The organism is Pseudomonas sp. P4_B4 (assembly GCF_056402255.1).
In genome coordinates, this window is sequence record NZ_JBFUHS010000007.1 from 1 (window position 1) to 57,671 (window position 57,671).

The window sequence follows — 57,671 nt, forward strand, 5'->3', positions numbered from 1 at the left end:
GCCAGTGGCATTGCCGGGTAGCTATGTTCGGAAAAGATAACCGCTGAAAGCATCTAAGCGGGAAACTTGCCTCAAGATGAGATCTCACTGGGACCTTGAGTCCCCTGAAGGGCCGTCGAAGACTACGACGTTGATAGGTTGGGTGTGTAAGCGCTGTGAGGCGTTGAGCTAACCAATACTAATTGCCCGTGAGGCTTGACCATATAACACCCAAGCAATTTGATGCTCCTAGTTGAAGAAACGAAAGAGGCCAGATTGCGGTGTGTGAAGACGAAAGAACCGAAAGTTCGGCTCTGCTCACAAAAGCAGCACAAAACACCGAAAGCTGTCACATACCCAATTTGCTGAAGCGAGGCCAACYGGTCACGACTCAGTACCCGAATTTCTTGACGACCATAGAGCGTTGGAACCACCTGATCCCATCCCGAACTCAGCAGTGAAACGATGCATCGCCGATGGTAGTGTGGGGTTTCCCCATGTGAGAGTAGGTCATCGTCAAGATTGAATTCCGAAACCCCTGTCTGCTTACGCAGACAGGGGTTTTGTCGTTTCAGGGGTACTGAAAAGCCCGTTGTGGTGCCTCTCCACAACGGGCTTTTTCACGTCTTACGCAAACAGCTTCAGCACATTGTTCATCGCATCATCGGCAAAACCCTGTACGAAAGCCTTGAAGCCCGGCAGCGTCTCGGCACCTCCCTGCGCCGGCTCGGCGATGATGGTCCAGGTGGCTCGGGACTTGCCCGCATTCAGTGGTTCAACGCTCATCGCTGCCCACAGATTGGCCACACCCAGGGTGTTGTAGATAGTGGTCCAGGTCATGTGCCGTGCCTGGTCGTCCCGGGAGTTGAGTTGCTCGACCACCAGGTTGCCGTCCTTGAAAAACTTTTTGCGCAGCGATGACACACCTTCGCCGGTCATTTCGATGTGCGACAGCGCCGGGATGAAGCGATCGAAGCCGGCAAAGTTACCGACAACGGCCCATACCTGCGCGGCATCGGCGGGCACCTCCACCGAGGACACCACGTGGCAGCCTTGAGGGTTTTTGATCAGGGTATCGGGTTGCAGAGTACTCATGGTCTTGCTCCGTTTGGTTGAGTCAGATGAAATTGATTTCTTTGAGGTAGTCGCAGCCGCGACGCAGCAGCGCCGGGGACTTTTGCGGGTAGTGCGCGCCCATTAGCCGAACACCGGCCTGGGCGTTGTCGTGACCGATCATCGAGATATCGCCGATGTCCTCCTCGAAGCCGTTGAGGTAGAACCCCAGCACGCCGAACAACGCGTTGTCGCTGTCGACCCGATCCAGCTGCTGTTGCCAGTCGGCGACGCTGACCATCGCGAATTCGCGTCCCGCCTCGCGGAAGGACGCCACGTAGTTGTCCCAGCTCAAGGGCTCGGGGTTGTGCAGGTTGAATACCGCTTGTTCCGGTTGATAACGACTGGCGTGGAAGGCGATGAATCGGGCGAGAAAGTCCACCGGCATCAAGTCGAAGTTCAAGGCGAACTCCGGCACCTGGCCAAGCTGGATCGAGCCCTTTAGCATCAGCATCAGGCGATTCTTGTGCGGCTGGCACACGCCCGTAAGGCTGTTGAAGCTGATGTTGCCGGGGCGGTAGAGATTGACCCGCACCCCAAGCTCCCGGGCCCGTTCGAGGATGCGCTCGCCCACCCATTTGGACAGGTTGTAGCCGTTCTTGATGTAGATCGGTGGTGTAGGTGCGGCCGGCAACTCAAGCACTCGGCCATCGGCGGATATCGTGCTGGAGGCCGAGAGCGTCGAGACGAAATTGAAGATTTTTTTGCTGCGTCCTTCGCACAGGCGCAAGCATTCGAAAATCGGCTCGACGTTGTCCCGGGCCAGCGACTCGTAATCGAGGACGTGATTGACGTTGGCCGCGTTGTGCACCAGAGCGCCAAACTCCTGATCCAGTCGCTGGTAAACCTCGGGCACCAAACCGAGTTCCGGCCGCGTGATGTCTGCCGCGTAAACCCGCACCCGGGTCAAATCCAGATGTTCCAGACGGTTCTCCTGCAACGCCTGGGCAAAGCGCTCGTCCGCCGATTGGCCATTGCCGCCGCGAACCAGGCAGGCGACTTCGCTGGCACCCCAGGCCAGCAACGCTTCGACGATGTGTACACCGACAAAACTGTTGGCACCGGTGACGATCACCTTGTGCACATCGCCCATGCGGCTGACGGGCAGCGGCTGAACATCCAGTTCGCGGAACGCATCGCGCATGGCCTGTTCGCTCAGCACTTCTTCGCTGCCGGAGCCGCGTACCAATGTCGCCAGTTTCGCGAGGGTGGGCATTTCGATGAAACGGTTGATCGAGATGCTGCGCCCGAACTCTTCGCGCAATCGCAGGAGCATGCGCGACAGCAGGATCGAGTGCCCGCCCAGATTGAAGAAGCTTTCGTCGGTGGAAATGTCGCTCGCCGGCAGCTCCAGCAACTGCGCCCAGATCTCCAGCAGCAGGGCCTCATCGGGGCTGACGGGCAGACGTCGTGGAGGGCGCTCGGTGACGTTGAGCGGCAGCTCCAGAAGCGCTTTGCGGTCGACCTTGCCATTGCTGGCGTAGGGCATGCCTGCCAGCTCGGTCCATGCAACGGGGAGCATGTAGTCCGGCAGGTGCTGTTTCGCGTGGGCCTTCAAGGCTTGGCGGGCGCCGCCGGGGAGGTCTTCCCGGGGTTGAGCAAGGAAAGCCAGAATCCGCCGCTGGCTATCAATGACCACGGTAACCTGGCGGTACAACTGGCTGTCGCGCAGGCAGCGCTCAATCTCTTCCGGCTCGACCCGGAAGCCGCGAATCTTCACCTGATTATCACGCCGACCGCACAGCTCGATCCCTTCCGCCGTCCACTTCGCCATGTCCCCGGTGCGATAGACGCGCAGGGTCCGGCCATCAGGCAAGTTCAGGTCCAGATAACGCTCAGAGGTTTGCTGCGGGTTGTTCAGGTAACCCAGGCACACGCCTGGGCCGGCGATGTACAGCTCACCGACGGTCTGTTCGGCCACCGGTTGAAAGTCATCATCGAGAATCAACACCTGGCTGTTGGCGATCGGTGCCCCCAGCGAGCGGTTGTTGTCGCCCGTCTGTAGGCGTCGCGCCGTAATCAGCACCGTGGCTTCGGTGGGCCCGTAGAGGTTGTAGAGCTTGCCCTGACGGCTCAGTTGCTCGATGACCCACGGCTCGCAGACATCGCCGCCGGTCATCACATGATCCAGGCACTGCAACTGCTCCAGAGGCAGGATGCTCAACAAGGCCGGGGGCAAAAAGGCGTGGCTCAGTTGCCAATGACGAATCAGTTCCACCAGTTGCAGGGGATCACGGCGTTGGTCATCGCCGGGCACGATCAGCTCGGCGCCTTGCAACAGGGTGGGGAAGATGTCGATCAGTGATGAGTCGAAACTCAACGAAGAAAACTGCAACACCCGGCTCTGTCCGGTCAGTTGCACATAGTCGGCGTACCAGTGGGTGAAGTGCGCGAGGTTGGCCTGGCTGAGTAGCACGCCCTTCGGATGGCCGGTGGTACCCGAGGTGTAGAGCGCCATGCAGGGCGCATCGAGGTCGGGGCGTTGGCGCATCAACGGTTGAGTGAGGTCTGCTTCATGGGCGCCGATACTGCTGATGTCCAGCCCTGGCATCTCGCTCGCCAGGGGATGCTCGCCGTCATGCAGCAACAACACCGCGCCGGCGTTCGACAGGATGTACTGCTGACGTTGCAACGGATGGCTTGGCTCCAGCGGCAAGTACACCGCGCCGCTGCCCAGGATCGCCAGGATTCCCGCATACAGCGCACTGCATTTGGGCAGACAGATCGCGATGACGACCGGGCCTTGATGCTGATCCAGCAGCGGCAGACGTTGTTGGATGGCGCGGCTGTGTACGTGCAACTGGCGATAGTCGAGGGTGTTGCCGGCGATGCTCAAGGCCGGATGGTCGGCGCTCTGGATGCATTGTTGCTCCAGCCTTTCGATCATCGGCGTTAGCGCGAGTTGTTGCAGTCGTGGGTCAGCGGTGGCATTGAGGCGATGCACGAACGCGAGGCTGTCCAGGAACCGCAGGCTCTCGATGCGCTCGAAGCGGACAGGTACGGCGGGTACGGCGGGTACGGCGGGTACGGCGAGCCGAAAATAGTCGGCATCCCTCGAGTAGCGGCTGACCAGCAGCGCCACGTGGTCAACCAGTGCTGTCATGGCCTGCATACGCAACGCCTGGCCGTTACCCGACGGTTCATCGGCGATAGGTACACGGCTCAGCAGCGTTGAACCATGCCAGCACAACACGTCCAGCGATGGCAGGCCGGACGCCTGCGGCAGGCCAAGGCCCAATTGCAATGTCAGGCGTGGCGCCTGACAGGTGAACTGGAGCGACGTACCATCGTCGATCAGTAGATCCGCAGGCCCCGGCATTTCGTCGAGTGCGGATATCCGCGTCAGTGAGTGACCGTGTTGTTCGAGTTCCAGCGCCAGGTCGGTCATGGCCTGGCTTTGTCCGCTGAGCAAGATGTCGAGACGTCTCATGATGGGCTCCTCGTCAAACCAGGTAGTCGCTGAGGGCGGTTTGTACGCACGGCGAATCGAGCAGCGAACTGCTGTGGAAAAACCGCACAATGTTGGCCACCAGCGGGTGATGGCGATTGATCGGGAAGGCCAGTGCCGACACTTCGTTCTTGAGGGCGTGGCGCGTCGCGTCGTTGATCTGCAGTGCGTCGATCAGGCGGATGTCGAAGGATTTTTGGATGTCGTTGGTCAGGTAATGAGCAATGAACACCGGCAGGATCTGCGCGATGCACTGGCGGTCGTCTGCACTTGCGGCATGCCAGTAGATGCGTACCAGCCGCGCCCAAAAACCGGAGTGACGCCCCTCGTCCAGCAAGTGATCGGCCATCAGGCCCTTGATCGATTGCTTGACCGTGTCGTCCTTGGCGAACGCGGCGACATCACCGGTCACCGTGTTTTCAGCGATGGCCACGCAGATCAGTTCTACAGCGCTACGCAGGTGCTCCGGTGCGAGCGCCACGGCCGCTGGTATCGCCCGGCTCAGCTCGATCTCATCCGGCAACTCAATGGGGGTGATGCCGGTCAACGCGATGGTCTGTTGCATGAAATCCATCGCCACCAGCGCGTGGTAATCCTCGTCCACCACCACGGTCATGGCGTCATAGCGGCAGGCGAACGGGAACTCGACCGCGAAGCGATTCTTGGCGATGCTGCGGGCGGTTTTGTCGACGATCTCGGTTTCGAAGATCACCACATCGTTGATGAACTTGTAGAGGGTCTGCACCAGGGCGAAGTCGCGCTGTTCCGGGCATTGGCGCAGAAAGGTTTCGCTCAGCACCAGCGGTTGGCGGCTCAAGGGGTAGATCAGTTTGTCGTCGTTCTCCAGCACGCGGCGCGGGCGCGTACGGATGGTCGCGCGGCTCTCCCAGGCGTCGGCGAAAGATTGGTAGTCGGTGGCGTTCATGCGCTCACCTCCACGACGGATTCGTTCATGCTCAGGCGCAACCCGTCCCACAGGGCGATACGACTTTCCACTGCGGCGATAGCGCTGGCATACACGTCTTCCTGCCGTTGCGGATCGCTATCGACCAGTCGCGACAGGAGCTTTTCCGCTGCCGGGCCATGGTCCTCGGAATCGACCTCAATGTGCCGTTCGAGGTAGTACCGGAAAGTCGGCGCCTGCGCGATGCCGATGCCCCAATCGTCGAGGATGCGCTGGAACATCTGCGGGATAACGCTTTCGCGACCGTGCAGAAACGCCGCCGCCACACTGTGACCCGGCGCATGCAGTGCTGTGTGCAGCGTATGGCGAACGAAATCTGCGGCCGTCGGATCGACGTTGACGCTCTGCAAGGCCACGTCGTAACTCACGCCTTCTTGTTGCAGGGCCACGAAGCGTTCGATGGCAATGGTGCAGGCGCCGACTTCGCGCATTGCATCCAGGTACAACTCGAAGTGGCTGTAGTGGCCCTGGGCCGGGCGATCATCCGACTCTTCACCCAGCACGATCTCGTTGATCAACCGCGCGGCCTGAGGATCCAGCGGTGGCAGCCAGGGCAGTCGCACGCAGGTCAGCTCCTGTTGCAGGCGCTTGGTCAGCGACATGAAGTCCCATACGGCAAACACGTGGGTTTCCATGAAGCGTCGCAGGACGGGCAGCGAATGTATTTCAGAAAAGATCGGGTGTTCGCTAAGTTCGGATTTTTTTTGAATCAGACGTTCTTTAGTTGGTTTCATGGATGAGCCTGTAATTGATCTTTGGTAAGAACTAATCAAGCACTGAAGTTCGCTGAAGGTTTTCTCCTAACGAACAGGTATCTCAAACTAATTGATCTTTTTCAGTGCCATGGATGCCGAGTGGCTGAGGCGTTGTAGCCGTTTGTGGCTGACGGCGAAGAAAAACTAATACACATATAAAGTATTGATCAAGTTGTTTCGGTATTATTTTAGTATTCAACTTTTTTGAAGATGATAAGTTTCAATAAAACTTTTTATATTGGTTTTATTTGGGCGTGGTTACTCCTCCCGGCTTATATAAGTCAGAATTGAATAAAGAGTGAATGCCTCACTCGAAGTAACTTTTTTAGCGGGTGTCGTTGGGGATGTCTGAGGGGGTGGAAGTGGGGCGCGAGTGATGCCGATCCTTCCGTTCCCGTGATGAGGCTCCTTCCTTCGCTTCTGGGGGCAGGGACTGCTCCATTCGCACGGAGCGTCACCCGTTATTTGTCCTGGTTATCCAGAGTGGGCGTAAATCGAGGTGGCCGCCATTACTGAGGCATCACGCAAACGTTGTAACGGTCGGGTTTTAAGGCGGCGGGGCGTTGGGGCGCGGCATGGCGCCGCAAAGGTGGTGTGGTATGGGGCGGGGGATTTGTAATCAAATTATTCGCGGAGCATTTTTTTTGGGGAGGGGGGGAATGCGCAGCAAGCGAGGTGAACCCTTCGATAGGTTCCCCGGGCTTGCCGCCGCGGGCTACTTCGACCTGTTCCTGGCCTGGACTTCAGGACTGTTGAGGTAGCGCGTAATGACCTCGACCCCTCGGTTCAGGTGATGTTCAAGCAGCTTCACGGAGCGATCGACGTCCCGGTCTTCGGCGGCCCGCAACAGTGCCTGGTGGTCGTCCTGGGAGAGTTTGCCCAGGCCCATGGCTTCCAGGTTGAAACGCAGGAACCGCTCTTCTTCGATCAGGCCGTCTTCGACCAGACTTAACAGCCGGCGATTGGGCGCCCGGCTGTAAAGCGCCATGTGGAACAGGCGATTGAGCCGGCCGATTTCGGTGTAGTCGCTTTGCGTTTCCAGCTCGTCGATGTGACGGGCAGCCTGTTCGAGATCTTCGTCCCGGAGCAGTGGCACCGAGAGACGCAGGGCTTCGGATTCCAGCAGGATGCGCAGCGCATAGGTTTCCACGGCGTCGCCCTGGACCAGCGGCGCGACCACGGCACCCTTATGGGCAATCACGTTGAGCAACGATTGTGCTTCGAGCTGGCGCAAGGCCTCGCGTACAGGCATGCGGCTGACGCCGAACAGGTCGGCGAGGTCTTGCTGGCGCAAGGCCGCACCGCAAGGAATGCGCCCGTCGAGTATGGCCGCGCGCAGGGTTTCTTCAATCACCGAGCGTGCCATATGAGCGGGAATCGGCCCGTTGACCTTGATACTGCTGAGAGGGTTGGGCTTTTGTGTCACTAAACGCACCCTGAGTGATGGAATTTTTTGGATCCAAGTGACCCTAGTAACTGACTGACGGCTTGTCAAACAGGCTCACGAGTGCCTTTCTTGCAGTTTAGCGCGCCGCCAGTGATCTCACTGTGCCATTGTCTTTTCCCGGTCTAACCTTCACCATTCAAACGACTCCCTCCTGCCTATCCAGGATGCCTCGCATTGGCGGCAAGTTTAACGATCCCCCGGATTTTACGCTGCCTGTGCAGCGCACTGTTGCTGACTGGCGTGATGCTGGGCAGCTTGAGCGCCGATTGGGATTTTTCCCTGATCAGCCGACGGGCGCAGGCATTGTATGGACCTTTGGGAGAAGGTCAGCAGCGCATTAATGACTGGCAATACTTGCTGGCCAGTCAGAAGCAACTCGGCGAATTGGAACAACTCAATGTGGTCAATCGCTTTTTCAACAAACAGCTGCGATACGTCGAAGACATCGACCTGTGGCATGACGTCGACTACTGGGAAACCCCGATCGAAGCCCTCTGGAAAGGCGCCGGCGACTGTGAAGACTACGCTATTGCCAAGTACTTCAGCCTGCGTCACCTCGGTGTAGCCAGTGAAAAGCTGCGTATCACCTATGTCAAGGCACTGACCCAGAACCGCGCGCACATGGTGCTGACCTACTACTCGAGTCCGGAGGCCGAGCCCCTGGTGCTCGACAGCCTGATTGATGCAATCAAGCCGGCCAGCCAGCGAAAGGATTTGCTGCCGGTCTACTCTTTCAATGCAGAAGGGTTGTGGCTGCCAGGCGCCAGGGGCAATAAAAAGGTCGGCGATACCAAACGCCTTTCGCGTTGGCAGGATGTGTTGAAAAAAATGCAGGCCGAAGGATTTCCGGTCGAGACGACTAACTAGGAGCACACGCTCAGATGTCTTTGTTCAAACAGCTGTTGATTGCTATCTGTCTGTTCCTGGTGGTCGCCTTCACCGGCAGTTTCATGGTCAGTCTGGAGAGCTCGCGCATTCAGTACGTCAACCAGTTGCGCTCCCATGCCCAGGACGCTGCGACGGCGCTGGCGCTTTCCCTGACACCGAACATCGACGACCCGGCGATGGTCGAGTTGCTGGTCAGCTCGATTTTCGACAGCGGTTACTACGCGAGCATCCGCGTGGTCGATCTGAAGACCGACCAGACCCTGGTCGAGCGCACGGGCATTCCGGCGGTCAACAACGTTCCGGACTGGTTCGTCAAACTGATCGGCCTGGAACCCGCCGGTGGTGACGCGATCGTCAGCCGTGGCTGGGAGCAGGCTGCCCGGGTCGAGGTGGTCAGCCACCCGATGTTCGCGCTAGCCAAGTTGTGGCAAAGCGCTTTGGGCAGCCTGGGCTGGTTGTTGCTATGTGGCGCGGTCAGTGCGGTACTCGGCGCACTGTTACTGCGTCAGCAATTGAGGCCGCTGGATTACATGGTCCAGCAATCCCATGCCATCGCCCGGCGGGAATTCCTCAGCCTGCCGGAACTGCCGCGCACTCCCGAACTTCGCCGGGTCGTGCAGGCCATGAACCAGATGGTCGAGAAGCTCAAGGCGCTGTTCCAGGAGCAGGCCGAGCGCAGTGAAAAACTGCGGGTCGAGTCCTATCAGGACTCATTGACCGGGTTGGCCAACCGGCGTTATTTCGAGATGCAACTGAATGCGCGGGTAAGCAATCCGGAGCAGGCCAGTTCCGGTTATCTGCTGCTGTTACGGGTCAAGGATCTGGCCGGTCTCAATCAGCGTCTCGGTGGTCAGCGCACTGATGAAGTACTCAAAGCCGTCGGCGAGCAGCTGTCTCGCGAGTGCGCCAAATATCCCGAAACCCAGAACCTGGTCACCCGTATCCGTGGCGGCGAATTTGCCGTGCTGGCGCCGGGACTGGTGCGCGAAGAAGCGCTGCAACTGGCACAAAATCTCGACAGCGCCTTGGCCAGTCTTCACGCTACCGGCGCCACCGATGTGGCTGCCGTGGCGTCTATCGGCCTGGCGCCTTTTGCACACGGCGACTCGCCGCAAGCCGTGCTCAGCCTGGGCGATCAGGCGCTGGCGCAGGCCGAAGGCCAGGGCGAGCAGAACTGGGCCTGTATCGAACACAGCCTCTCGGCCAGTGTCGGCGACGATCACCACGCTTGGCATCTGATGCTCGACCAGGCGCTGACGCAGCGACGTTTCGAGCTGTATTTCCAGCCGGTAGTCGCCGCCCAGGACACGCAACTGGTACTGCATTACAAAGTGCTGTCGCGACTGCTCGACGAGCACGGCCAGACCATTTCCGCCGGGCGTTTTCTGCCTTGGCTGGAGCGCTTCGGCTGGACTGCGCGTCTGGATCGGCTGATGCTCGAACGGGTGCTTGAGCAAATGAGCGGGCATGAGGCGTCGCTGGCACTGAATCTGTCGTCAGCTACCCTGGCCGACCCGCAAGCGCAAAACAAAATCTTCGAGATATTGCGTGCTCATTCCAACCTCGGCCCGCGTTTGACCCTGGAGATTGGCGAAGAGCAACTGCCTGACCAGGCGGTGCTGGAGCAACTGACCCGACGCCTGCGCGAGCTCGGGTTCTCCCTGAGCCTGCAACGTTTTGGTGGGCGCTTCAGCATGATCGGCAACCTGGCACGGCTGGGGCTGGCGTACTTGAAGATCGACGGCAGCTATATTCGGGCCATTGACCTGGAGAGTGATAAACGCCTGTTCATCGAGGCGATCCAGCGAGCGGCGCACAGCATCGACTTGCCGCTGATTGCCGAGCGGGTCGAGACTGAAGGCGAGTTGTCGGTGATTCGCGAGATGGGGCTATACGGTGTGCAAGGCCAGTTGTTCGGCGAGCCCAAGCCCTGGAAGTAACACTTTAGAGCTGGGTTGCCCGCGATGAGGTTGGAACAGTCACTGAAGATCAATGATCAGATCAACCCGCTTTCATCCTCATCGATCAACTGACTCAACCCACCCAACGCCTCACGCGCCTGGGTCCGGTCCATCAGTTTGGCCTGGGCCGCCATCGGCAGGTCGGTGACGCGGATCACGCCTTTCTGGGTCAGCACCTGAATCAAGTCATCGAGTACCCGGATCATTTCCAGGTCACTTTGCTTGAGCTGTTTGAGGCTGTTCTCCACAGCCGCGTTGGCAAACCAGGCCTGGATCTCATGATTGTCGGCCGGCAGCGTTTCCGTGGCCTCGGCGTAGGCGGCGGGTTCCACGCGTACCAACAGGCCCTGCGCATCGCGTTGCACGTAAAACATTGAGCACCCCTCGGATTTGAGCCAGCGTCGTGCTGTCAGCAGCATAGGTCAACTGCACGCCAGTATGTGGCGCAGCGACGAAATCGTCACCGGGCAGTGGCCGCAAACGTGACGGCCGCCCCATAAGGGCGGCCGTTTTCGTGCATCAGCTGTTGTTGTGGTCGACTTTGATGGTCGGGTCGCTACCGGCAATCAGGTTGTGCAGGTTGGCGCTCGACCAGCTGTTGCCTTCCAGCTTGATCGTCACGTCCGGCGTGGCGGCGGCCGCGTTGCCCGAGTTGAACTGGCCGGCCGAGCTGACTTGCAGCGACGACACACCATCGACCGTGGTGATCTTCAGGAAGTTGTCGATGGTGCTGCCGGTTTCGCCCTGCAACAGATCGCGCAGGTCGATCCGGTCGCCTTCGCTGGCCTTGAAGTCCTTGATCACATCGTTGCCGGTGTCGCCCGCTTTCCAGACGAAGGTGTCACCGCCGGAACCACCGATCAGGATGTCGTTGCCCTGTCCGCCCATCAGCGTGTCGTTGCCGGTGCCGCCGAGCAGGATGTCATTGCCCTTGCCACCGTCGAGGGAGTCGTTTCCGCCCGAGCCGAACAGGATGTCATTGCCCGCACCGCCCAGCAGGCTGTCGTTGCCATCATGGGCACCGGACACATCGAACGCGGTGTAATGCTCGGTGATGTACTGGTGCACGTTGCTGGTGGTGACTTTGTTGGCGTCCACGCCGGTTTGCTGTGCCACGAAGGCTTGCATGGCCTGGTAACCCTCGCCAGCAATGCCGTTGAAGCTCACCAGGTCGCCGAACAGGAGGTCGTTGCCATCGCCACCGCTGACCGTGTCGTTGCCTGGCATCGTCGCTTCGGTGTGGCCGATGATCGAGTTGGCCAGATCCTTCGGATCGATGTTGGTTTGTGGCGTTTGATCCGAGTCGTACGGCTTCAGGTCGTTGAGACTCACGTCGCTGTTGAGGCCAATGGCCTCGACATTCGACAGGTTGCTCAGCAGTGTAAAGCTGCTGGTGGAGTTGCTGGTGGTGTCCCCGTCGGTGCTGTTGCCGTCGCCGTCACGACCCGAGAACTCGTAGGTGCCGTCACCCTGGGCATGCAGATAGCCGAAGTCCTTGGATGACCAGCTACTTCCGTTGCCGTTGCCATTGCCATTGCCATTGCCATTGCCGTTGTTGCCGTTGTTGCCGTTGCTGCTCTTGGTCCAGACCGTCACGTAGCCCGAGGCGGTAATGTCGATCTGGTGCGTGCTGTCGGGGAACAGGCTGATCGCTTTACCCAACTGATAGTTGCTGGTGGTGATCAGGCTATCGAGTGTTGTGCTGCCATACAGGGTCGGGTTGGTCGACTCGCCGCTCTGGTAGTAAGTCGGCTTGCCGTCAGTAATGAAATACGTGAGGTTCTTCGCCCCGGTGTTGGCCACGGCGTCCGCACTCTGGAACCAGTTGGCCGTGGTTTTGAACACGTCCTCGTAGTTGGTGCCGCCGCCGGACGACATCGAGTCCAGAATCGCCTTCAACTGAGTCAGCGCATTCGGGTCATTGAGGTTCACCGACACCGACTTGTTGACCTGGGTGTCGAAGTCCACCAGGAAAATGTTCACCGTGCCCGAGTTGCTGCCCAGGCTTTGCTTGAGGGTGTTGAACACCGACGTCAGCGAGTCCTTGGCCGAGTTGATCGACGAGGTACTCATGCTGCCGGAGCTGTCGACCATGAATGCGATGTTGTAGTTGGTGCCCGGCACCACGGTCAGGCCACCGATGTCGGCGACGATGATGTCATTGCCGTCGGTGCCGGTGATGGTGTCATCGGCCGCGGTGGCGGTGACGGCGTTGTAGACCGCCGGGTACACGGTCACGGGAATCTGCGAAGTGTTGCTGGCCGAACCACCCAGGGCCTCGGTGGAGGTCGAGGTCACGGTCAGGTTGAACTGGCCGTTGTAGTACGGTGGTGGAGTGACGGTCAGAGAGCCAAGGCTCCAGTCCGTCACGTTGGCCTCGCCATTGGACGCGGTGACCGTGAAGGTATGTCCCGCGCCGTCGGTGAGCACCGAGCCGACCGGCATGCCGCTGATCTTCAGGCTAAGGCTTTCCGAGCCGTCGGTGTCGGTCAGCGCGGTGGTGATGGCGGACAATTTCACACGGGTGCCTTCGGCGCCGGTATTGAGTTTGTAACCGTCGTAGTAGCCTTCGCCTTGGGTGCCGTGCAAGTCAGACACGGTCACACCGGCATTCACCAGATCCGACACACCGGTGTAAATCGGTACGCCGGCACTGCTCAGGTCGATCGGCGTGCTGCCATTGACCGACAGGTTGACGTCATAGTTGCCCGGGCCGCTCTGGTTGTGGTGATAGATGTCCAGGGTGTAGTAACCGCTGGTAGTCGGGGTGAACGAACCATTGAGGTTGCCGCCCGCGCCCCAGGTGATCGCGGCTACGTTCTTGCCGCCGATGGTCACCAACAGGCTGTCATCGCCAACACCGCTGAAGGTGTAGGTCTTGCCAGCTTCGAGGTAGATCAGGCCGGAGGTTTTCGACGCCGTGCCGGCGGTCACACTACCGTCGGACTGCACGTTGGTCACGGTGCCCTTGGAGTTCGGTGTACCCGCGGCGTCGATCACGTTTTTCAGCGTGGTCGAGTCCGCGCCGTTTCCGCTGGTGCCCAGGCCCGACAGACCGGTCCAGACTTCCTTGATCAACCCGGTGGACCTTACGCTGTTGTCGGCAACGCTCAGGGTCGGTGCATCCGCCACTGGGGTGATGTCGATCTTGATCGTGCCGGTGTTGCCCAGCGACTGGCCCTCGGTTGGCTGGAACTGGAGTTGCGCGTAGTCAGCCTTTTGGTCGCCAATGCCGGGGCCATAACCGTCCACGCCCGACTCGTTGGCATCCGGCGTGAAGCGCAGTTTGCCAGCGTCGATATCAGCCTTGCTGAAGGTCTGGTTGGTGGCGACATCTTTCCAGGTCGAACCGTCCAGGTACTGCAGTTTGCCCTCGCCCGGCAGCTGGGTGATTTTCACGCCCAGGCTGGCAGCCGGACTGTCGACGTCGCTGACGCCGAAGGTCGACCAATCGAGGATCAGCGGCGTGTCTTCGGTGCCGGTGACGTTGACCGGTGCTGCGACCGGTGCGTCATTGACCGCCACCACGTTGACCGTGGTGGTCGCGGTGTTGGAGTAGTTGCTGCCATCGGTCACCGTCACGGTGATGATGCGCGGCACGGTGCTCGGATCTTCACTGTTGTTGGTGAAGGTGATGTTCTTGATCTGCTGCATGTAGTCGGCCAGCGTCGCATTGCCCGACAGTGTCAGCGTGACCGAACCGTCCTGGCTGTTGGCATTGATGGTGATGCCATTGACGCTATTGCCCAGGTTCAGCGCGTCGCCTGGCTGACGGTTGGTCAGCACGATCGTTGCGCCGGTCAGCAGGGTGCTGTCCGGGTCAGTGATGCTCAGATCGGTATCGCCGATAGACACGCCAGGACCGGCAGTGTTTTCGGTGAACGTCACCTGGTAATCGGCCCCGGAGGCGCCGCTGGAGTTGTTGGCGTCGAGGTCCAGCACTGGCGGTGCATCGTTGTCGATGATCGAAGTGCTGACGCTGCCGTTGGACGAGCTGATCGCCAGGTTCTCGAAGTCGCCGCCGATGGCCGAGTCGATCTTGACCACGAAGTTTTCGGTGCCTTCGGTGATCTTGTCATCGATGGTCGCGACGTCGAAGCCAGCGTTGCTGGCACCCGCCGGGATCTTCACGGTGTACACACCGGTGAAGTCCGAACCGTCGGCAGCGGTGCCGCTGTAGACGATTTTCAGCGTCACTTCGGTCTGGGCCGGGTGAGTCAGGCTGACGGTGTAACTGGCGGCCTGGCCTTCGGTCACCGAGGTGCTGCCGCTGATGCTGACTTCAGTTTTGTCGATGGTGTCGGTTACGCTCGTGACAGCTGCTGCCGGGTCTTTCACCAGGCTTTCGAAGTTGCCGCCGGTGGCGTCGCTGATCGTTGCCTGGACGGTGCCGGCGTCTTTGTAGACGTCGTCGGACGGTGCCACAACGGTGACGGTGCCGGTGGTTTTACCGGCCTCGATATTGATTGCCGCGCCGTTGCTCAGGGTCACGGTGACCGGCGAGCCGGCGGCGTTGGTCAGGGTGGCGGTGTAGATGATCGAGCCGCCCTCGGCGACCGAGTTGGTGGCACTCAGGCTGAGGTTGGTGGTGTCGACGGTGTCGGTCACGGTGGTGCTGACCGGGGTTTTGTCGGCGACCAGGTTCTCGTAATTACCACCAGTGACGTTGGTAATCGAGTTGGTCAGCGGGGCGTGGCCAGTCAGCGCGTCGTTCGGCGCGGTGATAGTCACGGTGCCGCTGGTGTGACCGACTTCAATGGTGATGGTTTGACCGTTGGCCAACGTCACGACGACAGGCGAACCGGTCACGGCTGCACCGACGGTGGCGGCGTAGGTGACGGTGCCACCTTCGGCCGCTGTTTCGCTCGCTGTCAGTTTCACCGTCGAGGTATCGATGGTGTCGGTCACTTCCGTCACCGCCGGCACGTTGCTCGGCACCAGGTTCTCGAAGTTGCCGCCGGTGGCGGTGGAAATGGTCGCTTCGACTTTACCGGCGTCTTTGTACACGTCGTCCTTCGGCGCATCGACAGTCACGGTGCCGGTGGTTTTACCGGCTTCGATGGTGATCACCGCGCCGTTCGACAGGGTCACGGTCACCGGCGAGCCGGCGGCGTTGGTCAGGGTCGCGGTGTAGACAATCGAGCCGCCCTCGGCCACAGAGTCGGTCGCGTTCAGCGACAGGTTGGTGGTGTCGACGGTGTCGGTGACGGTGGTCGAAACCGGCGTTTTATCCGCGACCAGGTTCTCGTAATTACCGCCGCTGACGTCGGTGATCGAGTTGGTCAGTGGGGCGTGACCGGCCAGCACGTCGTTCAGCGCGCTGGTGGTGATAGTGCCGGTGGTGTGACCGACGTCGATGGTGATGCTCTGGCCGTTAGCCAAATTCACGGTCACTGGCGAGCCGGTCACGGCTGCACCCACAGTGGCGGTGTAAGTGACAGTGTCACCTTCAGCCGCTGTTTCGGAGGCGGTGAGCTTAACGGTGGTCGTGTCGATGGTGTCAGTGACGTTGGTCACCGCCGGCACGTTGCTCGGCACCAGGTTTTCGAAGTTGCCGCCCGTAGCGGTCGAAATGGTCGCTTCGACTTTGCCGGCGTCCTGGTACACGTCGTCTTTTGGCGCATCGACGGTCACGGTGCCGGTAGTTTTACCGGCTTCGATGGTGATTACGGCACCGTTCGACAAGGTCACGGTGACCGGCGTACCGGCCGGATTGGTCAAGGTAGCGGTATAAACAATCGACCCACCCTCGGCCACGGAATCGGTCGCGCTCAGCGACAGATTGGTAGCGTCGACGGTATCGGTCACCGAGGTCTCTGCCGACTTGCCGTCGACGTCCAGCTTCTCGTAGTTGCCACCCTTGGCGTCGTCAATCTTGACGCTCAGGGAGTTACCACCCGCCAAGGCATCATCAGACGTCACGACGCTCACGGAACCGCTGCTGGCGCCTACCGCAATAGTGATGGCCTGGCCATTGGACAAGGTCACGACAACCGGCGACCCGGTGACTGGCGAAGTGACAGAAGCGGTGTAAACCACAGTGCCGCCTTCGACGATGGTCGGCGTGGTGGTCAGGCTGACCGTCGATGTGTCGATCGTGTCAGAGACATTGGTCACTGCAGGTGTCGAATCAGTGACCAGATTCTCGAAGTTGCGACCCGTAGCGTCCTTGATGGTGGCTTCGACCTTGCCGGCATCTTTATAGACGTCGTTGGCCGGGGCCGGGACGCTCACGCTGCCGGTGGTTGCGCCAGCGGCGATGGTGATGATCGCGCCGTTGCTCAGGGTGACCGTTACCGCTGTGCCCGCGGCATTGGTCAGGGACGCGGTGTAAACAATCGACCCTCCTTCCGCCACGTCAGGGGAAGCCGAGAGGCTCAGGCCGGTGTCGTCTTTTGAATCGGTAATGGTGGTCAGCGCCGGCTGAGTGCTCGGGGTCAACTGTTCAAAGTTGCCGCCCGTGGTGCCGGTGATCGTGGTGCTGACGGTGCTGCCGTTTACATAGACGTCATTGGCCGGGGTCTCGACCACGACGGTGCCGCTGGTTTTGCCCGCTTCGATGGTAATGACCGAGCCGTTGCTCAAGGTCACGGTCATCGGCGTGCCGGCCGGGTTGGTCAGGGTGGCGGTGTAGGTGATCTGGCCGCCTTCGGTGATGTTGCCGGTGGCGGTCAGGGTCAGCCCTGTGTTGTCCATAGAATCGGTGATGGTGGTCACGGCCGGTGTGGTGTTGGGCACCAGGTTTTCGAAGTTACCGCCGGTGGTACCGGTGATGGTCGTGCTGACGGTGCTGCCGTTTACATAGACGTCATTGGCCGGGGTCTCGACCACGACGGTGCCGGTAGTCTTGCCGGCTTCAATGGTGATGGTCGAGCCGTTGGACAGGGTGACGGTCACCGGTGTTTGCGCCGGATTGGTCAGGGTTACGGTGTAGGTGATCTGGCCACCTTCGGTGACGGTGTTGCCGGCCGTCAGGGTGACCGTAGTGGTGTCGACGGTATCGGTGATCTGGGTCACAGCCGGGGTAGTCGGCGGCGTCACGGTGATGCCGTTGCCGCCGCTGGTGCCGGTGACAGTTACTTCGATCTGGGTCGCGTCGTTATAAACAGTGTCGTTCGCAGCCAATGGCACGTTGACGGTGCCGGTGGTCGAGCCCGCGGGAATCACGATCACAGCGCCGTTGGACAGCGTCACAGTCAGGTCGGTCAGTGGTGCCTGGGTCAGGGTCGCGGTGAATACCAGCACGCCACCGGCTTCGGTGATGGTTGGCGTGGCGCTGAGGCTCAGGGTCGAGTCACGCAGGGTGTTGGCGGTGGTGTTGGTGGTCTGGCCGCCGGTGATGTCCTGAGTGGTTTGCGCAACAGAGTTGATGCCCGCGGTCGGGAAGCCGATGGTCGGGTCGATGCGGCCAGCGGTGGCGTCGAGCATCACGAAGCTGTGACCGCCACCGGCGGCACCACCAGAACCCGCCGCCGTCGGACCCGCCGCCGTGGCTTCAAGGTCTTTGGTCGGGTCGGCACCGGCGGCAATGGCTTGTTGCAGCTCCTCAACCGACGGCGCGGCTTGCGCGGTGGCGAATGCCAGATCAGTGCCGGAGTCCGGGGTTTCAGCGCTCCACTGGGTGTCTCGGCCCAGATCCAGGGTGCGGCCATCGGCCAGTTCCAGGGACACGGCACCGGAAAGGCCAGTGTCGATCTGGTCACCGGCAAACAGTTTGTCGCCTTCAACGAGAACGCGGCGGATGCCCTCCGGGGATACCACGAAAACCTGACCGACAATGCTTTTGACGATGGCAACAACACTGCTCATTGAAGACTCTCCGGGGTGTCACGTTCAGTTGACGTCCATAGACCTGATGGCGTCTGCGCCGACCAGTCTGGACGTACGCAAAATGGATGCACAAGTTTGACGCATAAATCAGTCAATAATTTGGCTATGATTTTTCGCTATTAACTTTATGCCAAACTATTGACCTTCTGGGGGTCATCCTAAACAATCGTCCCTGTAATGTCACATTGATATTTCAGTGGTGATCTGTCCTCGGTATGTGAACCAGTTCCGCTTTTGAACTTTCCGACATACGGTCATTCGGCTTGCCATCTTCCGACGCAGCGAGCTCTTTTGCTGTGATTCAAGACAAGAAGTTCTGGGAAATTCCTACCATGCGTTCGCCCTTGTTCATGGCTCTACCTTTCGCCCTCGCCGCGTCTTTCGTCCAGGCGCAATCCTTGCCAGACGCCATGCAACAAGCGCTGGATGTCCATCCGGAGGTCCAGGCAGGCGTCAACAGCCGATTGGCTGCGGACTATCAGTTGAAGGCTGCGGAAGGTGGATACCTGCCACGGGTCGACCTGCTGGGTGGTTACGGTCGTGAAGGCACCGATAGCGTGACGACGCGCACGGACAGCAGCAGCAACAAGCACTGGGAAACCCTGAATCGCAGTGAGTCCAGTTTGCGGCTGACCCAAGTGGTTTTTGACGGTTTTGCGACGTCCAGCGAAGTAGGGCGTCAACAAGCCGCCGTCAACTCCCGCGCCTACTCGCTGCTGAGTACTTCCGAGCGTACCGGATTGACCGTGGCCCAGGTTTATCTCGACGTGCTGACCCGCCGCGAATTCGTGCGTCTGGCCGAGGACAACCTCAAGAGCCACCAACGCATTTACGACCAGATCCAGCTGCGTACCCAGCGTGGCGTTGGCAGTGGTGCCGACCTCGATCAGGCCGAAGCGCGGATGGCCCAGGCGCGCAACAACCTGATCACCGAGCAGACCAACCTGGCTGATGCCGAAACCAACTACCTCTCCGCTGTCGGCCAGATGCCCGATCAACTGGAGCGCCCGGCGAGTTTCATGGCGCTGATGCCGGCCAACCTGAATGAGGCCCGTGCGCAGATGCTGGAAAACAGCCCGATCCTGCGCTCGGCCGAATCCGATATCGCCGCTGCCGAGAAGCAATACGACACGGCCAAGTCGACTTTCTACCCACGCTTCGATGCTGAGCTAGGTCGTACCGCGGACAACGATATTGATGGTCAGGACGGCCACAACAACGAATGGCAAGCCATGCTGCGTATGCGCTTCAACCTGTATGCCGGCGGCAGCAACAAGGCCGATCTGGAATCCAAGGCGTACCTGTCGAACCAGGCGCTGGACATCCGCAACAACGCCCTGCGCCAATTGAATGAGGAGCTGGGCCTGGCCTGGAACGCCCTGAACAATGCCAACGCACAGGTGCCGATCGCCCAGCAATACGTCGATCACAGCACCGCCGTGCGTACCGCTTACCAGCGTCAGTTCAGCCTCGGCGAGCGCACCCTGCTCGATTTGCTCGACAGTGAGAACGAACTGTTTACCTCCTCTCGCCGTCTGGCGGAGATCAGGAACACTCAGTTATTTACGCAGTACCGAATCAAAGCGACCATGGGCGAGTTGCTCAAGAGCCAGGGAGTAGTCGCACCATTGGCATCCGTTGTGCAAAACGATGTGAAGCCCAAGGTCCAATTGCCCGGTATGAATTGAGCAGGGCCTTCATTATTCAATTGTTAGCCAAGAGTGCCGAGCGTGGAATCAGAAGTCAGTAGGGTTCAACTCATTCATGATCCGCACGCGTTGCATGACGATCCGTTACTGGATGGTCTGCTCGCTCTTTGCATGCTGCACCAGAAGCCTGCCAGCGCGGCAATGCTGACCACCGGCCTGCCGCTGCCCGAGCAACGCTTGAGTATCGAGTTGCTGCCACGTGCGGCAGCTCGCGCGGGGCTGCAAGGTCGGGTGCTGCAACGCAAGCTGGAGAATATTCCGGCGATTGCCATGCCAGCATTGTTGCTGCTCAGGGACGGTCGCAGTGCCGTCCTGCTTGGCTGGCAAGGCGAAGATCAGGTACGGGTGCTGCTCAGCGAAAGCGATGGCGGCGAGTCCCTGGTCAGCCGTGAGCTGCTGGCCGACGACTACACCGGCAGGGTCTTTTTCGCCCAGCCGCAGCACAAATTCGACGTCAACCACGGCACGCTCATTCCGCGTGCGCGCTCGTGGTTCCGCGACACCCTCAAGCGTTCGCGCTGGTTGTATGTCGACGCCATCGCCGCCAGTTTTCTGATCAACATCATTGCCATGGCCGCGCCGTTGTTCGTGATGAACGTCTACGACCGCGTCGTGCCGAACCAGGCCGAAGCGACGCTCTGGGTGCTGGCACTCGGCATCACGGGCGCCTACCTCTTCGACCTGATCCTGAAAAGCCTGCGCAGCCTGTGCCTGGATCTGGCCGGCAAGAAAACCGACCTGATTATCTCGGCCACGCTGTTCGAGCGCATCGTCGGCATGGCCATGAAATACCGGCCGGCGCGGGTCGGCAGCTTTGCCCAGAACATCCATGAGTTCCAGAACCTGCGCGACTTCCTCGCCTCGCTGACCCTCACCAGCCTGATTGACCTGCCGTTCACGATTCTGATCTTTATCGTCATCGCGATCCTTGGCGGGCACCTGGTGTGGATACCGGTGCTGGCATTCCCGATTGCCCTGGCCATCGGCTACGCCTTGCAGAAACCCCTGGTGGCGACCATGGAGCGGACCATGGCGTTGGGGGCCGAGCGTCAGTCGAGCCTGATCGAAACCCTGGCCGGCCTGGATGCGGTGAAGGTCAACAACGCCGAAAGCGAACGCCAGTATCAGTGGGAGCAGACCATCGGCACCCTCAGCCGCCTTGAGTTGCGGGTGAAAATGCTCTCCGGCCTGGCGATGAACATCACCTTGCTGATCCAGCAACTGGCCGGGGTGATCATGATCGTCTTCGGCGTGTACCAGATCATCGACGGTCACCTGAGCATGGGCGGCCTGATTGCCTGTTACATGCTCAGCGGCCGTGCACTCAGCCCGCTGGCGTCCCTGTCCGGTCTGCTGACCCGCTATCAGCAGGCGCGGGTGACCATGACCTCGGTCGACCAGATGATGGAGTTGCCCCAGGAGCGCAATTTCGAAGAGCGTCCGCTCAGCCGCAAGGTGCTGCAGGGCGGCATTGAGTGCCGCCAGCTCAACTTCACCTACCCGCAACAGCAGAACCTGGCGCTGAAGAACATCAACCTGTCGATCAGTCCCGGCGAGAAGGTCGGCATCATTGGTCGAAGCGGCTCGGGTAAGAGCTCGCTGGCGAAATTGCTGGTGGGGTTGTACCAGCCGGATGACGGCGCGCTGTTGGTCGACGGTGTGGATATCCGCCAGATCGACGTCAGCGAACTGCGCTACAACATCGGCTACGTGCCCCAGGACATTCAGTTGCTCGCCGGCACCTTGCGCGACAACCTGGTTTCCGGCGCGCGGTATGTCGAAGACGAACTGGTGCTGCAAGCCGCAGAACTGGCCGGCGTCCACGAATATGCACGCCTGCATCCGCAGGGTTATGAGCTGCAAGTCGGCGAGCGCGGGCAGAACCTCTCCGGCGGTCAACGACAAAACGTCGCCCTGGCCCGTGCGTTATTGCTCAACCCGCCGATCCTGCTGCTCGACGAGCCGACCAGCGCCATGGACAACACCGGTGAAGAGCGCCTCAAGCAGCGCCTGGCAGCGGTGATCGAAAACAAGACCATGGTGCTGGTGACGCACCGGGCATCGCTGTTGTCGCTGGTGGATCGGCTGATCGTGATCGACCGCGGGCAGATACTCGCCGACGGCCCGAAAGCTGCGGTGATGGAAGCGTTGAAGAAGGGGCAGATCAGTGTTGCTTAAGTCGGGCAAGGATTCGATCCGTCGCTACTTCAAAGGCTCTGCTTCGCTTCAGGGCCAGCCGCTGCCGGAGGTCAACAAGGCACTGATCGAGGATGCGCCGCGAGTGGTGCGGCTGACGATCTGGGCGATCATCGCGTTCTTTGTGTTCCTGATGCTCTGGGCCAATTTCGCGGTGATCGACGAAGTGACCAAGGGCGACGGCAAGGCGATTCCATCGTCGAAGATTCAGAAAATCCAGAACCTTGAAGGCGGTATCGTTGCCGAGCTGTTCGTCAAGGAAGGCCAGATCGTCGAGGCTGGCGCACCGCTGATTCGTCTGGACGACACGCGATTTGCTTCGAACGTTGGCGAAACCGAGGCCGATCGGCTGTCGATGCTGCTGCGGGTCGAACGCCTGAGCGCCGAGGTCGAAGATCGCCCGCTGAACTTCCCCGAGGATGTGCTCAAGGCTGTGCCGGGTCAGGCCAAGAGCGAAGAATCGCTCTATATAAGCCGTCGCCAACAGTTGCACGATGAGATTGGCGGCTTGCAGGAGCAGCTGATCCAGCGCCAGCAAGAGCTGCGCGAATTCACGTCCAAGCAGGCGCAGTATCGCCAGCAATTGGGCTTCCAGCGTCAGGAAATCAGCATGTCCGAGCCGTTGGTGGCCCAGGGCGCGGTATCGCCGGTGGAAGTCCTGCGCCTAAGGCGTGCCGAAGCGGAGACCCGTGGTCAGCTCGACGCCACCACCCTGGCCATTCCGCGTGCCGAATCGGCAATCAAGGAAGTGCAGCGCAAGGTCGATGAAACCCGCGGCAAGTTCCGCAGCGAAGCCCTGACCCAACTCAACGAAGCACGCACCGACCTGAACAAGGCCCAGGCCACCGGCAAGGCCCTGGAAGACCGGCTCAGCCGGACGCTGGTCACTTCGCCGGTGCGGGGTATCGTCAACAAGTTGCTGGTCAATACCATCGGCGGGGTTATCCAGCCGGGCAGCGACCTGGTGGAAATCGTGCCGCTGGACGACACCTTGCTGGTCGAGGCGAAGATCCGCCCGCAGGACATCGCGTTCCTGCATCCGGGGCAGGAAGCGACGGTAAAATTTACCGCCTATGACTACACCATCTACGGCGGGTTGAAGGCCAAGCTGGAGCAGATCGGCGCCGACACCATCACCGACGAAGACAAGAAAACTACCTACTACATCATCAAGCTGCGCACCGACCGCAGCCACTTGGGCACCGATGAAAAGCCGTTGCTGATCATTCCGGGGATGGTGGCTTCCGTGGACATCATCACCGGCAAGAAGACGGTTCTCAGCTACCTGCTCAAGCCGATCATCCGCGCGCGGGCCGAGGCGCTGCACGAGCGCTAGATCTTTAGTGGATTCACTGGCCCCATCGCGGGCAAGTCGGATCGCCGCATCGCCGCTCCCACAAGGTTCTTTGTTGAAACACGATCATGTGTTTGACACAAAAACCTGTGGGAGCCGGGCTTGCCCGCGATGGCGTCAGTCAAAACACCTCAACCCTGTGAGCAAGTGAAAATTACGTCACTCAACCATCCACTCAATCCCTTCTCAATCGCCATATCGTTATTCATTAACGGTATTTAAATTTCAATTCTTATAGCTATAAAGTCAATCTCCTGCGTACCTGCCGACCAATCGGCGCGCCGCACGACACGAACCAACACGGGACCTCCGTGAGTTTCTGATCGACGCGCGCGCTTTTGAGCGTGCCGTGCGTGGGAGTGATTTATGTCTGCAGCTTCAGCTTCGCCAAGCATCGCGCCACAATTCTTTGAAATCCGCCCGTTCAGCGGAGCGGTGGGCGCCGAGATCATCGGTCTCGACCTGTCCCGCCCGATCAATGATGACGATTTTTCCCGCATTCACCGCGCGCACCTGGATCATCACGTGGTGGTGTTCCGCGAGCAGCGCATAACCCCTGAGCAGCAGATCGATTTCAGCCGTCGTTTTGGCGTGTTGCAGATCCATGTGCTCAAGCAGTTCCTGCTGGCAGGGCATCCGGAAATCCTCATCGTTTCCAACATCGTCGAAAACGGCCAGAACATCGGCCTCGGCGATGCTGGGAAGTTCTGGCACTCCGATCTTTCTTATAAGGAGCTGCCGAGCCTGGGCTCGATGCTGCATGCCCAGGAGCTGCCATCAGAAGGCGGCGACACATTGTTCGCCGACATGCACAAAGTTTGGGAAAGCCTGCCGCTCGCGTTGCGCAAAGCGGTGGAAGGTCGCTCGGCGGCGCACTCCTACACGGCGCGTTACAGCGAGACCAAATTCGAAGGCAGCTGGCGTCCGACCTTGACCCCGGAGCAACTGGCCCAGGTCGCCGAAGTCGTCCATCCGGTCGTGCGTACCCACCCGGAAAACGGCCGCAAGGCGTTGTTCGTCAGCGAGGGGTTCACCACCCGCATCGTTGGCCTGCCGGAAGGCGAGAGCCAGCAACTGCTGGCCGAGCTATATGCCCACAGCGTGCTGCCGCAAAACATCTACCGCCATCAATGGCAGCCCCACGACCTGGTGTTCTGGGACAACCGTTCGCTGATCCACCTCGCCGCCGGATGCCCCAGCCATCTGCGCCGCAAGCTGTATCGCACCACCATCCAGGGCGACGCGCCTTTCTGATTTGTCGGAGATCTGATCATGTCCAAACGTCTTCCATTCGCACCGCTGGCCGCGGCCATCGGCCTGGGTTTCAGCCTGATCGCCGGCAACCTGATGGCGCCGACCGTGGCCCACGCCGAAGGTGAAATCCGCATTGCCGAACAGTTCGGCATCGTTTACTTGCTGCTCAATGTGGTGCGCGATCAGAACCTGATCGAGAAGTACGGCAAGCAGGAAGGTATCGACATCAAGGTCGACTGGACCCAGCTCTCCGGCGGTGCGGCGGTCAACGATGCGTTGCTGTCGGGCTCGATCGACATTGCCGGCGCCGGTGTCGGCCCGCTGCTGACCATCTGGGATCGTACCCACGGCAAGCAGAACGTCAAGGCCGTGGCTTCCCTGGGCAACTTTCCGTACTACCTGGTGAGCAATAACCCCAAGGTCAAAACCATCGCAGACTTCACCGAGAAGGACCGCATCGCGGTGCCAGCGGTGGGCGTGTCGGTGCAGTCGCGCTTCCTGCAATACGCGGCGGCCAAACAGTGGGGTGACAAGGACTTCAATCGCCTCGACAAGTACACCATCGCCGTTCCACATCCTGATGCCACGGCTGCGCTGGTGGCCGGCGGCACCGAGCTGAGCGGGCACTTTTCCAACCCGCCATTCCAGGATCAGGAACTGGCCAATCCCAATGTGCACGTGGTGCTGAACACCTATGACCTGCTCGGTCCGAACTCGCCGACGGTGTTGTTCGCCACCGAGAAGTTCCGCGACGAGAACCCGAAAACCTACAAGGCATTCATTGATGCGCTGACCGAAGCGGCGCAATTCGCGCAGAACGATAAAGGCGCAGCGGCGGACACTTACATCCGTGTTACCAAGGCCAAAATCGACCGCGCCGCATTGCTGAAAATCATCGACAACCCGCAGTTCGAATTCAGCGTCACGCCGAAAAACACTTACCCGCTGGCCGAGTTCCTTTACCGCGTTGGCGCGATCAAAAACAAACCGGATTCATGGAAGGACTACTTCTTCCAGGACGCCAAACCGCTGCAAGGGAGCTGACCGAAATGAACGCCCCTTTGCAAGGCCACACGGTCAGCAAACCGATCGCGGCAGCCCAGGCGCTGCTGTCGGTCGATAACGTCAGCCTCGAATACCGCACACCGCAGCGGGTGGTGCGGGCGACCCATCAAGTCAGTTTCGAGATCGATCCGGCGGACCGCTTTGTCCTGCTCGGGCCGTCCGGTTGTGGCAAGTCGACGTTGCTCAAGGCCGCCGCCGGCTTCATCCAGCCAGTGGAAGGCGAGATCCGTCTGCAAGGCCAGCGCGTCGATGCGCCGGGTCCGGACCGGATTGTGGTGTTTCAGGAGTTCGATCAACTGCCGCCGTGGAAAACCGTGAAGCAGAACGTGATGTTTCCGCTTCTGGCCTCGAAAACCCTCAAGCGCAGGGAAGCCGAAGAGCGAGCGCTGCACTATCTGGAAAAGGTCGGCCTGGCGGCGTTTGCCGAGGCTTATCCGCACACTTTGTCAGGCGGGATGAAGGCCCGGGTCGCCATCGCTCGGGCGCTGGCGATGCAGCCGAAAATCCTGTTGATGGATGAACCCTTCGCCGCCCTCGATGCCCTGACCCGGCGCAAGATGCAGGAAGAATTGCTGCTGCTCTGGGAGGAAGTGCGTTTCACGCTGCTGTTCGTCACGCACTCTATCGAAGAGGCGCTGGTGGTGGGCAATCGCATTCTGTTGTTGTCGCCCCATCCGGGCCGGGTGAGGGCGGAGGTCCACAGCCACCAATACGATTTGCACAGCCTCGGCGGTGTGGCGTTTCAGGAGTCGGCGCGACGTATTCACCGGCTGTTGTTCGACGAAGGTCAATCACCGCAAGCCGAACATGAATTGGATTTCGCCGACATCCGCATCGCTTATTGAGCCAGTTGAGAGGAGGGCCCGATGAGCCATTTATCATCCCCGCGTGAAGAGTTCGAAACGGTTTTGCAGCCACTGACCAGCGTGCCGCTGGAGCGGGAATTACCCCTAGGCCAACGCCTGTGGCAGCAAGGTTGGCTGCGCAAAAGCCTGATCCTGATTTTGCTCGCAGTGCTTTGGGAAGCTGTTGCCCGGTATCAAAACAACGACCTGCTGCTGCCGAGCTTTGTGCAAACCGCACACGCCTTGTACGACGGCCTGCTCAGCGGTGAATTGCTGGGCAAGGTGTGGATTTCCCTGGTGGTGTTGCTCAAGGGCTATCTGATCGGCATCGTCCTGGCGTTTGCTCTGACCACTCTTGCGGTGTCGACGCAATTCGGTCGCGATCTGCTCAGTACCCTGACCTCGATGTTCAACCCCTTGCCGGCCATCGCCCTGCTGCCGCTGGCGTTGTTGTGGTTCGGGTTGGGGCAGAACAGCCTGATTTTCGTGTTGGTGCATTCGGTGCTCTGGGCGCTGGCGCTGAACACCTACGCCGGTTTCCTCGGCGTCTCGGAAACCCTGCGCATGGCCGGGCGCAATTACGGTCTCAAGGGCATGCGTTTCGTGCTGTTCATCCTGATTCCGGCGGCACTGCCATCAATCCTCGCCGGGCTGAAAATCGGCTGGGCGTTTGCCTGGCGGACGTTGATTGCTGCTGAGCTGGTGTTTGGTGCAACCAGTGGGAAGGGCGGGCTGGGGTGGTACATTTTTCAGAATCGCAATGAGCTGTACACAGACAAGGTGTTTGCCGGGTTGGCGGTGGTGATTCTGATTGGTTTGCTGGTGGAGAATCTGGTGTTTGATTCGTTGGAGCGGGTGACTGTGAGGCGCTGGGGGATGGTGCGTTGACTGTCTGATTGTGTGAAGTCCGCTCTGGTCTCTTCGCGGGCAAGCCCGCTCGCACAATGGCTCGGTGGAGTTTGCTAGCATTGCGTCTGAATCAACAAAGATCAGGTTAGAGTGCTCACCATGCAACTCCCGGACATGAACCTGTTGGTCGCCCTCGATGCCTTGCTCGACGAGGGCAGTGTGGTGGGCGCGGCGCGGCGGATGAACCTGAGCCCGGCGGCCATGAGCCGGACATTGACGCGCATCCGCGAAGCCATTGGCGATCCGATCCTGGTGCGCGCCGGCCGTGGCCTGGTGCCGACCCCCAAGGCGCTGGAATTGCGCGAGCAGGTGCGCAGCGTGGTGGAACAGGCCGGGTTGCTGTTTCGTTCGGCCGATGCGGTGGAGCTGAGCTCGCTGCGGCGGCGATTCAGTATTCGGGCCAACGACTTCTTTGTCGGCGTCTACGGCGGCAAGCTGTTCGACACCCTTGACCGGCAGGCGCCGCACTGCGAATTGCGTTTCGTCCCGGAAGGCGATGGCGATGATGAGGCATTGCGCGAAGGGCGGATCGATCTGAGCGTCAGCAACACCCGGCCATTGACCCCGGAAGTGAAGATCCAGAACCTGTTTTCCACCCACTTCGTTGGCCTGGTGCGCGAGGATCATCCGCTGTTGGACGATGAGATCACGGCAGAGCGCTATGCGGGTTATTCCCATATCAGCATGTCACGGCGTGGCATTGCCCGAGGTCCGATCGATACCGCGCTCAATGCCTTGGGGCTGGAGCGGCGGGTGGCGGTGATTGCGCCGAGCTTTCATGCGGCGATGTTTGCCTTGCCCGATTCCGACCTGATTCTGCCGGTGCCCAAGGAAGCCTTGCTGAGTGTGCGACGGCTCGGACTGAAGCTGCGCTCGTTCGACCTGCCGATCCCGTTGCCAACCTTGATGTTGACCCAAGCCTGGCACCCGCGCTTCGACAAGGATCCGGCCCACCGCTGGTTGCGTGAAACGCTCAAGACGTGTTGCGATGAAACGTGGCTGGCTGCGCAGCCGGACTGAGGTCGAGCGCAACTTCCTCCTGTGGGAGCGGGCTTGCTCCGGGCGGCGTTCCGACGAATGCGATTTGTCATTCAACATTGATACCGACTGACCCAGCGCCTTCGTCGGAACGCCGCCCGGAGCAAGCCCGCTCCCACAAGGGTTTTGCATTGTTGCGTATAACGCACTTATAACCTGCCAATAAGTTGATTTTCGTCAGGCATCACGCTTCCTAGAATGCTTCGGTCTTTCCACGCCGGAGCTTGCAGTACATGACTTCCCTTACGGTCACGGCACCTGTTGCTGCGGCCAGCCCGGCAGCCGCTCCACCCGTCTTCGGTCCGCGGATCATCATCGGCCTGATTGGCGTATTGCTGGCGGTGCTGGTGTCTGGCCTGAACGAGATGGTGACCAAAGTCGCCCTGGCCGATATCCGTGGTGCGTTGGCCATCGGCTACGACGAAGGCACCTGGCTGGTCGCCTGTTACACCGCGACGTCGGTGGCGGCCATGGCGTTCGCGCCGTGGTGTGCGGTGACGTTCTCGTTGCGGCGTTTCACCCTGTGCGCCATCAGCCTGTTCACCCTGTTGGGTGTGTTGTGCCCCTTCGCCCCTAATTACGAAAGCTTGTTGCTGCTGAGGACGTTGCAAGGTCTGGCGGGCGGTGCATTGCCACCCATGCTGATGACCGTGGCCCTGCGGTTTTTGCCCGCCAATGTGAAGTTGTATGGCCTGGCCGGTTATGCCCTGACGGCGACGTTCGGCCCGGGCCTGGGCACGCCATTGGCCGGGTTGTGGACCGAGTATGTCGGCTGGCAATGGACCTTCTGGCAAATCATTGCGCCGTGCCTGATTGCCATGGTCGCGGTGGCGTATGGCTTACCCCAGGACCCGCTGCGCCTGGAACGTTTCAAATCCTTCAACTGGCGCGGTGTGCTGCTGGGCTTTCCCGCCATCTGCATGCTGGTGATCGGCATCCTGCAGGGCAATCGTCTGGACTGGTTCGAGTCGAACCTGATCTGCGGATTGCTCGGCGGCGGGCTGTTGCTACTGGTGCTGTTTTTGAGCGGCGAGTGGTCGCAGCCGATTCCGTTTTTCAAGATGCAGATGCTCGGCATCCGTAACCTGTCTTTCGCCCTGCTGACCCTGGCGGGCGTGCTGGTGGTATTGCAGGCGGTGATCATTATTCCGTCCAGCTACCTGGCGCAGGTCCAGGGTTATCGCCCGGTGCAGACCGCGCCGATCATGCTGCTGGCGGCGCTGCCGCAATTGATTGCGCTGCCGTTGGTGGCGGCGCTGTGCAACTTTCGCTGGGTGGATTGCCGCTGGGTGTTGGGCATCGGCCTGAGCATGCTGGCGCTGTCGTGCGTCGGCGGCTCGCAACTGACGTCCGCGTGGATTCGCGATGATTTCTATGTGCTGCAATGGCTGCAGATTTTCGGTCAGCCCATGGCGGTGTTGCCGTTGCTGATGCTGTCCACCGGCAGCATCAACCCGATGCAAGGGCCGTTTGCATCGGCCTGGTTCAACACCGTCAAAGGCCTGTCGGCGGTCATCGCCACCGGGGTGATCGAGGCGTTGACCACGGCACGTCTGCATTTTCACTCGACCATGCTGGTCGATCGCCTCGGCAACTCGCCGCTGGCCGAGCGCGACAGCGCAAGCCTCGCTCATCGTCTGCATGAGCAAGCGGTGGTGCTCACTTCCTCTGATCTTTACCTGTGCATGGCCGGTATCGCCGTGACCTTGATCCTGCTGATTTTCTGGCTGCCGACGCGGATCTATCCGCCGCGCGCTCCGACCTGAATGCTCCACTGATACAGAAGGTTTTTATGAACACTCAAGCAAAGCAGAAAGTCGCGGTTGCCGTGGCCGCGGCATTGGCCGTCGGCGTGTTGCTGTACCTGGCGATGCCCGGCCTGTTCGGCAAGCGTACCCAGCAGAACACCAACGATGCTTATGTCTCGGCGGATTTCACCCTGGTCGTGCCGCGCGTTGCCGGGTTTATCAAGCAAGTGCTGGTTGAGGACAACCAGCAGGTCAAGGCCGGGCAGTTGTTGGCGCTGATCGATGACCGGGATTTGCGCGCCGCCGCCCAGGCCGCTGACGCCGAAACGCTGGTGGCCAGGGCGCAACTGCAAAACGCCCGGGCGACCCTGGAGCGTCAGGCGTCGGTGATTGCCCAGGCGCAATCCTCGGTGGTTTCGACCAAGGCAGAAATGGCCTTTGCCGAGCATGAATTGAACCGCTACAACCACCTCGCCGGGGTGGGTGCCGGCACGGTGCAAAATGCGCAACAGGCGCAAACGCGCATCGACCAGGCATCCGCACGGCTGACCAACGCCACGGCGGTACTGGCGGCGGAACGCAAGCAGGTGGAGATCCTCACGGCCCAGCGCGATGCAGCCGAAGGTGGCCTGAAACGGGCGCAAGCGAAGCTGGAAATGGCCAGCTACGAGTTGTCCTATACGAGGATCGTCGCGCCACAGGATGGCATGGTCGGCGAACGCGCGGTGCGGGTCGGCGCCTACGTTACGCCGGGCAGCAAAATCCTCGCAGTAGTGCCGCTGGCGCAGGCTTACGTGATGGCCAATTTCCAGGAAACCCAACTGACGGATGTGCAGCCGGGGCAGGCTGTACAGGTGCGCGTCGACAGTCTGGGCGGTGCGGCATTGAACGGTCGTGTCGAAAGCATTGCCCCGGCCACCGGGGTGACGTTCGCTGCGGTCAAACCGGACAACGCCACCGGCAACTTCACCAAGGTGGTGCAGCGGATACCGGTGAAGATTGTGCTGGAGCCGGGACAGTCGCTGGCCGAGCGTTTGCGGGTGGGGATGTCGGTGGAGGCGAGTATTGATACGGCCGCCGCCAAGGTGAAAGAGGTTGTTCAGCGATGAAGATTTTCGTTGATCGCGCTGACGCCTTCGCGAGCAAGCCCGCTCCCACAGTTGACCGCATTCCCCTGTGGGAGCGGCGGTGCGGCGATCCGACTTGCCCGCGAAGAGGCCTGTGGAAGCCACTCACCTTCAGTGCCTTGCTCGTCATGAGTCTCAGTGCCTGCACCGTCGGCCCGGACTTCCAGAAGCCTGAGGCACAACAAATCACCGAATGGGCAAAGCCGGCCAAATCCGCCGCCAGCCAGGCCGTCACCGAAACGATGGCCGAGCGCTGGTGGGAAGTGTTCCACGACCCGAAACTCTCGGCCCTGAGCCAGCGTGCCCTGACCGACAACCTCGATCTGAAGCTGGCCGGCAGCCGCTTGCAGCAAAGTCGTGCAGTGCGTCAGGTCATCACCGCCGAGCGCTACCCCAACACGGCCGCCAGCGGCCGTTACGGACGCAACCGCAACAGCGGTGAAGGCTTGAACGACCCGTCAGGACACAACGGCCAATCCGCCTTCAACCTGTGGGATGCCGGCTTTTCCGCTTCCTGGGAGCTGGATTTCTGGGGGCGCGTGCGGCGGGAAACCGAAGCCGCCGACGCCAACCTGGAAGTTGCCGAGAACGACCGACGCGGTGTGCTGCTGTCGGTGCTGGCCGAAACCGCCCAGGACTACATTCAGTTGCGCGGTGTGCAGAACACCCGGCTCGTCACCGAGCAGAATCTCGACGTCGCCCGCCATAGCCTGAAACTTTCGCAACTGCGCCTGGCCGACGGCGTCGCGACGGATCTGGATGTCGCCGAAGCCGCCGCACAAGTGGCGGCCATCGAGTCACGCCTGCCCGCACTGGAGCAGCGCCAGTGGCAACTGATCAACGCCTTGAGTCTGTTGATGGGCGAACTGCCGCAGGCATTGGCGGCGGAGTTATCCACAGACGCACCGGTGCCACAAACGCCGCGACAGGTCGCCATTGGCTTGCCCTCGCAACTGGCTGAACGTCGGCCGGACATTCGCCAGGCCGAAGCGCGACTGCATGCAGCGACGGCCAGCATTGGCGTGGCCAAGGGCGATTTCTATCCGCGAATCACCTTGTCGGGGAACATCGGTTCTCAGGCCATGCAACTGAGCGATTTCGGCTCCTGGGGTTCGCGTTCGTTCGGGATCGGCCCGCAATTCAGCTTGCCGTTGTTCGACGGCGGCCGCTTGCGTGGCGTGCTCGAGTTGCGTGAAGCCCAACAACAGGAAGCCGCTATCGCCTATCAGCAAACCGTGCTGCGCGCCTGGCATGAAATCGATGACCAGTTGACTGCCTACAACGCCAGCCAGTTGCGTCGCGACAGCCTGGCCGAAGCCGTGCGTCAGAACAGCATCGCCCTGGAAACCGCGCAACAGCAGTACGTCGAGGGCGTGGTGGATTTCGTCACCGTACTCACCGTGCAAGGGGCGTTGCTGGCGACGCAGGAGCAGTGGGTCGAGAGTTCGACCGGCGTGTCGCTGGCGGCCGTCGGGTTGTACAAGGCGTTGGGTGGGGGTTGGGAGTCGGTGTATCCGTTGGCTGAGACGGCGCAGCGCTGACGGTGCCGCCGCCGGCTATCGCTTCATTATCGGGTCAGCATCGACGTTGCTCGGCTTGAAGGGCTAAAGTGATGCGCAAACAATCTGGATCTTCACTCAACGTCGCAAGGGGAGGCAATGGAGGCGCGCAGAGAAACGCCGATGGGCGACACTCAGGGACCGCACGCCAATCCTGGTTTCGCCAGGGGCGCGCAACCGTTGATCCGCTGGGCGCGAGAGCATTGGCTGGTGCCGATTCTGGTATTGGCCGCGCTGGTGCGCTTTTACGATCTGACCGCTGCCGCGATTTGGGGCGACGAGGGTTCCAGCCTGCTGCTGGCCCGTTATTCATTACCTGACATCTGGTTGCACGCCGCCTACGACGTGCACCCGCCGCTGTACTTCATGTTACTGCACGGCTGGATCGCGATGTTTGGCGACGGCATATTGTCGATCCGCTGCCTCAGTGCCCTGCCGGGGATTGCCTCGGTCGGACTCGGTGTGTGGCTGGTCGATCGGCTCGCCACCCGCCGTGCCGCGATCTTCGCCGGCTTCTTGCTGGCCCTGCTGCCCACGGCGGTGCGCTACAGCCAGGAAGTGCGAATGTATTCGCTGCTGGGGCTGTGGTTGCTGGGGGCAACCATTGCGCTGGTGTACTGGATCCGCAAGCCGCAGCGCCGGCGCTATCTGGTGATCTATGTCGTGCTGATGAGCGCTGCGTTTTACACCCATTACTTCACGGCCCTGTGTGTGCTCTGCCATTGGTTGTACCTGGGGATCATCCGCGTGCAGCCGGGGCATCGTCTGCGGCACATCCAGCGGGGTGACTGGTGGCTGGCCAATGTGGCTATCGTGGCGCTGTATCTGCCGTGGCTGCCGGGGTTCGTCGACCTGCTACGGCACCTGAACCAACTGAAGGCCAATGGCGATGTTGGCTGGGAACTGCCCGTCAGCCTGGATTCCTTACCGTCGATGGTCTGGTCGTTGCTGACCCAGGACGACGGAGAAACCCTGCCTCCCCTGGTGTTTATTGCCTTGCCGGTGACCTTGCCGGTGTTGGCGTGGGTGGCGCTGGCACGTGATCGCAGTGTGTTCCGTGGCAGCGCGTTGCTCGCGGTCTACACCTTTGTCCCGATGCTGTTGGTGTTTGCGGTGTCGTTTTTTTCGCCGATATTCATCGAGCGCTACCTCACCGCGTATGCCCTTGGCCTGCCGCTATTGGCGGCATTGGCAATCGACCGCTTGTACTCCGGTTCCCGGGTGCTGGCCCTGACGGTGCTGGTCCTGTTTGTCGGTGTTGAACTGGTGGGCCTGAAAAACAACGCGACGGTGGACGTCCATGATCAGGTCAACGTCCTGGTGGAAGATGTCAACGTGCATTTTCAGCCGGGGGACCGGATCGTTACCAGTGACATGCTCTGGTACTTGAGTTACGTCTACTACAACCGCACCAGTACCCAGCCCCTGCTCTACACCCCGCCACGGGCCGATGGCACTTCGAGCCGGCCGAACGACTATGGTTTCGGTACCTTGACGATGCCAGACGTGTATCTGGACCACTTGAGCGACCTGCCCAAGGGCACGGGACGAACCTGGCTGATCAGTACCGCCGACGTACCTGACGAGTTCGCACCGTTGCCGGTGCAATGGCATATCGCTCGTCAGATGAAGGCTGGTGGTGTTGCCGCGAGGTTGTACCTGTCCGGCAATACCGGACAATGAGTGGCGTCATCGTAACCTTCAGGGTTTCGACGACAAGTCCGCCATGCCCTTGAGCAACTCGATCGGCAGTGGAAAGACGATGGTCGAGCTCTTGTCGCCGGCAATCGAACTCAGGGTCTGCATGTAGCGCAGCTGCATGGCCCCCGGTTGGCGACCCAGCATTTCGGCGGCCTGCATGAGCTTTTCCGAGGCCTGCAATTCGCCTTCGGCGTGGATCACCTTGGCTCGCCGTTCCCGTTCGGCTTCGGCCTGCTTGGCGATGGCGCGGATCATCGATTCGTTGAGGTCCACGTGTTTGATCTCGACGTTGGCAACCTTGATGCCCCAGGCGTCGGTCTGGGCGTCGAGCACTTGCTGGATGTCCAGATTCAAGCGTTCGCGTTCGGCCAGCAGTTCGTCCAGTTCGTGTTTGCCCAGCACCGCCCGCAGCGTGGTTTGCGCCAATTGACTGGTGGCGGCCAGGAAATCCTCGACCTGGATGATTGCCTTCTGCGGATCGAGTACACGGAAATACAGCACCGCGTTGACCTTGACCGACACGTTGTCGCGGGTGATCACGTCTTGCGGCGGCACGTCCAGCACCACGGTGCGCAAATCGACCCTGACCATTTGCTGGACCACCGGAATCAGCAGGATCAGGCCAGGGCCCTTGACCTGCCAGAAGCGCCCGAGCTGGAACACCACCCCGCGCTCGTATTCGCGCAGGATGCGGAACGTCGACCCCGCCAGTGCGATGATCAACAATAGCAGCGCGACAAGACCCAATTGCAAACCCATGACTATTCTCCGCCCGGCGCCGCGTCAGCCGCGGCCACTTGCAGCAGCAAGCCCTTGCGCCCCACCACCCGCACCTGTTGCCCGGGTTGCAGCGGCGTCGCGCTGAGCACTTGCCATCGTTCTCCTTGCAGATGAACCCAGCCGCCATAGGCGTTGCCGAGCTGCACTGACGTGACCGGCGTTTCGCTGCCGACCAGCCCGGCATCACCGCTGACGGTGTGGCGCGGTCGGGTCTTCAGGGCGTGAAACACCAGGTAGATCAGCAACAGTGCGCTGACCAGTCCCAGGCCGATCATCAACGGCACGGGCACTTCGGTATTGGACAGGATCACCGCACCGATCACGAACATCACGATGCCGCCCAGGCCGATTACGCCGTAATTGGGCAGGGCCGCCTCAGCGATCAGGAACGCGAGGCCGAAGGTGATCAGCCAGATCCCGATGGGGTTGGGCACCAGCAACACAACCGTGTCGGCGGCGCAGGCCGGTCCGCTCAACGCCAACAGCAACGCAACTGCACAGCAACGCGTGTTCACTTGACCCTCCGGGAGAGTCGTGGAGTGGCTCTGAATACAGTTTAGTTGAGCCTTGGCCGGTATGAATTTTGCTCAACTGCCGTCGACATCCGATGGGCAGATTTCCCGCCGGATCGCGCTGACGGGCCTAGACTTTTACTACGCAAGCAAAACTTTAACCATCGTCCGCCAGCGATCATGGCGGACACCGAGGTGCATCATGCGAATGGCAAGAACCGTGCAGCGAAGCCTGGAAAAGGCTCAATGCGAATATGACATCGTCAGCCACCCACACTCGGCCAGCAGCCTCGAAACGGCACGGGTCGCAGGTATTCCTGCCGAACGGGTGGCCAAATCGGTGATCCTCGACGATCACCATGGGCATTACCTGATGGCCGTGCTGCCCGCCAGCCGTCACCTGGACCTGAGCAAAGTCCGCAGCAGCGGTGAGTGGCAGGTTTCCCGCGAAAGCAACCTGGCGCACCTTTTCGATGATTGCGAACGCGGTGCCGTACCGGCGCTGGGTGAGTCCTATGGGTTGGAGGTGGTGATCGATCCGATGCTGACCCGGCAGAAAGACATCTATCTGGAGGCCGGCAACCACGTCAATCTGGTGCGCATGGACATGCCCGAGTTTCTGAAAATGGTGCCGCATGCCGAGGTGCGGGAGTTGAGTCATTAGGTCTGCAGTGTCTTCGCTGCCGTCATCGTCGGAACGCCGCCCGGAGCAGGCTCGCTCCCACAGGGAGAACGAATTTTCCTGTGGGAGCGAGCCTGCTCGCGATGACCGTGCAGCGGTCCCTAAATTGGTTCATCGGAGTTCGTCATGGAAAACCCAACCCACAACCTTCCATCCCTGTTCAAGCAACTTGGCCTGCCGGACGATGCCGAAAGCATTGATAAATTCATCGCCACCCATTCACCGCTCAAACCGGAGCTGCACCTTGCGGATGCATTTTTCTGGAGCCCGAGTCAGGCGGATCTTCTGCGAGAGGAGATACTCGATGACGCGGATTGGGCCGAAGTAGTTGATCAGCTGGATGTGCTGTTGAGGAAGGGGCGAGGGGTGTAGAAAACTGATAGGCGGTGCTCAACCTAGGTTGCTCTGACTACAATAATTGACCAGAATTAAGACCTTATTTGAGGTCTTAATTATGCAAAGTGTTTTGGCTGATATGGCTGTCAGCGTGTCTGAACTAAAGAAAAACCCCTCTGCCGTTTTGAATGGCGCCCATGGAGGGCCCGTCGCAGTGCTCAATCACAATCGCGTCATGGGTTACATGGTCCCTGCCGATGTGTTCGAAGCCATGATGGAACGCCTGGATGATTTGGAGTTGGCGGAAATCGTGCGTTCTCGTCGTCATGAAACGCCGATCCCGGTAACGCTGGATGACTTATAAGCTCGAATTTCTGCCTTCTGCACGTAAAGAATGGGACAAGCTGGGACACACGTTGCGTGAGCAATTCAAAAAGAAGTTGGCAGAGCGGCTCGAAATGCCTCGAATCCCTTCCGACTCACTCCATGGCATGCCCGACTGCTACAAAATCAAGTTGAAGTCATCGGGATATCGACTCGTCTACGAGGTGATAGATGAGCGCGTCGTCGTTTCTGTCGTTGCAGTAGGAAAGCGCGAACGCAGTGAAGTGTATGAGCGTGCCAAGAAACGTTGATGGCTCTCGGCAGGTCACTGTTACGTATTTGTTTCAAAACTTGACGGAAAATTCCCTCCAATGCAATATTGATAGTTAGCAAGCTAACAGTGTGTGTTTTCCCTCGTGCCGAATAACCTCGACGTTCTCCAGATGAACATCAGCAGTGCCATGGTGGTGGCCGCCAGGCATTGGCGCAAAATCTGCCAGACTACGCTGGCCAACTATGGAATCTCCGAAGCCTGCGCCGTTCCGCTGTTGATGATCGGGCGTCTGGGCGAGGGTGTGCGCCAGGTGACGGTGGCCCAGGCAGCAGGGATGGAGAGCCCGTCGCTGGTGCGACTGCTCGATCAGTTGTGCCATGGCGGCTACGTCTGCCGCACCGAAGATGCACAGGACCGCCGCGCCAAATGCCTGAGCCTGACCGAAACCGGTCGGGAGCTGGTGCAGGCGGTCGAAGTGGAGCTGGTGCGCTTGCGCCACGAAGTCCTTGAAGGCATTGACCAGAGTGATCTGGAGGCTACGCTGCGGGTACTGAGAGCTTTTGAAGCGGCCACGCCGCCATCGGTGGCCAACTCTTGAACGGATTCTTCTCTGGCATGCCCCCGGCGCGGGACTGGTTCTACGGAGTCCGAACCTTCGCCGCATCGATGATCGCGCTGTACATCGCCCTGCTCATGCAAATGCCGCGTCCGTACTGGGCGATGGCCACGGTGTACATCGTTTCCAGTCCGTTTCTCGGCCCTACCAGTTCCAAGGCGTTGTACCGGGCGATCGGCACCTTTATCGGCGCTGCGGCGGCGGTTTTGTTCGTGCCAATGTTCGTGCAGAGCCCTTACGTGCTGGTGGTGGTGATTGCGCTGTGGACCGGGACGCTGTTGTTTCTGTCCCTGCATTTGCGCACGGCCAACAACTACGCCTTGATGCTCGCCGGTTACACCTTGCCGTTGATCGCCCTGCCGGTGGTGAACAACCCGCTGGGGGTGTGGGACGTCGCCGAAGCGCGGACCGAAGAAATCTTTCTCGGCATCGCCGTGGCGGCGGTGGTCGGTGCCATGTTCTGGCCCCGGCGCCTGGCGCCGGTGTTCAATGATTCGGTGAGCAAGTGGTTTGCCGATGCATCGACCTACAGCCTGCGCTTCCTCAGCCGCAACGTGCAGCCTGAAGAAGTCAGCGCGTTGCGGGCATCGATGGTCGCCACGTTCAACTCCCTGGAGTTGATGATCGGTCAGTTGCCCCACGAAGGCTCGCGTCCGCAGACAGTGCGCAATACCAAGGAATTGCGCGGACGGATGATTCACCTGTTGCCAGTGATCGATGCCCTCGACGACGCGCTTTACGCCCTGGAACGGCGCACCCCCGAGCTTGTGGACAAGTTCGCACCCTTGCTGGCCGCCACCACCGAATGGCTCGAGCACAAGGATGCCGATCTCGACCGCTGGCAAGCCCTGAAGGATCAACTTGAGGCCCTGCAACCTGCTCCCGAAGCGCTGGATGACCGCAAGCAACTGCTGTTCTCCAACGCCATTTACCGTCTCGGCGAGTGGATCGATTTATGGCAGGACTGCCGCAGCCTGCAATACGCCATCCAGTGCGAAAGCCAGGATAGCTGGCGCGCGGTGTATCGGCACTGGCGGTTGGGACGGCTGTCCCCGTTCCTGGATCGTGGCCTGATGTTTTATTCCGCCGCGTCGACCGTTACGGCAATCATTGTCGCCTCGGTATTGTGGATTCTGCTCGGCTGGACCGATGGCGGCAGCGCAGTGATCCTGGCGGCGGTGGCGTGCAGTTTCTTTGCCTCGATGGACGACCCGGCGCCGCAGATTTACCGGTTCTTTTTCTGGACGGCGATGTCGGTGGTGTTCGCCAGCCTTTATCTGTTTCTGGTGCTGCCCAACCTGCATGACTTTCCGATGCTGGTGCTGGCGTTTGCCGTGCCGTTCATTTGCGTCGGCACCCTGACCGTCAAGCCGCAGTTTTACCTGGGCATGCTGCTGACCCTGGTCAACACCTCGTCCTTCATCAGTATTCAGGGCGCTTACGACGCGGATTTCCTCAGTTTTGCCAACTCCAACCTGGCCGGCCCCATGGGGTTGCTGTTCGCGTTCATCTGGACCCTGATCGCCCGGCCGTTCGGTGCCGAACTGGCAGCCAAGCGCCTGACCCGTTTCAGCTGGCGTGACATCGTCAGCCTCTCCGAGCCGGCCACGTTGTCTGAGCATCGGCTTCTGGGCATACGGATGCTCGATCGGCTGATGCAGCATCTGCCGCGCCTGGCCATGACCGGCCAGGACTCCGGCGTGGCGCTGCGGGAAGTGCGGGTGGCGCTGAATCTGTTGGACCTGCTCGCTTATACCCCGCGGGTCCTCGGTGTGCCGCAGGTACTGCTGCGTCAGGTAGTGGCCGAGGTTGGCGAGTACTTCAAGGCCTGCCTCAAGGCCGGTGAACGCTTGCAGGCACCGAGCCCGTTGCTGATGACCCTCGACCGCACGCGTCGCGCCCTCAGCGGTGCCAGCGATGATGAAACCCGTCGGCATCTGCTGCACGCCCTGAGCGGCCTGCGTCTGGCACTGTTGCCCGGCGTCGAATTCGTCGGTTCCGCCGAGCCCGAAGAACCGCTTCCCCATGGCATTGATGGAGCACCTCTATGATCGGTGACCTGGATCTGAGCGGGGTGTTCCTGCCCACGCTGCTGGTGCTGATGGGCATTACGTATGTGTTGTACCTGTTGGTGCACGGGGTGCTGACGCGCCTGCACTTTTACCGTCTGGTCTGGCACCGGGCATTGTTCAACGTGGCCCTCTACGCCTTGCTGCTTGGCGCCGTGGACTCACTCAGTCGATACCTGATGACATGAAAAAACCGTTTCTAACCCTGGGTCGCGTGGTGTTGACCCTGTTGATCGTGAGCTTCGCCGTTGTCGTGGTCTGGCGCATGGTGATGTATTACATGTTCGCGCCCTGGACCCGCGACGGGCACATCCGTGCCGACATCGTGCAAATTGCGCCGGATGTCTCCGGGCTGATCCAGCAAGTGGAGGTGCGCGACAACCAGTTGGTCAAGCGCGGCCAGGTGCTGTTCAGCATCGATCCGGACCGCTTCAAGCTGGCCCTGCGCCAGGCGAAAGCGGCAGTCGCCGACCGCGAAGAAACCCTGGCCCAAGCCCAGCGCGAGGCCAAGCGGAACAAGGGCCTGGGCAACCTGGTGCCGGGTGAACAACTGGAAGAAAGCCAGTCGAAAGTGGCCCGCGCCCAAGTGGCCTTGATGGAAGCCCAGGTGGCGGTGGACAGCGCGCAGCTCAACCTCGACCGCTCGGTGATCCGCAGCCCGGTGGACGGCTACGTCAACGACCGCGCGCCACGGGCCCAGGAGTTCGTCAGCGCCGGGCGTCCGGTGTTGTCGGTGGTCGACAGCAACTCGTTCCATATCGATGGTTATTTCGAAGAAACCAAACTGAACGGCATCCATATCGGGCAAAGCGTCGACATCCGGGTGATCGGCGACAATGCGCGCCTGCGCGGGCATGTGGAGAGCATCGTCGCCGGTATCGAAGACCGCGACCGCACCAGTGGCAACAACCTGCTGCCCAACGTCAACCCGGCGTTCAGCTGGGTGCGGCTGGCCCAGCGGATTCCAGTGCGCATCGCCTTCGATGACGTGCCGGAAGATTTCCGCATGATCGCCGGGCGCACCGCCACGGTATCGATCATCGACGATCAAAAGCGGGAGCTGGCGCAATGAGCAAGGCCTCGGGTTTGGCGGTCGCCGGGTTAGGCTTGCTGCTGTCGGCGTGTCAGATGGTCGGGCCGGATTATCATTTGCCTGAAGCGGCGGCTGTCCATCGTCCAGACTTCCAGGGCGATCTGGCGGTCGACGGTAAAACGGTGGTTTCCGCACCGGTGCCGGCCGATTGGTGGCGCCTGTACAAGGATCCACGACTCGACCAATTGGTGCAGCAGGCCATGGCCTCCAACACCGATTTGCGCGTGGCGGCGGCCAGTCTGTCCCGCTCTCGCGCTCAGGTCGACGAGGCGGAAGCGGCGGGCGGCTGGAGCGGCGGCGTACAGATGGGCGCCCAGCGCTTGCAGGAGTCCGGCCAGGCCTTCCTGCTGCCGGAAAAAGTGCCGGTGGCCAACATCGGCGATATTGGCATTAGCGCGTCGTACCAGTTCGACCTGTTCGGCACCTTGCAACGCGGTATCGAAGCGGCCAAGGCCAATGCCGATGCGACGCAGGCCGCCGCCGATACTGCACGCATCACCGTGGTGGCCGATGTGGTTCGCGCCTACACCCAAGTGTGCGCGGCCAATGAAGAACGGGAAATCGCCCAGCATTCCCTCGACCTGCAAGCCCAGAGCACCACGCTGATCCAGCGCCTGCGCGATGCCGGACGTGGCGATGAAACCCAGGTCACCCGCTCGCAAACCCAATTCAAATCCCTGCGCGCCGACATGCCGCGCTATGAAGCCGCACGTCAGGCCGGGCTGTATCGCTTGTCGATGTTGCTGGCCAAGCCGGTGGACCAACTGCCGGCCGGCACCGCCACCTGCGACGAGCTGCCGGAAATCGCGCAATTGATTCCGGTGGGCGATGGCGCCGCGTTGCTCAAGCGTCGTCCCGATGTGCGGCAGGCCGAGCGTCGGCTGGCGGCCTCGACGGCCGGTATTGGCGTCGCCACGGGCGAGCTGTACCCGAACATCAGCATCGGCGCGACCATCGGTACCGTCGGTATCCTGGACGATCTCGGCGACCCGTCTACCAACCGCTGGGGATTCGGTCCGTCGCTGACCTGGAACGTGCCGACCAACGGCGCCCGGGCGCGCATCCGCGAAGCCGAAGCGGTGACCCAGGCGACCCTGGCGCATTTCGACGGGGTGGTGCTCAACGCCATTCGCGAGACCCAGACCGGCCTCGCCCAGTACACGGCATTGCTGCAGCGCCGCGATGCACTGGCCGATGCCGAGCAATCGGCAAAACTGGCGGCCGACCAGACCCACCGCTTCTTCCAGGCCGGCCGCGACTCGTTCCTGGCCGACCTGCAAGCCACCCGCACCTACATCGACGTGACGGCGCAACTGGCCGCTGCGAACACCCAGGTTGCCGCAAGCCAGATCGATTTGTTCCTCGCCTTGGGCGGCGGTTGGGAAAGCGGACGAACGCAAGCGTCGAACTCCGGCAAACCCTGAGGCCGTTGCTATGCTTTGTAGTGTTGGAGGGTCGCCCCGTGCAAAGCGCCCTTTCTTCGCACAAGGCTCGCGCAGGTCAGGGGGAACCAATAATGAAAAACCCTTACGCTCTCGGCTTCTGGTGCGCCATCGTGGCGTTGGTGCTGCTGTCGGCCACCTATTTCTACGGCATCATGCTGGCCCACCAGATCGACAAGGCTCTGGCGTTCCTCGACAGTGCCGCCGCGCTGATTGCCGTGATGTCCATTGCGGTGGTGGCCTGGGCCTCGGTCCAGAATCAACGCATCAAAAAAAGACAACTCGAACAAGGCAAGACCCTGGTCCTGATCTGGGACACCAAGGTGGCGCTGCGTCGTGTCGAAACGGTGTTCGACCGCTATTTCTGGGGCAGTTACTGGCAACCGGGGCGCACCTTTCAGGAAGTCATGGGCGAATTGACCGGCACGCCGCTGGAAAAAAGCCTCGAGAGCCTGAAAAAACAATGCCTGGCGCTGGACCGGCAAGTGGCAGACGACGGTCGGCACTGGCTCAGCAATGCCCGGGAACTGGCCGATGTCGCCACGGCCATGGCCCGCGAACGCTATCAACTGGACGTCTGCGATCCGCGCGCGGAAGTGACTGGCGGGGCGGTGATCAACCGCGACTTCGAAGTGCTGGTGTACACCTGGACTGCGCGGCTCAAAAGCTTTGATCATCAACTGGATGAGATCGAGGTTCAGTATTCCTGATTCTGTGTTGGCRGGACAGACGCCTTCGCGAGCAAGTCCGCTCCCACAGGAGTAAGTATTCCAATGTGGGAGCGGGCTTGCCCGCGAAGGCGATTGTATAGGCGCAAAGAATCCCCAGCCCCAGTGAGCCCCCCCCAAAGACACTCTTTCACCCTTAATCATTGAGCCGTTCGTCGCGCCCGGTGCTAATCTGCATTTCACTTTCAGCGCAGTCGAGCCGCAACCCGTCATGGGTTCAGGGAAGACGACCTCACTTTTAACAACGGACATGAACGGGGCATACATGAATAAATCAGCAGGCGTGCTACTGGGGATTGTTGTTGCAATCGGTGTCATCAGCGCAGGCGGAGCCTGGTTCACCGGCAGCAAAATCGAAGGTGTGTTGAACACCTCGATTGCCAATGCCAACAAGGAATTGCAGGCGGCGATGGTCGGCTCCAACGGCACCGCGTCGCTGGAACTGGTGTCGCTGGAACGTCATGTATTCAGCAGCACCGCACACTATCGCCTCAAGGGCGAAGGTGAAATGTTCGGCGAAACGCCGGTCGAATTGCTGTTTGTCGATCACATCGAACACGGCCCGTTGCCGTTCTCGCGGCTGATGTCGCTCAAGTGGCTGCCGGTCTTGGCGACCAGTCACTACGAACTGGAAAAGACCCCGTCCACCGAGAAGTGGTTCGCCGCCGCCAAGGACAAGTCCCCGCTGACCGGCGTGGTCAATATCGGCTATGACAACGCTACCAATGCCACCTTCGAGTTGCAGCCGCTGGAAATGGCCCTGGATGACAAGTCGAGCATGAAGTTCTCCGGCTTGAGCATCGACGTCGACGCCAGTGCCCAGGCGCAGAAGGTCAAGGCCAACGGCTACATGGACAGCCTGAAGGTGACCACCGTTTCCGAGGACCAGGCACCGGTGCAGGTTGAATTGAGCGGCCTGACCCTGGCCAGCAACCTGACAAAAAGTACCTACGGTTTCTACACCGGCGAAAACGTTCTTGAGCTGGCCAGTGGCAAATCGACCTTCGGCGTCAAGCAGTCGGTGCTGGACTTCAAGAAATTCGAGATGAAAAACCTGACCGAAGAAAAGGGCAGCAACGCCTCCGGACGTGCCGATTACAAGGTCGGCGAAGTGTCCCTGAACGGCAAGGCCATTGGTTCCGGTGCGCTGGCCATGAGCCTGAAGAACCTCGACATTCCAGCCACCCTGTCGTTGATGCAGGTTTACCAGAGCAAACTGCAGCCATATGAAAGGGCGGCAGCGGAAGCGACGGCGGCCGGGCTGCCGGCGCCGGAGCTGAAACTGACCGAAGCCGAAGAAGCACTGCTCAAGTCCAGCCTGGAAAAACTGCTGGCGGCTGGTCCGCAGGTGGCCCTGGAAAACCTGTCGTTCAACACCGCTAACGGTGAGAGCCGCGCCAATATGGTGCTCGACCTGACCAAGCCACAAGCCATCGATCTGCCGACCGATCAGTTGGTCAGGCAGCTGATCGCGCTGCTCGACTTCAAGCTGCAAGTGTCCAAAGCCATGCTGGTCGATGTGCTTACCGTGCAATCGCAAATCGCCGGTCAGACCGATGCCAAGCTGATTGCCGACCAGGCCACCGCCACCGCAGACATGTTCAGCAGCATGGCAGTCGGCAGCCAACTGGCAAAACTGGACGGCAATAACATCGTCACCAACTTGCATTACGCCAACAATCAGGTGGACTTCAACGGCCAGAAAATGACCGTCGAAGAGTTTGCCGGTTTTGTGATGAGCAAGTTCGCAGATGCTGGTGCCACCGAATAACGGCGGCTGTTAACTCTGCAACGCCCGGCCTCTGCATCGCGCAGGCGCCGGGCGTTTTGCTGTCCGGCATCCCTAGGGAACGTCACGGATCAGGCGCCATGCCTCTTCCCAGGGCAACGATTGTTTCATCCGCTCGGCGAGCATCGCCATGGCCCGGTCCATCTCGCAGGCTACCGCTGCTGACACCACGCCGCTTTTTCCGAACAGGCCGATGAAGGGCGGATCGTAAGGGTCGCCCTTGAACTCGACTTCGTCCCAGGCCTCGGCGTGCCCGAGGTATTCGTAGGTTTTACCGAAATGCCAGGTCCAGAAAAACGGCACATCGAGATAATGCTCGTCACCGCCCAGCATATTGGCCGCAGCGATCCGCGCCTGCTGTTGGGCCAGTCGCCAGTGTTCGATGCGCAGGTGTTGGTTGTTCAGCGGGAACGTGGCGATATCGCCAGCCGCCCAAAGGCCGTCGGCCACGCGCATTGCGCCGTCGACACGCAGCGAGTGATCCCGCTCTTTCGGCAGCCCGGTGAAGGCAGCAGTGGCTGGCGTGACGCCGATGCCGACCAGCACCAGATCGGCCGGCAAGCGTTGGCCGTTGTCCAGGCGCACGGCTTCGACCTTGTCCGTCCCTTCGATCTGTACCGCATTGCCCTGGGTATGAAAAACGACGCCATTGGCTTCATGTCGTGCGCGAATGGCCTTGCCGACCGTGTCACCGAACTGTTTGGCAAACGGCACGTCGTGGCGGGCCAGCACGGTCACATTCAGGCCAAGCTGGCGCAGGGACGAGGCGGACTCCATGGCAATGAAACTGTCGCCGATGATCACCACCCGCTGGCCGGCGCTGGCGCTGTCCAGAATCTGTTGCGCATGGGCTTTGGAGCGTAAGACGAACACTTGCGGCAGGTCGGCGCCGGGCAGCGTCAGCGGGTTGGGCACGCCGCCGGTGGCCAGCAGCGCGGCGTCGTATGTCAGTGATTGGCCGTCAGTCAGTTGCAACGTCCGGTTTGGCGCATCCAGGCTTGCCACTTCGCCTCGCAGGCGCTCGATCCGCTGCTCGCGGTAAAAATCCTCGTCGCGCAGGGGCGGGACTTCGTCCAGCGGCATCTCCCCGGCGATCACGTATTTGCTCAGCGCGGTGCGGTCGTATCCGGCATCGGCTTCGCGGTCGATCAACAGTAACCGGCCGCCGAAACCTTTCTCGCGCAACGCCGCTGCCGCCGCCGTGCCTGCTGCGCCAGCGCCGACAATGATGAAAATTCGTGGATCGTCGGCCGGTGGCGGGTGGGCACCCGGCATCGGCTGGTCGCCGACCCAGATGTCGCCGTCGCGGACTTCGAGGGGATAGCGCTTGAGGCTGTCCAGGGCTGGCGGTTCACACAGCCCGCCATCCTCGATCCGAAACTGCGCCTTGTGCCACGGACAGGTCAGGCGCCCATGGCATATCGCCCCGTCCGCCAGCGGGGCTCCGGCATGCGGGCATTCGGCCTGATAAGCGCGCAGTTGTTCACCGGTCCGCAACAGCAGAATCTTGCTGTCCTGGACCTGCACTTCCAGACCCCGGTCTTCGGGCACATTGGCGACACGCGCAACACGATGCAGAGTCATGATTGCTCTCCAGACAGACGTTTCACTTATGAGTCTGGTGCTTATCGCGAGGTTCAGCCAATTCCCCCCTGCCACGGCGTGAACGGTCCGGCTATAGTTTGCACGCCGACGACGGCCCAACACGCACAAGGTGCTCCGGTATGCCCCGATTGACCTCAATGAACCCTTGGCTCGCGGCCTTGGCAGTCGCCCTTTGCGTGCAGTTTCCGGCGCAGGCCCAGGAGCGCTTCACCCTGAACATTCCGGGTGTCTCCGATGACCGTCTGTTCACGTCCGCCGCCGCCGGCGATTCCGCGGGCTGTGGCGGACATAACATTTCCCCGGCATTGAACTGGAACGCCGGCCCGGCAGCCACCCAAAGCTACGCCATCGTCATGCACGACCCTGACGGCCAGAAAGGCCAGGGCGTCGATAACTGGGTGCATTACGGCATCAAGGCCGGCACCCACCAGATTCCTGCCGGCGCCGGGAGCAAACCCGGCCTCGAGGGCGTCGGCGGTACCAACAGCAAGGCAACCACCGGCTACATCGGCCCTTGCCCGCCCGTTGGCGACAGCGCGCACCACTACATCATCCAGATCTACGCCCTGGACCTGCCCCCGGAAGCCTTGCCCGCCGGCCTGACCCGTGCGCAGCTGCTGGAAAAAATCAAAGGCCACGTCCTGAGAAACAGCAGTGTGGTACGGCGCTATCACCGCTAAAGGCTGATCACCCCAGCGGATTTGCAGGAAACTGACGTGCGCGGCATTCCGGGGATTTGGCATCCACCCCCGAAAGCGCGCACTATCAGGCTATAGCCGATGCGTTGGAGGATGCCGTGGCAAAAAAAATCGACCGCATCGCCCAAATGCTCAACTGCCCACAAAAGGGCGAGGAACTGCGGCGAGCAATTACCGAGAGTCGCAAGGATTTTCTGCTGAATCAGCCGGAAGAAGACATTGTTGAAGACGACGACCTTGAAGAGGAGTTTTTCGAGGACGACGAGGACGATGATGAGTACGACGAGTTCGACTGGACGACAGAATGAAAAAACCGCTTCGGCGGTTTTTTTGTGGGCCGGGACAGCACCGGTCGGAGACTCGTTGACCCTCATGCAGGGAATGGAACACTATAAGGTACTTTTTTTCGTACCTTTGGAGCCGTCATGGAGCAGCTACTTGCAAGCCGTTCGGTCAGTATCACGGAGCTCAAGCGCAGCCCGAGCACTGTAATCGAGCAAGCGGGTTCCGAGCCTGTTGCCGTGCTCAACCACAATCGCCCTGCCGCCTATCTTTTACCGCACGCGGCCTATCAACAGCTGCTGGATCGGCTGCAGGCTGCCGAACTTCGTGAAGCCATTGCGGCCAGCCGCAACGATCCGCGTCCGGCCATTGCTGCCGATACCGTGTTTGCCGAGCTTGATGCGCTGATTGATGAGGTAGCAGCCGAGCAAAGCCGTCCATGAGGCAATTGCTTTTCTCTGCATTGGCACGGGACGATCTGCTGCAAGTCGCTCGTTTTATCGCCCGAGACAACCCTGAACGAGCCCGGACGTTTGTGCGTGAGCTACGCACGCAGTGCACACGATTGATCGATCAACCGAATTTGGGTGTTCCAAGAGACGATTGCGCCAAGGGATTGCGAATGCTTGCCCATGGCCGATATCTGGTTTTCTACTGTCTGGTGGGCGACGAGATCAAGGTCGAACGTGTACTGCATAGTGCGAGAGACATCGCCCGGCTGTTTGAAAAAAACAGCATTGACCATTAGGCGCCAAGCCTTCAAACACCCACAAAAAAGCCCCAGACCCATAAGGCCTGAGGCTTTCTCGCTACAAAGTATGGTGCACCAGGCGGGATTCGAACCCACGACCCCTGCCTTCGGAGGGCAGTACTCTATCCAGCTGAGCTACTGGTGCAGCGGGCGCCATAATACGCATATGCGCTGCGGGCGTCCATGCTGCTGAATCGCCTGCGTTTTTATAAAGCTGTAACGCGCGTTTGCTACGTTGATCAGAAAAAATAGGCAAAAGCGTCGTTTTCGTTCTTTTTTTCGAACAGGCTATTGTCCTTTACCCCCTTTGATCCTAGGATTCGTTTGAGATTTCAAACGCTCTTGTCTGGGTGCTGAACCGCACGATTTGAATCAGTGCGCTATTTATGTGCTTCAGCCCGGTGAATGATTTCCCTGACGGCAGCCTATCGAGGCGCCTTTCTACAATCATAATTTGCTCCGCATTCGTTGCGGTGCTGTTAAGGAAAGCCGACATGCAGCTTAAAGACACCCAGTTGTTCCGCCAGCAAGCCTTCATCGATGGCGCGTGGGTTGATGCGGACAATGGTCAGACGATCAAGGTCAACAACCCGGCAACGGGCGAAATTCTGGGCACCGTGCCGAAAATGGGCGCTGCCGAAACCCGCCGTGCAATCGAAGCCGCTGACAAAGCGCTGCCGGCCTGGCGTGCACTGACCGCCAAAGAGCGTGCGACCAAGCTGCGTCGCTGGTTCGAGCTGATCATCGAGAACCAGGAAGACCTGGCTCGCCTGATGACTCTGGAGCAAGGCAAGCCATTGGCCGAAGCCAAGGGCGAAATCGTTTACGCCGCTTCCTTCATCGAGTGGTTCGCCGAAGAAGCCAAGCGCATCTACGGTGACGTGATTCCGGGCCACCAGCCAGACAAGCGCCTGATCGTGATCAAGCAGCCAATCGGCGTGACCGCTGCAATCACCCCGTGGAACTTCCCGGCTGCAATGATCACCCGTAAAGCCGGCCCGGCCCTGGCCGCCGGTTGCACCATGGTGCTCAAGCCTGCTTCGCAAACCCCTTTCTCCGCCTTCGCCCTGGCCGAACTGGCCCAGCGTGCCGGCATCCCGGCTGGCGTGTTCAGCGTTGTTTCCGGCAGCGCCGGCGACATCGGCAGCGAGCTGACCAGCAACCCGATCGTGCGCAAGCTGTCCTTCACCGGTTCGACCGAAATCGGTCGTCAACTGATGTCGGAATGCGCCAAGGACATCAAGAAAGTGTCCCTGGAACTGGGCGGCAACGCGCCGTTCATCGTGTTCGACGACGCGGACCTGGATAAGGCCGTCGAAGGCGCGATCATTTCCAAGTATCGCAACAACGGTCAGACCTGCGTCTGCGCCAACCGCCTGTACATTCAGGATTCGGTCTACGACGCGTTCGCCGAGAAGCTGAAAGTGGCTGTGGCCAAGCTCAAGATCGGTAACGGTCTGGAAGCAGGCACCACCACTGGCCCGCTGATCGACGAAAAAGCCGTAGCCAAGGTGCAAGAGCACATTGCCGACGCCGTTTCCAAAGGCGCCACCGTGCTGTCTGGCGGCAAGTCGATGGAAGGTAACTTCTTCGAGCCGACCATTCTGACCAACGTGCCGAATAACGCTGCCGTGGCCAAGGAAGAAACCTTCGGTCCATTGGCTCCACTGTTCCGCTTCAAAGACGAAGCCGATGTGATCGCGATGTCCAACGACACCGAGTTCGGTCTGGCCTCGTACTTCTATGCCCGCGACCTGGGTCGCGTATTCCGTGTGGCGGAAGCCCTGGAATACGGCATGGTCGGCGTCAACACCGGGTTGATCTCCAACGAAGTCGCGCCGTTCGGCGGTATCAAGGCCTCGGGCTTGGGCCGTGAAGGCTCCAAGTACGGCATCGAAGATTACCTGGAAATCAAATACCTCTGCCTGGGCATCTAAGCCCGGCACGGCATTGCTTCAAGCGCAAAGGGCACGAGAGCGCTGTCCCTTTGCGCCGCTTCAAACCGGAATTTTCTCGGTGGCCGGGAACGCTGTGGCAGTCGATCATCGCATGCTGCCGCCGTTGCTCCCCGTCGCTTTATCCTTGAACCACGCCGCCCGATGAGCGGTGAATGAGGAATGTATGAGCAAGACTAACGCTTCTTTGATGGCCCGCCGTACCGCTGCTGTTCCACGTGGTGTTGGCCAGATTCACCCGATCTTCGCCGAATCCGCGAAGAACGCGACCGTAACCGACGTTGAAGGTCGTGAGTTCATCGACTTTGCCGGCGGTATCGCCGTACTGAACACCGGCCACGTGCACCCGAAAATCATCGCCGCCGTGACCGAGCAGCTGAACAAGCTGACCCACACCTGCTTCCAGGTTCTGGCCTACGAGCCGTACGTGGAAGTGTGCGAAAAAATCAACGCCAAGGTCCCAGGTGATTTCGACAAAAAAACCCTGCTGGTGACCACCGGCTCCGAAGCCGTGGAAAACTCCATCAAGATCGCCCGTGCCGCCACTGGCCGTGCCGGCGTGATCGCGTTCACCGGCGCCTACCACGGTCGCACCATGATGACCCTGGGCCTGACCGGTAAAGTCGTGCCTTACTCGGCCGGCATGGGTCTGATGCCAGGCGGCATCTTCCGCGCGCTGTACCCGAACGAACTGCACGGTGTGAGCATCGACGATTCGATCGCTTCCATCGAACGCATCTTCAAGAACGACGCCGAGCCGAAAGACATCGCTGCGATCATCATCGAGCCGGTTCAGGGCGAAGGTGGTTTCTACGTCGCTCCGAAAGAATTCATGAAGCGTCTGCGTGCCCTGTGCGACCAGCACGGCATCCTGCTGATCGCTGACGAAGTACAGACTGGCGCTGGCCGTACCGGTACTTTCTTCGCCATGGAACAGATGGGCGTTGCTGCCGACCTGACCACCTTCGCCAAATCCATCGCTGGCGGCTTCCCGCTGGCCGGTGTGTGCGGCAAGGCCGAATACATGGACGCCATCGCTCCAGGCGGCCTGGGCGGAACCTACGCCGGTAGCCCGATCGCTTGCGCCGCGGCCCTGGCCGTGATGGAAGTGTTCGAAGAAGAGCACCTGCTGGATCGCTGCAAGGCTGTTGGCGAGCGTCTGGTAACCGGCCTGAAGGCCATCCAGGCCAAGTACCCGGTGATCGGTGAAGTCCGTGCCCTGGGCGCAATGATCGCTGTCGAGCTGTTCGAAAACGGCGACAGCCACAAGCCGAACGCCGCAGCCGTGGCGTCCGTTGTGGCCAAGGCTCGCGACAAGGGTCTGATCCTGCTGTCCTGCGGCACCTACGGCAACGTTCTGCGCGTCCTGGTACCGCTGACCTCGCCGGACGAGCAACTGGACAAAGGCCTGGCGATCATCGAAGAGTGCTTCTCCGAGCTCTGATCACCCAGTGTGACCTGATCCACAAAAAACCCGCTTCGGCGGGTTTTTTCATGTCCCTGGAAACACATCCCGCGCATTAGCGCTGTATCGAATGGCCAGCATTGGCTAAGGTTCCTGCATTGCCAGGGAGAGCTGTATGACAACTGTCATTTTACCCGCCGTTCCAAGAGTCCTGATCGCCGAGGCCGACCCTTGGTCCCGGGATTTGCTCAAGGAAGTGTTGTTGAACGTACGCTGCGATGCGCGGCTGGACTTGTGCGCCGATGGTCAGCAAGCGCTGGAGCTATTGGCCGCCAACCCCTATGACCTGGTCATCGCCGACTGGGAGTTGCCGGGCGTCGATGGCCTGAATGTACTGCGCAACATCCGTCAGCGCAAACGCAACCCGCCGCTGCCCTTCATCCTCATGAGCAGTCGCAACGACAGTGCCAGCGTACGCGAGGCCTTGCCGCTGGTGCCGGCCGCGTACCTGACCAAGCCTCTGAATATGGAAAGCCTGACCCATCGGTTGCAGGGCTTACTGCTGAATGCTGGCGAAGAAGTCTCGTGCGAAGTGCCGTCGCTGGCACCGGGCATGACGTTGTCGGTGTTTCTGGAGCGTCGCCGGGAATTGGCCGACGGCGCGCCGCTGATGACCGACGTGCAAGTGGCGGTCAAACGCAGCCTCAATCCCAATGGCCTCGACCTGACGGTGCTGGAAGACGAAATCCGCACCGATCCGCAGGTCACGGCCGTGCTGATCGCCGCCGCCAACAGTGCGGCACACCACAACGGCGGCGCTGTGCAAAGCCTGTCCCAGGCGCTGCATCGCTTGGGCACCGGGCAGAGCATGAACCTGATTCTCGGCCTGGCGCTCAAGCGCAGTGCCCGGCTCAGCGATCCGCAATTGGCCGACTATGCCGAGCGATACTGGGATCTGTCGCTGCACACCGCCGAATACGCGCGAACCCTGGCGCGCCTGCTCGATCTAGATCAGGAGCGTTGCTATTGCGCCGGCATGCTGCATCGTCTCGGCGATCTGGCGTTGCTGCGCTGTTTGCAGGAATGGAAACAGGCCGGTGGCGAACTGGACGAGCAGGAGGAAGTGGGCGAAGCGCTGGTTGAATTTGGCGCGGCCTATGGTTCGGCCCTGCGCACGCGCTGGCGCCTGCCGCTGGAGTTGCGGGAGCTGATTGCGGCGGCCTACCAGCTCGGTGGCGGGGTTTATTCCCGCGAAGCGCTGGTGATGAACATGGCGGCGCAGATGGCGCGTCTGACCGAGCATGAGGGCATCGAGGAACTGGCGAAGAGCCGGACGGCGCGGTTGCTCAAGATTGGCTTGCCGGAGTTGATGCGCCTGCGCAAGAAGTAGGTTTCACGCGAATTCCTGTGGGAGCGAGCCTTGTGGCGAGGGGGCAAGCCCCCTCGCCACAGTTGTGAATCTTCAAAAACAGTCAGACAGTGACAATCCGATTTTTACCCTCGCGCTTGGCCCGATACATCGCAGCATCCGCACGGGAAAACAGGTTCTCCACGTTTTCGTCCGCGGCGGTCAGGCTGGTCAGGCCCTGGCTGACGGTGATGCCGAACGTCCGGCCTTCATGGGTGAAACGCAATCGCTGAATCTGCCGTTGCAAGCGTTCCGCCACTTGCAGGGCCATCTGCGGTGTACAGCCGGGAAACACCGCTGCGAACTCTTCACCGCCAATGCGCCCGAACAGGTCGCCACGGCGCAGCGCTGCGCGGCCGCTATCGGCGATGCGCTGCAACACATTGTCGCCTTCCTGGTGACCGTAGGTGTCGTTGATGATTTTGAAGTCATCGATGTCCAGCATCAGGAATGACAGCGGTTCGCCCCGTTGACGGGCGTGTGCGAACTCTTGGTGGGCGCATTCGAAGAAATGCCGGCGATTGCTGCTCTGGGTCAGGGCGTCGGTGGTGGCCAGGCGGTGCAGTTCGCTTTCCATCCGCTTCTTGTCGGTGATGTCTTCGGCGATACCGACGATGATCACCGGTTGCCCCGGCTCGGCCTGGCGGTTGATGTAGCATTTGTCGCTAAGCCAGCGCATCTGGCCGTCGGCGGCAATGATTCGATACTCGCGATCTTCGACGGCGCCGTTGTCTAGCACTTCGGCCAAGCTGCGTTCGGCATAGTCCAGGTCGTCAGGGTAAATGCTGTCGCGCCATTGATTGCAGTCGGCCAGCAGTAGATCGGCCGAACGGCCAAAGATCCGTTCATAGGCGGGGCTGACGTAAAGCACCTGGCGGGTTTCCCAATCGAATGCCCACAGCACCGCGTTGACGCTCATCAGCAAGGTGTTGAACAACTGTTCGCGTTCGCTCAGGCGTGCGACTTCGCCTTGGGCGTGCATCAGCGCCAACAGGGTCTGCGCGGCCTCGGGCCAATGGGACGGAGATGAGTCTTGCAGGTTTTTTTCGTCCATCGACACAAATCTCAAAGGGCATGCCGCGTGCGATCGCGGCCAACATCAAGCCCGCCGGGGATGGCGAAGTGTCTTTGAGATAGGGCTTTTCAGATGAAGTTCCCACCTTTTGTGGCGAGGGAACTGGCTCCCGCCGGGCGGTACTGGCGATGCCTTTTTGCGGCCAAAAATCAATGTGGGAGCGAGCCTGCTCGCGAAAAGGGGGTACCAGTCAATTCAATATTGGCTGACACGCCGCCTTCGCGAGCAGGCTCGCTCCCACAGGTTTTGCGGCTGTGCGCTGCAATCAGACAGCGGCAGGACGCAGGGAGTAGGTCTTCAACTGATCGGCGAATTCGCGCAGGGACTGAATTCCGCTGGCTTCGGCTTCGTGTATCCAGTCCTTGATGGCCGCCAGCATGTCGTGACCATTTGAGCTGGTCTTGACCCAGATCTGCTGCAGGGCCAGGCGTTTCTCGTAAATTACCTTCAGCGCCTGACTGTGCTCGAGCATGTTCTGGATGCGCACGTGGTGTTTGTCATCAAGTAGGCTGGTCTCCCGCGAAAGCAGGCGTTTGGCCCGGTGGAACTGGTGACGTACCGAGTGATCGACCTTTTCCAGCTCTTGCTTGACCAGCGGGCCGATCACCAATTTGCGGTACTGGGCCATGATCTGGAAGCGATTGTTGAGGATCGCCATGGCGGTGTCCATGTCCAGGTTGCCCTTGCCTTCGACGCGATGGGCAATCGGCGCAACCCGTTGAACCTTGGCCAGGCGCAGGAAGCTGAAGACTTGAATCCACGCCCAGCCCAGGTCGAATTCCCACTTCTTCACCGACAATTTTGCCGAGTTAGGGTAGGTGTGATGGTTGTTATGCAGTTCTTCGCCGCCAATCAGGATGCCCCAAGGCACCAGGTTGGTCGCCGCATCGCGGCATTCGAAGTTGCGGTAGCCGATGGCATGGCCCAGGCCATTGACCACGCCGGCGGCCCATACCGGGATCCACATCATCTGGATGGCCCAGATGGTGATGCCGATGGTGCCGAACAGCAGCAGGTCGATAACGCCCATGATCGCGATGCCCAGCAGCGGGTAGCGGCTGTAGAGGTTGCGCTCGATCCAGTCTTCGGGGCAGTTCTTGCCGTAGATGCGCAGGGTCTCGGGGTTTTCCGCTTCGGCGCGGTACAACTCGGCGCCTTTGCGCAGCACCGTGGACAAGCCCTTGATGACCGGGCTGTGCGGGTCATCGACGGTTTCGCATTTGGCGTGATGCTTGCGGTGGATGGCGGTCCACTCGCGGGTGTTCTGTGCCGTGGTCAGCCACAGCCAGAAACGGAAGAAATGCTTAAGGCCCCCATTCAGCTCCAGGGAGCGATGGGCCGAGTAACGATGCAGATAGACCGTGACGGCGATGATCGTGACGTGGGTCATCAGCAGGGTGATTGCTACCAGCGACCAGGGCGACAAGCCAAGAAAACCTTCGTACCACATAGGCTGTAGGGCCCTCAATAAAGAAAAAACAGCCGTTGCATTATCACTAAGCCCACACAGAAAACCAGTCGCCCTTTCAGATAAGAGTGGCTGGATGTGTCTTTAAACCATCATTCCAACCTTTTTGTAGGGACATGGACCGCCGGATGTCTGCCACCTATCTCGATGCCTTGCGCGCGGCGCTGCTCTATCTGTTGCTTTCTGCGGTTTGGCTGCAGATCAGTGGCTATTTATTAAACAGTTTCTTCGATAGCTCTGCCGAGCGACTGCGATGGCAACTGATCAACGGTTATGTCTGGGTGCTGTTCAGCACCGGGTTGATCTTCATTGCCCGAGCGCGGCTGCTGCGGTGTCTGGGGATCGGCGACAAATTGCGTAAGCGCGATGCCGACCGCATGCGCTTGCGCCAGGCAGCGGCAGTGTTCGACTGCACCCGCGAAGGCGTGCTGGTCACCAATCGGGAAGGCGTGATCGTCCATGTGAATCGGGCGTTCATGGAGATCACCGGTTACGGGTGTGAGGACGTGCTGGGGCGGCGGCCCAATCTGTTCAAGTCCGGGCGACATTCCCTTGAGTTTTATCAGACGATGTTTGTCGCACTCGACAGTGCCGGGGAGTGGAGCGGGGAAATCTGGAACCGGCGCAAAAGCGGCGAGATTTACCCGCAATGGCAAACGATTCGACTGATCCACGACGACAACGGCCAACCGAGCCAATATGTGGCGGTGTTTTCCGACATCAGTGCAATCAAGAACTCCGAACACGAGCTGATGCACCTGGCGCACCACGACCCGCTGACCGACCTGCCGAACCGCCTGCTGTTCACCGACCGCGCGGAACAGGCCCTGGCCTCGGCACAGGTCCACAAACGTGGCTGCGCGCTGCTGATGATCGATCTCGATCACTTCAAGATGATCAACGACAGCCTCGGGCATACCGTTGGCGACCAGTTGCTCAAGGCTGTGGCCGAGCGCCTGGGCGCCATGTTTGGTCCGGGCATCACCCTGGCCAGGCTGGGCGGAGATGAATTCGCCGTACTCGCCGAAAGCTGTCCGCAACTGGTTCAGGCCGCTGCGTTGGCCCAGAGGATCATCGACGGCCTCAAAGCACCATTCTCTATCGATGACCATCAGTTGTTCATCAACACCAGCATCGGCATCAGCCTGTTCCCCGGCGATGCCTTGAGCGTTGAGCAACTGCTGCGCAATGCCGACTCTGCACTGTTCAAGGCCAAGAGCACGGGGCGCAATGATTATGCCCTGTACACCGAAGAGCTGACGGCCCACGCCCAGCAACGGGTGGAGATCGCCTTCGAATTGCGCCGCGCCCTGGATCGGCAAGAGTTGCGGGTTTATTACCAGCCGGTTCACGACCTCAAGACCAATCGCCTGATTGGCGTCGAGGCGCTGGTGCGTTGGCAGCACCCGCAGCGGGGCCTGGTGTCGCCAGCGGAATTCATACCGGTCGCTGAACGAACCGGTCTGATCGCCGAAATCGATGCCTGGGT

At 60.4% G+C, this 57,671-nt stretch carries 45 protein-coding genes, 1 tRNA gene and 2 rRNA genes (1 of these 48 running past the window's edge); 35 read left to right on the forward strand and 13 right to left on the reverse strand.

What is annotated here, in order from left to right; all coding sequences use genetic code 11:
* Nucleotides 1–203: ribosomal RNA gene (locus AC1DVE_RS10270) — 23S ribosomal RNA — on the forward strand; the annotation flags it as partial.
* A gap of 182 nt (nt 204–385) precedes the next feature.
* Nucleotides 386–501 (forward strand): 5S ribosomal RNA (gene rrf, locus AC1DVE_RS10275).
* A 105-nt stretch (nt 502–606) separates the two neighbouring features.
* Here the strand turns inward: rrf and AC1DVE_RS10280 are convergent.
* The 5 genes from AC1DVE_RS10280 to AC1DVE_RS10300 all read right to left on the reverse strand — a co-directional run bounded on the left by AC1DVE_RS10280 (nt 607) and on the right by AC1DVE_RS10300 (nt 7,685).
* Nucleotides 607–1,074 (reverse strand): SRPBCC family protein, encoded by a 468-nt coding sequence (locus tag AC1DVE_RS10280; protein ID WP_223461821.1) that lies wholly within the window; start codon nt 1,072–1,074, stop codon nt 607–609.
* A gap of 22 nt (nt 1,075–1,096) precedes the next feature.
* Nucleotides 1,097–4,522 carry an amino acid adenylation domain-containing protein gene (locus AC1DVE_RS10285; protein ID WP_477783907.1) on the reverse strand — a complete coding sequence of 1,142 codons (3,426 nt, stop codon included), beginning with the start codon at nt 4,520–4,522 and terminating at the stop codon, nt 1,097–1,099.
* A 13-nt stretch (nt 4,523–4,535) separates the two neighbouring features.
* Nucleotides 4,536–5,465: a diiron oxygenase gene (locus AC1DVE_RS10290; protein ID WP_223461817.1), complete on the reverse strand. Its 930-nt coding sequence runs from the start codon at nt 5,463–5,465 to the stop codon at nt 4,536–4,538.
* Nucleotides 5,462–6,238 carry a DUF3050 domain-containing protein gene (locus AC1DVE_RS10295; RefSeq protein WP_223461815.1) on the reverse strand — a complete coding sequence of 259 codons (777 nt, stop codon included), beginning with the start codon at nt 6,236–6,238 and terminating at the stop codon, nt 5,462–5,464. The genes AC1DVE_RS10290 and AC1DVE_RS10295 overlap by 4 nt, the downstream gene beginning before the upstream one ends.
* Nucleotides 6,239–6,974: 736 nt before the next feature.
* Nucleotides 6,975–7,685: a GntR family transcriptional regulator gene (locus tag AC1DVE_RS10300; protein WP_223460848.1), complete on the reverse strand. Its 711-nt coding sequence runs from the start codon at nt 7,683–7,685 to the stop codon at nt 6,975–6,977.
* A gap of 195 nt (nt 7,686–7,880) precedes the next feature.
* Between AC1DVE_RS10300 and lapG the strand changes: the two genes are divergently transcribed.
* Nucleotides 7,881–8,573, forward strand: coding sequence for a cysteine protease LapG (lapG, locus tag AC1DVE_RS10305; protein WP_223460850.1), 693 nt, complete (start codon nt 7,881–7,883; stop codon nt 8,571–8,573).
* A gap of 14 nt (nt 8,574–8,587) precedes the next feature.
* Nucleotides 8,588–10,534, forward strand: a complete 1,947-nt coding sequence (lapD, locus tag AC1DVE_RS10310; RefSeq protein ID WP_223460851.1) for a cyclic di-GMP receptor LapD — start codon at nt 8,588–8,590, stop codon at nt 10,532–10,534.
* Between the two features lie 56 nt (nt 10,535–10,590).
* Here the strand turns inward: lapD and AC1DVE_RS10315 are convergent, their stop codons facing one another.
* Nucleotides 10,591–10,929, reverse strand: coding sequence for a tryptophan synthase subunit beta (locus AC1DVE_RS10315; protein WP_223460853.1), 339 nt, complete (start codon nt 10,927–10,929; stop codon nt 10,591–10,593).
* A 145-nt stretch (nt 10,930–11,074) separates the two neighbouring features.
* Complete coding sequence (locus AC1DVE_RS10320) at nt 11,075–18,364, reverse strand: retention module-containing protein (protein ID WP_223460855.1); 7,290 nt, start codon at nt 18,362–18,364, stop codon at nt 11,075–11,077.
* Nucleotides 18,365–18,717: 353 nt separating this feature from the next.
* On the opposite strand from AC1DVE_RS10320, the gene AC1DVE_RS10325 reads away from it, so the two are divergent.
* The 12 genes from AC1DVE_RS10325 to AC1DVE_RS10380 all read left to right on the forward strand — a co-directional run bounded on the left by AC1DVE_RS10325 (nt 18,718) and on the right by AC1DVE_RS10380 (nt 34,872).
* Nucleotides 18,718–20,073 carry a TolC family outer membrane protein gene (locus AC1DVE_RS10325; RefSeq protein ID WP_223460856.1) on the forward strand — a complete coding sequence of 452 codons (1,356 nt, stop codon included), beginning with the start codon at nt 18,718–18,720 and terminating at the stop codon, nt 20,071–20,073.
* Between the two features lie 42 nt (nt 20,074–20,115).
* Nucleotides 20,116–22,272: a type I secretion system permease/ATPase gene (locus tag AC1DVE_RS10330; protein WP_223460859.1), complete on the forward strand. Its 2,157-nt coding sequence runs from the start codon at nt 20,116–20,118 to the stop codon at nt 22,270–22,272.
* The gene (locus AC1DVE_RS10335) at nt 22,262–23,626 is read left to right on the forward strand and encodes an HlyD family type I secretion periplasmic adaptor subunit (protein ID WP_223533838.1); all 1,365 of its coding nucleotides are present in this window, start codon (nt 22,262–22,264) and stop codon (nt 23,624–23,626) included. Before AC1DVE_RS10330 ends, AC1DVE_RS10335 begins: the two co-directional genes overlap by 11 nt.
* Nucleotides 23,627–24,010: 384 nt before the next feature.
* Complete coding sequence (locus tag AC1DVE_RS10340) at nt 24,011–24,898, forward strand: TauD/TfdA dioxygenase family protein (RefSeq protein ID WP_223460862.1); 888 nt, start codon at nt 24,011–24,013, stop codon at nt 24,896–24,898.
* Nucleotides 24,899–24,916: 18 nt separating this feature from the next.
* On the forward strand, nt 24,917–25,942 hold the full coding sequence (locus AC1DVE_RS10345) for an ABC transporter substrate-binding protein (RefSeq protein ID WP_477783908.1): 1,026 nt from the start codon (nt 24,917–24,919) through the stop codon (nt 25,940–25,942).
* A 5-nt stretch (nt 25,943–25,947) separates the two neighbouring features.
* Nucleotides 25,948–26,808 (forward strand): ABC transporter ATP-binding protein, encoded by an 861-nt coding sequence (locus AC1DVE_RS10350; RefSeq protein WP_223460867.1) that lies wholly within the window; start codon nt 25,948–25,950, stop codon nt 26,806–26,808.
* A gap of 21 nt (nt 26,809–26,829) precedes the next feature.
* A complete protein-coding gene (locus AC1DVE_RS10355) occupies nt 26,830–27,696 on the forward strand; it encodes an ABC transporter permease (protein WP_223504356.1) in 867 nt (288 codons plus the stop codon).
* 120 nt (nt 27,697–27,816) lie between these two features.
* A complete protein-coding gene (locus tag AC1DVE_RS10360; protein WP_223461342.1) occupies nt 27,817–28,737 on the forward strand; it encodes a LysR family transcriptional regulator in 921 nt (306 codons plus the stop codon).
* 251 nt (nt 28,738–28,988) lie between these two features.
* The gene (locus AC1DVE_RS10365; protein ID WP_223536366.1) at nt 28,989–30,521 is read left to right on the forward strand and encodes an MFS transporter; all 1,533 of its coding nucleotides are present in this window, start codon (nt 28,989–28,991) and stop codon (nt 30,519–30,521) included.
* A gap of 26 nt (nt 30,522–30,547) precedes the next feature.
* The gene (locus AC1DVE_RS10370; RefSeq protein ID WP_223536364.1) at nt 30,548–31,612 is read left to right on the forward strand and encodes an HlyD family secretion protein; all 1,065 of its coding nucleotides are present in this window, start codon (nt 30,548–30,550) and stop codon (nt 31,610–31,612) included.
* Complete coding sequence (locus AC1DVE_RS10375) at nt 31,609–33,171, forward strand: efflux transporter outer membrane subunit (protein WP_223536361.1); 1,563 nt, start codon at nt 31,609–31,611, stop codon at nt 33,169–33,171. Before AC1DVE_RS10370 ends, AC1DVE_RS10375 begins: the two co-directional genes overlap by 4 nt.
* Before the next feature lie 117 nt (nt 33,172–33,288).
* Entirely contained in the window at nt 33,289–34,872 is a 1,584-nt protein-coding gene (locus AC1DVE_RS10380) for a glycosyltransferase family 39 protein (protein ID WP_223461334.1), read from the forward strand.
* A gap of 18 nt (nt 34,873–34,890) precedes the next feature.
* Here AC1DVE_RS10380 and AC1DVE_RS10385 read toward each other — a convergent pair whose 3' ends face one another.
* Together AC1DVE_RS10385 and AC1DVE_RS10390 are read right to left on the reverse strand one after the other, a co-directional pair.
* Entirely contained in the window at nt 34,891–35,649 is a 759-nt protein-coding gene (locus AC1DVE_RS10385; RefSeq protein ID WP_008049942.1) for a slipin family protein, read from the reverse strand.
* Between the two features lie 2 nt (nt 35,650–35,651).
* The gene (locus AC1DVE_RS10390; RefSeq protein WP_223461332.1) at nt 35,652–36,185 is read right to left on the reverse strand and encodes an NfeD family protein; all 534 of its coding nucleotides are present in this window, start codon (nt 36,183–36,185) and stop codon (nt 35,652–35,654) included.
* Nucleotides 36,186–36,384: 199 nt separating this feature from the next.
* On the opposite strand from AC1DVE_RS10390, the gene AC1DVE_RS10395 reads away from it, so the two are divergent.
* The 11 genes from AC1DVE_RS10395 to AC1DVE_RS10445 all read left to right on the forward strand — a co-directional run bounded on the left by AC1DVE_RS10395 (nt 36,385) and on the right by AC1DVE_RS10445 (nt 45,517).
* Nucleotides 36,385–36,846: an aminoacyl-tRNA deacylase gene (locus AC1DVE_RS10395; protein WP_046040686.1), complete on the forward strand. Its 462-nt coding sequence runs from the start codon at nt 36,385–36,387 to the stop codon at nt 36,844–36,846.
* Nucleotides 36,847–36,990: 144 nt separating this feature from the next.
* Entirely contained in the window at nt 36,991–37,236 is a 246-nt protein-coding gene (locus AC1DVE_RS10400; protein WP_223461330.1) for a DUF2789 domain-containing protein, read from the forward strand.
* An 82-nt stretch (nt 37,237–37,318) separates the two neighbouring features.
* A complete protein-coding gene (locus AC1DVE_RS10405; RefSeq protein ID WP_046040690.1) occupies nt 37,319–37,564 on the forward strand; it encodes a type II toxin-antitoxin system prevent-host-death family antitoxin in 246 nt (81 codons plus the stop codon).
* On the forward strand, nt 37,554–37,835 hold the full coding sequence (locus AC1DVE_RS10410) for a type II toxin-antitoxin system RelE family toxin (protein WP_223461328.1): 282 nt from the start codon (nt 37,554–37,556) through the stop codon (nt 37,833–37,835). The genes AC1DVE_RS10405 and AC1DVE_RS10410 overlap by 11 nt, the downstream gene beginning before the upstream one ends.
* 132 nt (nt 37,836–37,967) lie before the next feature.
* Nucleotides 37,968–38,396 carry a MarR family winged helix-turn-helix transcriptional regulator gene (locus AC1DVE_RS10415; RefSeq protein ID WP_046040691.1) on the forward strand — a complete coding sequence of 143 codons (429 nt, stop codon included), beginning with the start codon at nt 37,968–37,970 and terminating at the stop codon, nt 38,394–38,396.
* On the forward strand, nt 38,393–40,465 hold the full coding sequence (locus AC1DVE_RS10420; RefSeq protein WP_223461326.1) for an FUSC family protein: 2,073 nt from the start codon (nt 38,393–38,395) through the stop codon (nt 40,463–40,465). The genes AC1DVE_RS10415 and AC1DVE_RS10420 overlap by 4 nt, the downstream gene beginning before the upstream one ends.
* Nucleotides 40,462–40,671 (forward strand): DUF1656 domain-containing protein, encoded by a 210-nt coding sequence (locus AC1DVE_RS10425; protein ID WP_007987399.1) that lies wholly within the window; start codon nt 40,462–40,464, stop codon nt 40,669–40,671. The genes AC1DVE_RS10420 and AC1DVE_RS10425 overlap by 4 nt, the downstream gene beginning before the upstream one ends.
* On the forward strand, nt 40,668–41,555 hold the full coding sequence (locus tag AC1DVE_RS10430) for an efflux RND transporter periplasmic adaptor subunit (RefSeq protein WP_223461324.1): 888 nt from the start codon (nt 40,668–40,670) through the stop codon (nt 41,553–41,555). The genes AC1DVE_RS10425 and AC1DVE_RS10430 overlap by 4 nt, the downstream gene beginning before the upstream one ends.
* Nucleotides 41,552–43,000 (forward strand): efflux transporter outer membrane subunit, encoded by a 1,449-nt coding sequence (locus tag AC1DVE_RS10435; protein ID WP_223461322.1) that lies wholly within the window; start codon nt 41,552–41,554, stop codon nt 42,998–43,000. Before AC1DVE_RS10430 ends, AC1DVE_RS10435 begins: the two co-directional genes overlap by 4 nt.
* A gap of 92 nt (nt 43,001–43,092) precedes the next feature.
* A complete protein-coding gene (locus AC1DVE_RS10440) occupies nt 43,093–43,728 on the forward strand; it encodes a hypothetical protein (protein WP_008049928.1) in 636 nt (211 codons plus the stop codon).
* A gap of 283 nt (nt 43,729–44,011) precedes the next feature.
* A complete protein-coding gene (locus tag AC1DVE_RS10445) occupies nt 44,012–45,517 on the forward strand; it encodes a YdgA family protein (protein WP_223457250.1) in 1,506 nt (501 codons plus the stop codon).
* Between the two features lie 72 nt (nt 45,518–45,589).
* Here AC1DVE_RS10445 and AC1DVE_RS10450 read toward each other — a convergent pair whose 3' ends face one another.
* Complete coding sequence (locus tag AC1DVE_RS10450) at nt 45,590–47,119, reverse strand: FAD-dependent oxidoreductase (protein ID WP_223457252.1); 1,530 nt, start codon at nt 47,117–47,119, stop codon at nt 45,590–45,592.
* 140 nt (nt 47,120–47,259) lie between these two features.
* On the opposite strand from AC1DVE_RS10450, the gene AC1DVE_RS10455 reads away from it, so the two are divergent.
* The 4 genes from AC1DVE_RS10455 (at nt 47,260) to AC1DVE_RS10470 (ending at nt 48,868) form a co-directional block, all read left to right on the forward strand.
* Nucleotides 47,260–47,820, forward strand: a complete 561-nt coding sequence (locus tag AC1DVE_RS10455; RefSeq protein ID WP_223533355.1) for a YbhB/YbcL family Raf kinase inhibitor-like protein — start codon at nt 47,260–47,262, stop codon at nt 47,818–47,820.
* Between the two features lie 56 nt (nt 47,821–47,876).
* Complete coding sequence (locus tag AC1DVE_RS10460) at nt 47,877–48,146, forward strand: hypothetical protein (RefSeq protein WP_223457256.1); 270 nt, start codon at nt 47,877–47,879, stop codon at nt 48,144–48,146.
* A gap of 117 nt (nt 48,147–48,263) precedes the next feature.
* Nucleotides 48,264–48,563 (forward strand): type II toxin-antitoxin system prevent-host-death family antitoxin, encoded by a 300-nt coding sequence (locus AC1DVE_RS10465; RefSeq protein WP_223457258.1) that lies wholly within the window; start codon nt 48,264–48,266, stop codon nt 48,561–48,563.
* Nucleotides 48,560–48,868, forward strand: a complete 309-nt coding sequence (locus AC1DVE_RS10470) for a type II toxin-antitoxin system RelE/ParE family toxin (protein WP_223457260.1) — start codon at nt 48,560–48,562, stop codon at nt 48,866–48,868. The genes AC1DVE_RS10465 and AC1DVE_RS10470 overlap by 4 nt, the downstream gene beginning before the upstream one ends.
* A gap of 71 nt (nt 48,869–48,939) precedes the next feature.
* Here the strand turns inward: AC1DVE_RS10470 and AC1DVE_RS10475 are convergent.
* A tRNA-Arg gene (locus AC1DVE_RS10475) sits at nt 48,940–49,016 on the reverse strand.
* 349 nt (nt 49,017–49,365) lie between these two features.
* Between AC1DVE_RS10475 and gabD the strand changes: the two genes are divergently transcribed.
* The 3 genes from gabD (at nt 49,366) to AC1DVE_RS10490 (ending at nt 53,621) form a co-directional block, all read left to right on the forward strand.
* On the forward strand, nt 49,366–50,808 hold the full coding sequence (gene gabD, locus AC1DVE_RS10480) for an NADP-dependent succinate-semialdehyde dehydrogenase (protein WP_046040713.1): 1,443 nt from the start codon (nt 49,366–49,368) through the stop codon (nt 50,806–50,808).
* Nucleotides 50,809–50,992: 184 nt separating this feature from the next.
* Nucleotides 50,993–52,270, forward strand: a complete 1,278-nt coding sequence (gabT, locus tag AC1DVE_RS10485) for a 4-aminobutyrate--2-oxoglutarate transaminase (protein ID WP_223457262.1) — start codon at nt 50,993–50,995, stop codon at nt 52,268–52,270.
* 136 nt (nt 52,271–52,406) lie between these two features.
* Nucleotides 52,407–53,621 (forward strand): HDOD domain-containing protein, encoded by a 1,215-nt coding sequence (locus AC1DVE_RS10490; RefSeq protein WP_223457263.1) that lies wholly within the window; start codon nt 52,407–52,409, stop codon nt 53,619–53,621.
* Between the two features lie 82 nt (nt 53,622–53,703).
* Here the strand turns inward: AC1DVE_RS10490 and AC1DVE_RS10495 are convergent, their stop codons facing one another.
* Together AC1DVE_RS10495 and desA are read right to left on the reverse strand one after the other, a co-directional pair.
* Nucleotides 53,704–54,693 (reverse strand): GGDEF domain-containing protein, encoded by a 990-nt coding sequence (locus tag AC1DVE_RS10495; RefSeq protein WP_223533354.1) that lies wholly within the window; start codon nt 54,691–54,693, stop codon nt 53,704–53,706.
* Nucleotides 54,694–54,979: 286 nt separating this feature from the next.
* Nucleotides 54,980–56,164 (reverse strand): delta-9 fatty acid desaturase DesA, encoded by a 1,185-nt coding sequence (gene desA / locus AC1DVE_RS10500; RefSeq protein ID WP_223457267.1) that lies wholly within the window; start codon nt 56,162–56,164, stop codon nt 54,980–54,982.
* Between the two features lie 146 nt (nt 56,165–56,310).
* Here desA and dibA point away from each other — a divergent pair, with 146 nt between their 5' ends.
* Nucleotides 56,311–57,671 carry the 5' portion of a phosphodiesterase DibA gene (gene dibA, locus AC1DVE_RS10505; protein ID WP_223457269.1) on the forward strand. The gene runs 559 nt beyond the window's last position, so only the first 1,361 of its 1,920 coding nucleotides appear in the window; its start codon is at nt 56,311–56,313; its stop codon lies beyond the right edge, outside the window.

Coding starts and splice junctions, on each gene's coding strand:
- AC1DVE_RS10435 (WP_223461322.1), top strand. CDS start 41,552: ATGAGCAAGGCCTCGGGTTTGGCGGTCGCCGGGTTAGGCTTGCTGCTG.
- AC1DVE_RS10445 (WP_223457250.1), top strand. CDS start 44,012: ATGAATAAATCAGCAGGCGTGCTACTGGGGATTGTTGTTGCAATCGGT.
- desA (WP_223457267.1), bottom strand. CDS start 56,164: ATGTGGTACGAAGGTTTTCTTGGCTTGTCGCCCTGGTCGCTGGTAGCA.
- AC1DVE_RS10380 (WP_223461334.1), top strand. CDS start 33,289: ATGGAGGCGCGCAGAGAAACGCCGATGGGCGACACTCAGGGACCGCAC.
- AC1DVE_RS10425 (WP_007987399.1), top strand. CDS start 40,462: ATGATCGGTGACCTGGATCTGAGCGGGGTGTTCCTGCCCACGCTGCTG.
- AC1DVE_RS10355 (WP_223504356.1), top strand. CDS start 26,830: ATGAGCCATTTATCATCCCCGCGTGAAGAGTTCGAAACGGTTTTGCAG.
- AC1DVE_RS10285 (WP_477783907.1), bottom strand. CDS start 4,522: ATGAGACGTCTCGACATCTTGCTCAGCGGACAAAGCCAGGCCATGACC.
- AC1DVE_RS10395 (WP_046040686.1), top strand. CDS start 36,385: ATGCGAATGGCAAGAACCGTGCAGCGAAGCCTGGAAAAGGCTCAATGC.
- AC1DVE_RS10410 (WP_223461328.1), top strand. CDS start 37,554: ATGACTTATAAGCTCGAATTTCTGCCTTCTGCACGTAAAGAATGGGAC.
- AC1DVE_RS10385 (WP_008049942.1), bottom strand. CDS start 35,649: ATGGGTTTGCAATTGGGTCTTGTCGCGCTGCTATTGTTGATCATCGCA.
- AC1DVE_RS10375 (WP_223536361.1), top strand. CDS start 31,609: ATGAAGATTTTCGTTGATCGCGCTGACGCCTTCGCGAGCAAGCCCGCT.
- AC1DVE_RS10345 (WP_477783908.1), top strand. CDS start 24,917: ATGTCCAAACGTCTTCCATTCGCACCGCTGGCCGCGGCCATCGGCCTG.
- AC1DVE_RS10280 (WP_223461821.1), bottom strand. CDS start 1,074: ATGAGTACTCTGCAACCCGATACCCTGATCAAAAACCCTCAAGGCTGC.
- AC1DVE_RS10350 (WP_223460867.1), top strand. CDS start 25,948: ATGAACGCCCCTTTGCAAGGCCACACGGTCAGCAAACCGATCGCGGCA.
- AC1DVE_RS10470 (WP_223457260.1), top strand. CDS start 48,560: ATGAGGCAATTGCTTTTCTCTGCATTGGCACGGGACGATCTGCTGCAA.
- AC1DVE_RS10400 (WP_223461330.1), top strand. CDS start 36,991: ATGGAAAACCCAACCCACAACCTTCCATCCCTGTTCAAGCAACTTGGC.
- AC1DVE_RS10440 (WP_008049928.1), top strand. CDS start 43,093: ATGAAAAACCCTTACGCTCTCGGCTTCTGGTGCGCCATCGTGGCGTTG.
- AC1DVE_RS10290 (WP_223461817.1), bottom strand. CDS start 5,465: ATGAACGCCACCGACTACCAATCTTTCGCCGACGCCTGGGAGAGCCGC.
- AC1DVE_RS10320 (WP_223460855.1), bottom strand. CDS start 18,364: ATGAGCAGTGTTGTTGCCATCGTCAAAAGCATTGTCGGTCAGGTTTTC.
- AC1DVE_RS10365 (WP_223536366.1), top strand. CDS start 28,989: ATGACTTCCCTTACGGTCACGGCACCTGTTGCTGCGGCCAGCCCGGCA.
- AC1DVE_RS10415 (WP_046040691.1), top strand. CDS start 37,968: ATGAACATCAGCAGTGCCATGGTGGTGGCCGCCAGGCATTGGCGCAAA.
- AC1DVE_RS10340 (WP_223460862.1), top strand. CDS start 24,011: ATGTCTGCAGCTTCAGCTTCGCCAAGCATCGCGCCACAATTCTTTGAA.
- lapD (WP_223460851.1), top strand. CDS start 8,588: ATGTCTTTGTTCAAACAGCTGTTGATTGCTATCTGTCTGTTCCTGGTG.
- AC1DVE_RS10295 (WP_223461815.1), bottom strand. CDS start 6,238: ATGAAACCAACTAAAGAACGTCTGATTCAAAAAAAATCCGAACTTAGC.
- AC1DVE_RS10315 (WP_223460853.1), bottom strand. CDS start 10,929: ATGTTTTACGTGCAACGCGATGCGCAGGGCCTGTTGGTACGCGTGGAA.
- gabD (WP_046040713.1), top strand. CDS start 49,366: ATGCAGCTTAAAGACACCCAGTTGTTCCGCCAGCAAGCCTTCATCGAT.
- AC1DVE_RS10360 (WP_223461342.1), top strand. CDS start 27,817: ATGCAACTCCCGGACATGAACCTGTTGGTCGCCCTCGATGCCTTGCTC.
- AC1DVE_RS10405 (WP_046040690.1), top strand. CDS start 37,319: ATGCAAAGTGTTTTGGCTGATATGGCTGTCAGCGTGTCTGAACTAAAG.
- AC1DVE_RS10495 (WP_223533354.1), bottom strand. CDS start 54,693: ATGGACGAAAAAAACCTGCAAGACTCATCTCCGTCCCATTGGCCCGAG.
- AC1DVE_RS10490 (WP_223457263.1), top strand. CDS start 52,407: ATGACAACTGTCATTTTACCCGCCGTTCCAAGAGTCCTGATCGCCGAG.
- gabT (WP_223457262.1), top strand. CDS start 50,993: ATGAGCAAGACTAACGCTTCTTTGATGGCCCGCCGTACCGCTGCTGTT.
- AC1DVE_RS10430 (WP_223461324.1), top strand. CDS start 40,668: ATGAAAAAACCGTTTCTAACCCTGGGTCGCGTGGTGTTGACCCTGTTG.
- AC1DVE_RS10455 (WP_223533355.1), top strand. CDS start 47,260: ATGCCCCGATTGACCTCAATGAACCCTTGGCTCGCGGCCTTGGCAGTC.
- AC1DVE_RS10465 (WP_223457258.1), top strand. CDS start 48,264: ATGGAGCAGCTACTTGCAAGCCGTTCGGTCAGTATCACGGAGCTCAAG.
- AC1DVE_RS10450 (WP_223457252.1), bottom strand. CDS start 47,119: ATGACTCTGCATCGTGTTGCGCGTGTCGCCAATGTGCCCGAAGACCGG.
- AC1DVE_RS10370 (WP_223536364.1), top strand. CDS start 30,548: ATGAACACTCAAGCAAAGCAGAAAGTCGCGGTTGCCGTGGCCGCGGCA.
- AC1DVE_RS10325 (WP_223460856.1), top strand. CDS start 18,718: ATGCGTTCGCCCTTGTTCATGGCTCTACCTTTCGCCCTCGCCGCGTCT.